Source organism: Candidatus Ichthyocystis sparus (assembly GCF_900078745.1).
Classification (GTDB): Bacteria; Pseudomonadota; Gammaproteobacteria; order Burkholderiales; family 2013Ark19i; genus Ichthyocystis; species Ichthyocystis sparus.
Genome location: NZ_FKII01000042.1, coordinates 1 through 57,671, shown reverse-complemented (window position 1 = coordinate 57,671; position 57,671 = coordinate 1). Strand labels below are relative to the sequence as shown.

Annotated in this window: 50 protein-coding genes (1 of these 50 running past the window's edge); 37 read left to right on the top strand and 13 right to left on the bottom strand. The window is 40.5% G+C overall.

Features of this window, described 5'->3' with window-relative positions:
• The 11 genes from A6733_RS00725 to A6733_RS00675 form a co-directional block, all read left to right on the top strand.
• Positions 1–35: the end of an ABC transporter ATP-binding protein gene (locus A6733_RS00725; RefSeq protein ID WP_092401295.1), read on the top strand. 775 nt of this gene lie to the left of the window's left edge; 35 of the gene's 810 nt are visible here — the last part of the coding sequence; the start codon falls outside the window, past its left edge; it ends in the stop codon at positions 33–35.
• Positions 32–808, top strand: coding sequence for an MlaE family lipid ABC transporter permease subunit (locus A6733_RS00720; protein WP_092401299.1), 777 nt, complete (start codon positions 32–34; stop codon positions 806–808). The genes A6733_RS00725 and A6733_RS00720 overlap by 4 nt, the downstream gene beginning before the upstream one ends.
• Positions 809–852: 44 nt before the next feature.
• Positions 853–1,311, top strand: coding sequence for an outer membrane lipid asymmetry maintenance protein MlaD (mlaD, locus tag A6733_RS00715; RefSeq protein ID WP_092401302.1), 459 nt, complete (start codon positions 853–855; stop codon positions 1,309–1,311).
• 39 nt (positions 1,312–1,350) lie between these two features.
• Positions 1,351–2,097, top strand: coding sequence for an MlaA family lipoprotein (locus tag A6733_RS00710; RefSeq protein WP_175330474.1), 747 nt, complete (start codon positions 1,351–1,353; stop codon positions 2,095–2,097).
• A gap of 29 nt (positions 2,098–2,126) precedes the next feature.
• Complete coding sequence (locus tag A6733_RS00705) at positions 2,127–3,122, top strand: Tgt2/MlaC family protein (RefSeq protein ID WP_092460239.1); 996 nt, start codon at positions 2,127–2,129, stop codon at positions 3,120–3,122.
• Complete coding sequence (locus A6733_RS00700; RefSeq protein WP_092401311.1) at positions 3,109–3,411, top strand: hypothetical protein; 303 nt, start codon at positions 3,109–3,111, stop codon at positions 3,409–3,411. Before A6733_RS00705 ends, A6733_RS00700 begins: the two co-directional genes overlap by 14 nt.
• A complete protein-coding gene (locus tag A6733_RS00695; protein WP_242641450.1) occupies positions 3,408–4,319 on the top strand; it encodes an ABC transporter ATP-binding protein in 912 nt (303 codons plus the stop codon). The genes A6733_RS00700 and A6733_RS00695 overlap by 4 nt, the downstream gene beginning before the upstream one ends.
• Positions 4,319–5,074, top strand: coding sequence for an ABC transporter permease (locus A6733_RS00690; RefSeq protein ID WP_175330473.1), 756 nt, complete (start codon positions 4,319–4,321; stop codon positions 5,072–5,074). Before A6733_RS00695 ends, A6733_RS00690 begins: the two co-directional genes overlap by 1 nt.
• Before the next feature lie 9 nt (positions 5,075–5,083).
• A complete protein-coding gene (locus A6733_RS00685) occupies positions 5,084–5,335 on the top strand; it encodes a BolA family protein (RefSeq protein WP_092401317.1) in 252 nt (83 codons plus the stop codon).
• Positions 5,332–6,606: a UDP-N-acetylglucosamine 1-carboxyvinyltransferase gene (murA, locus tag A6733_RS00680; protein ID WP_092401320.1), complete on the top strand. Its 1,275-nt coding sequence runs from the start codon at positions 5,332–5,334 to the stop codon at positions 6,604–6,606. The genes A6733_RS00685 and murA overlap by 4 nt, the downstream gene beginning before the upstream one ends.
• Before the next feature lie 280 nt (positions 6,607–6,886).
• Positions 6,887–8,863 carry a diguanylate cyclase domain-containing protein gene (locus A6733_RS00675; protein WP_175330472.1) on the top strand — a complete coding sequence of 659 codons (1,977 nt, stop codon included), beginning with the start codon at positions 6,887–6,889 and terminating at the stop codon, positions 8,861–8,863.
• 37 nt (positions 8,864–8,900) lie between these two features.
• Here the strand turns inward: A6733_RS00675 and tsaD are convergent, their stop codons facing one another.
• A complete protein-coding gene (tsaD, locus tag A6733_RS00670) occupies positions 8,901–9,959 on the bottom strand; it encodes a tRNA (adenosine(37)-N6)-threonylcarbamoyltransferase complex transferase subunit TsaD (protein ID WP_092401326.1) in 1,059 nt (352 codons plus the stop codon).
• A gap of 103 nt (positions 9,960–10,062) precedes the next feature.
• On the opposite strand from tsaD, the gene rpsU reads away from it, so the two are divergent.
• From rpsU to A6733_RS00625, 9 genes are all read left to right on the top strand, one after another.
• Positions 10,063–10,272 (top strand): 30S ribosomal protein S21, encoded by a 210-nt coding sequence (rpsU, locus tag A6733_RS00665; RefSeq protein ID WP_092401329.1) that lies wholly within the window; start codon positions 10,063–10,065, stop codon positions 10,270–10,272.
• A 36-nt stretch (positions 10,273–10,308) separates the two neighbouring features.
• A complete protein-coding gene (locus A6733_RS00660) occupies positions 10,309–10,785 on the top strand; it encodes a GatB/YqeY domain-containing protein (protein ID WP_092401332.1) in 477 nt (158 codons plus the stop codon).
• A complete protein-coding gene (gene dnaG, locus A6733_RS00655; protein WP_092401335.1) occupies positions 10,786–12,582 on the top strand; it encodes a DNA primase in 1,797 nt (598 codons plus the stop codon).
• Between the two features lie 113 nt (positions 12,583–12,695).
• On the top strand, positions 12,696–15,098 hold the full coding sequence (rpoD, locus tag A6733_RS00650) for an RNA polymerase sigma factor RpoD (protein ID WP_242641451.1): 2,403 nt from the start codon (positions 12,696–12,698) through the stop codon (positions 15,096–15,098).
• Positions 15,099–15,174: 76 nt separating this feature from the next.
• Positions 15,175–16,539: a UDP-N-acetylmuramate:L-alanyl-gamma-D-glutamyl-meso-diaminopimelate ligase gene (mpl, locus tag A6733_RS00645; RefSeq protein WP_092460236.1), complete on the top strand. Its 1,365-nt coding sequence runs from the start codon at positions 15,175–15,177 to the stop codon at positions 16,537–16,539.
• A gap of 97 nt (positions 16,540–16,636) precedes the next feature.
• On the top strand, positions 16,637–17,761 hold the full coding sequence (gene coxB / locus A6733_RS00640; RefSeq protein ID WP_175330471.1) for a cytochrome c oxidase subunit II: 1,125 nt from the start codon (positions 16,637–16,639) through the stop codon (positions 17,759–17,761).
• Positions 17,762–17,772: 11 nt separating this feature from the next.
• A complete protein-coding gene (ctaD, locus tag A6733_RS00635; protein ID WP_092401344.1) occupies positions 17,773–19,380 on the top strand; it encodes a cytochrome c oxidase subunit I in 1,608 nt (535 codons plus the stop codon).
• Positions 19,380–19,943 carry a cytochrome c oxidase assembly protein gene (locus A6733_RS00630; RefSeq protein ID WP_092401347.1) on the top strand — a complete coding sequence of 188 codons (564 nt, stop codon included), beginning with the start codon at positions 19,380–19,382 and terminating at the stop codon, positions 19,941–19,943. The genes ctaD and A6733_RS00630 overlap by 1 nt, the downstream gene beginning before the upstream one ends.
• Complete coding sequence (locus A6733_RS00625; RefSeq protein ID WP_092401350.1) at positions 19,943–20,824, top strand: cytochrome c oxidase subunit 3; 882 nt, start codon at positions 19,943–19,945, stop codon at positions 20,822–20,824. The genes A6733_RS00630 and A6733_RS00625 overlap by 1 nt, the downstream gene beginning before the upstream one ends.
• Positions 20,825–20,832: 8 nt before the next feature.
• Here A6733_RS00625 and A6733_RS00620 read toward each other — a convergent pair whose 3' ends face one another.
• Entirely contained in the window at positions 20,833–21,027 is a 195-nt protein-coding gene (locus A6733_RS00620; RefSeq protein ID WP_092401352.1) for a DUF2909 family protein, read from the bottom strand.
• 80 nt (positions 21,028–21,107) lie between these two features.
• Here A6733_RS00620 and A6733_RS00615 point away from each other — a divergent pair, with 80 nt between their 5' ends.
• From A6733_RS00615 to A6733_RS00595, 5 genes are read left to right on the top strand one after another with little or no spacing between them, the layout of a single operon-like run.
• Positions 21,108–21,869, top strand: coding sequence for an SURF1 family protein (locus tag A6733_RS00615; protein WP_092401355.1), 762 nt, complete (start codon positions 21,108–21,110; stop codon positions 21,867–21,869).
• 19 nt (positions 21,870–21,888) lie between these two features.
• Positions 21,889–22,359 (top strand): redox-active disulfide-containing membrane protein, encoded by a 471-nt coding sequence (locus tag A6733_RS00610; protein ID WP_141663291.1) that lies wholly within the window; start codon positions 21,889–21,891, stop codon positions 22,357–22,359.
• A gap of 13 nt (positions 22,360–22,372) precedes the next feature.
• Complete coding sequence (locus tag A6733_RS00605) at positions 22,373–23,362, top strand: COX15/CtaA family protein (protein WP_176695518.1); 990 nt, start codon at positions 22,373–22,375, stop codon at positions 23,360–23,362.
• Between the two features lie 4 nt (positions 23,363–23,366).
• The gene (gene cyoE, locus A6733_RS00600) at positions 23,367–24,287 is read left to right on the top strand and encodes a heme o synthase (protein WP_092401365.1); all 921 of its coding nucleotides are present in this window, start codon (positions 23,367–23,369) and stop codon (positions 24,285–24,287) included.
• Positions 24,288–24,295: 8 nt separating this feature from the next.
• Positions 24,296–24,988 carry an SCO family protein gene (locus A6733_RS00595; protein WP_092401368.1) on the top strand — a complete coding sequence of 231 codons (693 nt, stop codon included), beginning with the start codon at positions 24,296–24,298 and terminating at the stop codon, positions 24,986–24,988.
• Between the two features lie 14 nt (positions 24,989–25,002).
• Here A6733_RS00595 and rpoH read toward each other — a convergent pair whose 3' ends face one another.
• From rpoH to A6733_RS00575, 4 genes are all read right to left on the bottom strand, one after another.
• Positions 25,003–25,869 carry an RNA polymerase sigma factor RpoH gene (rpoH, locus tag A6733_RS00590; RefSeq protein WP_092401371.1) on the bottom strand — a complete coding sequence of 289 codons (867 nt, stop codon included), beginning with the start codon at positions 25,867–25,869 and terminating at the stop codon, positions 25,003–25,005.
• Between the two features lie 111 nt (positions 25,870–25,980).
• Positions 25,981–27,504, bottom strand: coding sequence for a ubiquinone biosynthesis regulatory protein kinase UbiB (gene ubiB, locus A6733_RS00585; RefSeq protein ID WP_242641581.1), 1,524 nt, complete (start codon positions 27,502–27,504; stop codon positions 25,981–25,983).
• Entirely contained in the window at positions 27,504–28,115 is a 612-nt protein-coding gene (locus A6733_RS00580) for an SCP2 sterol-binding domain-containing protein (RefSeq protein WP_092401378.1), read from the bottom strand. Before A6733_RS00580 ends, ubiB begins: the two co-directional genes overlap by 1 nt.
• A 3-nt stretch (positions 28,116–28,118) precedes the next feature.
• Entirely contained in the window at positions 28,119–28,844 is a 726-nt protein-coding gene (locus A6733_RS00575) for a class I SAM-dependent methyltransferase (protein WP_092460234.1), read from the bottom strand.
• 98 nt (positions 28,845–28,942) lie between these two features.
• On the opposite strand from A6733_RS00575, the gene A6733_RS00570 reads away from it, so the two are divergent.
• A complete protein-coding gene (locus A6733_RS00570; RefSeq protein ID WP_092414838.1) occupies positions 28,943–30,373 on the top strand; it encodes a sodium:solute symporter family transporter in 1,431 nt (476 codons plus the stop codon).
• Here A6733_RS00570 and A6733_RS00565 read toward each other — a convergent pair.
• On the bottom strand, positions 30,341–30,703 hold the full coding sequence (locus A6733_RS00565) for a gamma-butyrobetaine hydroxylase family protein (protein ID WP_092401387.1): 363 nt from the start codon (positions 30,701–30,703) through the stop codon (positions 30,341–30,343). The genes A6733_RS00570 and A6733_RS00565 overlap by 33 nt on opposite strands.
• Between A6733_RS00565 and A6733_RS00560 the strand changes: the two genes are divergently transcribed.
• On the top strand, positions 30,704–31,927 hold the full coding sequence (locus A6733_RS00560; protein WP_092401390.1) for a branched-chain amino acid ABC transporter substrate-binding protein: 1,224 nt from the start codon (positions 30,704–30,706) through the stop codon (positions 31,925–31,927).
• Between the two features lie 11 nt (positions 31,928–31,938).
• Here A6733_RS00560 and A6733_RS00555 read toward each other — a convergent pair whose 3' ends face one another.
• Entirely contained in the window at positions 31,939–33,324 is a 1,386-nt protein-coding gene (locus A6733_RS00555) for an FAD-binding oxidoreductase (protein WP_092401393.1), read from the bottom strand.
• A gap of 230 nt (positions 33,325–33,554) precedes the next feature.
• On the opposite strand from A6733_RS00555, the gene A6733_RS00550 reads away from it, so the two are divergent.
• The 5 genes from A6733_RS00550 (at position 33,555) to A6733_RS00530 (ending at position 42,183) form a co-directional block, all read left to right on the top strand.
• Entirely contained in the window at positions 33,555–36,383 is a 2,829-nt protein-coding gene (locus A6733_RS00550) for a ribonucleoside-diphosphate reductase subunit alpha (RefSeq protein WP_092401396.1), read from the top strand.
• A 19-nt stretch (positions 36,384–36,402) separates the two neighbouring features.
• Positions 36,403–37,461 (top strand): ribonucleotide-diphosphate reductase subunit beta, encoded by a 1,059-nt coding sequence (locus A6733_RS00545; RefSeq protein ID WP_092401399.1) that lies wholly within the window; start codon positions 36,403–36,405, stop codon positions 37,459–37,461.
• Between the two features lie 323 nt (positions 37,462–37,784).
• Complete coding sequence (locus A6733_RS00540) at positions 37,785–38,993, top strand: hypothetical protein (RefSeq protein ID WP_092411168.1); 1,209 nt, start codon at positions 37,785–37,787, stop codon at positions 38,991–38,993.
• 138 nt (positions 38,994–39,131) lie between these two features.
• A complete protein-coding gene (locus tag A6733_RS00535) occupies positions 39,132–40,592 on the top strand; it encodes an NAD-dependent succinate-semialdehyde dehydrogenase (RefSeq protein ID WP_092402733.1) in 1,461 nt (486 codons plus the stop codon).
• Between the two features lie 13 nt (positions 40,593–40,605).
• The gene (locus A6733_RS00530) at positions 40,606–42,183 is read left to right on the top strand and encodes an MFS transporter (protein WP_092487183.1); all 1,578 of its coding nucleotides are present in this window, start codon (positions 40,606–40,608) and stop codon (positions 42,181–42,183) included.
• Positions 42,184–42,214: 31 nt separating this feature from the next.
• Here A6733_RS00530 and uvrA read toward each other — a convergent pair whose 3' ends face one another.
• From uvrA to A6733_RS00515, 3 genes are read right to left on the bottom strand one after another with little or no spacing between them, the layout of a single operon-like run.
• Positions 42,215–44,989, bottom strand: a complete 2,775-nt coding sequence (gene uvrA, locus A6733_RS00525) for an excinuclease ABC subunit UvrA (protein WP_092402737.1) — start codon at positions 44,987–44,989, stop codon at positions 42,215–42,217.
• A gap of 10 nt (positions 44,990–44,999) precedes the next feature.
• A complete protein-coding gene (gene ssb, locus A6733_RS00520; RefSeq protein ID WP_092402739.1) occupies positions 45,000–45,443 on the bottom strand; it encodes a single-stranded DNA-binding protein in 444 nt (147 codons plus the stop codon).
• Between the two features lie 4 nt (positions 45,444–45,447).
• Entirely contained in the window at positions 45,448–46,641 is a 1,194-nt protein-coding gene (locus A6733_RS00515) for an MFS transporter (RefSeq protein ID WP_092402741.1), read from the bottom strand.
• 144 nt (positions 46,642–46,785) lie between these two features.
• Between A6733_RS00515 and A6733_RS00510 the strand changes: the two genes are divergently transcribed.
• Complete coding sequence (locus tag A6733_RS00510) at positions 46,786–47,637, top strand: CorC family transporter (protein WP_092402743.1); 852 nt, start codon at positions 46,786–46,788, stop codon at positions 47,635–47,637.
• The gene (gene lnt, locus A6733_RS00505) at positions 47,627–49,177 is read left to right on the top strand and encodes an apolipoprotein N-acyltransferase (protein WP_092402745.1); all 1,551 of its coding nucleotides are present in this window, start codon (positions 47,627–47,629) and stop codon (positions 49,175–49,177) included. Before A6733_RS00510 ends, lnt begins: the two co-directional genes overlap by 11 nt.
• Here lnt and A6733_RS00500 read toward each other — a convergent pair.
• Positions 49,147–49,572 carry a FliO/MopB family protein gene (locus A6733_RS00500; RefSeq protein ID WP_092402747.1) on the bottom strand — a complete coding sequence of 142 codons (426 nt, stop codon included), beginning with the start codon at positions 49,570–49,572 and terminating at the stop codon, positions 49,147–49,149. The two genes, lnt and A6733_RS00500, sit on opposite strands and share 31 nt — an antisense overlap.
• Before the next feature lie 168 nt (positions 49,573–49,740).
• Between A6733_RS00500 and pyrG the strand changes: the two genes are divergently transcribed.
• Together pyrG and eno are read left to right on the top strand one after the other, a co-directional pair.
• Positions 49,741–51,390 (top strand): CTP synthase, encoded by a 1,650-nt coding sequence (gene pyrG, locus A6733_RS00495; RefSeq protein ID WP_092411170.1) that lies wholly within the window; start codon positions 49,741–49,743, stop codon positions 51,388–51,390.
• Positions 51,371–52,666 carry a phosphopyruvate hydratase gene (gene eno / locus A6733_RS00490; protein ID WP_092403670.1) on the top strand — a complete coding sequence of 432 codons (1,296 nt, stop codon included), beginning with the start codon at positions 51,371–51,373 and terminating at the stop codon, positions 52,664–52,666. Before pyrG ends, eno begins: the two co-directional genes overlap by 20 nt.
• A gap of 1,858 nt (positions 52,667–54,524) precedes the next feature.
• On the opposite strand, the gene A6733_RS00485 is transcribed toward eno, so the two are convergent.
• Entirely contained in the window at positions 54,525–55,247 is a 723-nt protein-coding gene (locus A6733_RS00485; RefSeq protein WP_141663430.1) for a hypothetical protein, read from the bottom strand.
• Between the two features lie 2,321 nt (positions 55,248–57,568).
• Between A6733_RS00485 and A6733_RS09840 the strand changes: the two genes are divergently transcribed.
• Positions 57,569–57,671, top strand: a 103-nt coding sequence (locus A6733_RS09840; RefSeq protein WP_439328881.1) for a hypothetical protein, incomplete at its 3' end; no start/stop codon positions are given.

Below are 57,671 nucleotides of genomic sequence, written 5' to 3'. Positions count from 1 at the left end.
TGTCGTTGGCGGAGAACTTGAGGATTGTAGAATGATTTTATATTGGTCTCGTGCTGTCGGAAGGTTTGTAGGAAAGCCCGCTGTGTTGGGAAAGGGTCTTCGTTTTTTACTTACCATTATCGAACACTCTACTCTCTCTTATCCCGGTCGCTGGTTGAGACAAATACATTTTTGTGGTGTTTTGTCTTTGCCAATAATTTCGCTTTCTGCGTTTTTTGTTGGGATGGTATTGGCACTGCAGATGTATTACGCGCTTAGCCATTATGGTGCAGTTGAAAGTGTGGGTTACTTAGTGGCATTGTCCTTAGTTAGAGAGTTGGGTCCGGTTGTAACTGCGCTTTTGTATGCATCTCGTACAGGATCTGCTCTTGCTGCATCTATAAGCATGATGAGGTCTCGTGAGGAGCTCAAAGCACTTTCAGCTATTGGTATAAACATATGGGAAAAGATTTTCTTTATTAGGTTTATTGCATCTTTTTTGGTAGTTCCAGTACTGACTATTCTATTTTCCGTAATAGGTGTTTTAGGGTGCTATGTTGTTTCAGTGTCGTGGTTTAACATAGATCCTGGAGTTTTTTGGCTAAACATTACCAATTCTTTGTTATTTTTTAATGATATTGGTAATGGATTATTAAAAAGTGTTGTGTTTGGATTTGTAATCACTTGGATTTCTTTGTTTTTGGGTTACGTGTGTCCGCCTACTGTATCTGGTATGTCTAAAGCTACTACCCAGGCGGTTGTGTTGAGCTCTCTTTGTGTTTTTGTCTTAGACTTTGTTATGACTTCATTTATGTTTTCTGTTTTGTGAGAGAGGGCTATTTTACCGTTACAGTTCGGGGAGGGTGGTTTTACATGGAGTACCGTCGTTACGATTTGACCGTTGGTCTGTTTTTTTTATTGGCTTTGATAGGGCTTTTTTTCCTGGCGGCAATGGCTACGAGGGGAGTTTCTTTTTGGGAAAGAGAAAAATACTATGAGGTGACTGCCGTTTTCCAAAATGTGGGGCAATTAAGTATAGGATCTCCCGTAAAGAGTGGGGGGGTTTTGGTAGGGCGTGTTGTAGGCATAGGACTTGATCCCAAAACATACCAAGCCATTGTTCACATGCACATAATGGATATTTATAGATTTCCTATAGACTCAACTGCGCTGATTTTGACCACTGGTATCTTAGGGGCTCAATTTATCGGTATAGAGGCAGGGTTGGATACCAATACCCTTAAAAATGGTGACAGGGTTTTTCATACGCAATCAGCATGGATTTTGGAAAAGGTGCTATCACAGTTTCTTGTTAATCATTTGAATAAATAGATGCTATACGCCTACAGATGTTTATTATTTTGGTGCTTATTGTCCATTTTATGTGCTTATAAACCTGTACACGCAAGCGCCTTTTCAGTAAACCGTAAGGAAGGTGGTCCCGCCGTTGTTGTGCGTGGTCACGCATTGTATGATCCGTGGGAGACGTATAATGTGAATAATTATATCAAAAGTAGCAAGGCCAGTGCGGCTTTTATTAATCATGTGGCATTATTTTATTCTCAAAAATTACCTCCTCCAATACCGTTAATGGTGAATAATTTTTTTGAGAATATTAACGATGTTGGCACAGCAATTAATGAGCTTTTACAAGGAAAATTCAAAGCTTTCTTTTCTGATTTTGTACGCGTTACATTAAATACTGTATTCGGGGTTTTGGGTATGGGAAATGCAGCCGGAGTTTTGGGATGGTCTAAGAATTACCAAGATTTTGGCCTAACCCTTGCGCATTGGGGATTTCCCCCGGGGCCATATCTTTTTTTACCAATAATAGGTCCCGCAACAGTACGTTCTGGATTGGGAATATTGGTTGATAAAATTTGGGACCCAATTTCATACCTTCCTTGGCAAGTGGCGGTTTATGCTTTGAAGGGGGTCAACAATTTGTCCAATTTGTTGAGTGCAGGAGGCTCAGATTTATTTTCTACTGCAGATAAGTATGTTTTTGTGCGTTCTGTATATTGGCAACATACTGTATACCTTATTTACGCTGGTGACTATTCTGCTAATGCATTCTCACAGGAGGATTTAGATGAAATCATTAAAAATCCGTTGTAGTTTGTGACCAAAATAAGAAAGGGCATGTAATGTCATTAAAAGGATACCTTAGTTTGACTCCTTTAGCCGTGCTGTCGTTATTGTGGCTATCTGTTTGTTTGGCTGATAATCAAAAATTGAGCTTTTTCACTGTGTCTGCTAATAGCACATCTAGTACCACTGTTCCCCCTAGCAATGGCAAATCTGGTACTACCGTTCCCCCTAACAATGGCAAATCTGGTACTACCGTTCCCCCTAGCAATGGCAAATCTGGTACTACCGTTCCCCCTAACAATGGCAAATCTGGTACTACCGTTCCTCCCAACAATAGCAAATCTGGTACTACCGTTCCCCCCAGAAACGGCACATCTAGTGCCTTTGTGAAAGTTAATTCACCTGCACCTACCTCAAGAGCTAAGTCCAATAATTTGTTAGATAATAACTCTCCCATGTGGGATGGATTGATTGGGTGTAGAAAGGAGCATGAAGGGCATAATGCTAAAACGCCTGTATTGCTAATGGAGTGTATCTCTGATCGCTTTTTAGTATTGCTTGGGAAGACTAAGTCAAACGATAGCTTGAAGCGAGAACTGAACAGCCGTGGGTTGGAGGTAGCCGACAAGTACTTTGACTTCACACGTATGACAGCACTTGCATTTGGAAGAAATTGGATGAAGCTCAGCCTGGAGGAGAAGCGCCGTCTTGTACAAGAGTTTAGAACTGTATTATTTGATAACTATTCGGATGGATTATCAAGATTTTTAGGGTATAAATCATCGGTTGTAAGTTCAGATACTAGTGATATTCAGTCCATCGTACATACCATAGTAAGTGATGGCCACCCCGACCATGTAACAAAGGTTGACTACTACCTTCTACGTGTTAATGGAGATTGGATGATTTATGATGTCTCAGTTTCTGGTATTAGTCTGATTTCAAGTTATCGCCAACAGCTTGAAGCTACTTATGGAAGTGAAGGTATGGATGGTGTTTTTGAGTTTTTACGCCAAATCAACAAGGAGAATAAGGATAATGTGGTCTCTTAGGGATGATTATCTCTTTCTAGAAGGGCAGTGGACCATGCAGCTCGTTTCTCATGAACTGTCAGGTACAGTTGAGAAAATTTCTTCTTTGGATTTTTCCTGTGTTGACGGTAGTAATATTGTCATGTGGGATTCATCAATTTTGCTTTTATTGCTGGCCTGCCGTCGGTTTCGTCCTACTGTAACTTTTCGAGGATTTCCTGATAAAGTTCTTGCACTATCAGGTTTATATGGCGCGCGCGATATAATATTCGGTGTTGATGATTGCTTGTCTAGGGATATAGCACCATGACAGACAAATTTATGGTTGAAGTGTCCGGTTTGACTAAGTTTTATGGTTCTTTTCGTGCCTTGAATGATGTTACATTTTCTATACGTAAATCTGAGATTTTTGGATTGCTTGGCCCCAATGGTGCTGGAAAAACTACCCTAATAAGTATAATGGGCGGTTTGATTAAATCTTCCGCAGGAACAGTTAAAATTGGTGGCAAGTTGGTTTCAATTTCTTCTACTGAGACTCGTGCCCTTCTTGGTGTTGTGCCTCAAGAGTTGGTTTATGATCCTTTTTTAAAGGTTCGCGAAGTTTTAGAATTACAGAGCGGTTTATGTGGTATTAGGCCAGATGCCTATTGGATAGACGAGCTTTTACATGAACTCGGGCTTTATGAAAAAGAAAAACATATTATGGGACGCCTGTCTGGTGGTATGAAAAGACGTGTTATGGTTGCATTGGCCCTTGTTCATAGACCACCAGTCATTGTTTTGGATGAACCAACTGCTGGTGTTGATGTGGAACAAAGGTTATCTTTGTGGAGATTTATAAAACGTCTTAATGCTGATGGTCATACTATAGTTCTAACTACACATTATTTGGCTGAAGCAGAGCAATTATGCGACAGAATGTCATTTATGCGGGCTGGCTGCTTAATAAATGTTGGTTCATTTAGCGATTTGAATGAAGGGGAGAGAATGTCAGTATCGTTTTTTCTGCCCCAAGGTGTTTCATTGCCAGGGCAATGGCATCAGTTTCTAAGACAACATGAGGATGCCCAATATTCACTTATATTGGAAGAGTATAGCCAGCTTATTACACTGTTGTCTGAGTTGATTCCCTTGGGCCTATATCATCTACTTGTCCAGAGAACGAGTTTGGAGGATTTGTATGTGCGTCTAATGCGCGCCGCTAAGGAGGGATCGTAGTGATAAAGATACGTACCTTGTTTTACAAGGAATGTTTGCGTTTTTATCGAGTATTTGGACAGACTATATTTTCTCCCGCATTTGTTTCTGTCTTGTACCTTATCGTGTTTTCCAAGGCAGTTCCTTCTCGCTACTTTGATTGGTACGGGTGGGGATACATAGATTTTTTGGTTCCTGGCCTGATTATAATGACCATGCTGCAAGCAGCATTCATGAATTCATCTACCAGCATAACCTTAGCAAAGGTTACAGGTAATCTTCATTTCTTGCTTATGGCGCCCATTTGTCCGATGTCTTTTTACTGGGCATATGTTTTGGCAAGTGTTCTAAGGGCTTTCATAGTTGGTTTAGTGGTTTGGATAGTCTCTACTTTGTTTTGGAGTCACCCGATAAGAGAGCCACTGTATCTAATAGGTTTTTCTCTATTGGGAACGTTAATTTTGGGAGGATTAGGTCTCATTGCAGGGGTGTGGGGGAGAGATTTTGATCACCTTGCTTTTTTCAACAGCTGTATCGTTTTTCCACTAACTTTTCTATCAGCCGTGTTCTTCCCCTTTTCTAATGTTTCAGAAGTGTTTCAAAGGTTTCTGCTCGTTAATCCAGTTTTTTATATAGTAGAGGGTGTGAGGTTCGGCTTTTTAGGCAACTCTGATTGTAACCCTGGTTTGTCATTTTTTGTGCTGTTTGTTATTTTTATCTGTATATCCTTTATTAATTACTGTATTTTAGTCTCCGGATATCGTCTCAGAGAATAGATTTTTTGTATGACTCCGGATAATCTCCGTTCTTGTATTGTTCACATTTTGGATGATGATGGTGCCTTTGTAACTGTAGAGGGTGACGATGGGCGCCATTTTCACGCGGTGGTTGTTAGCCACCGTTTTGATGGTATGTCCCTTATTAATCGTCACCGCCTTATTATGAATTCCCTGAGTAAACAGATTTCATCTGATTTGATACATGCCCTTTCCTTAAGAACTTTTACTCATTCAGAGTGGGAGAAGAGGGGTAAATGAGTTGTTTTTGTATTAAGGGCAGAATAAGTGGCCTTAACGGAGAGATAGATATCTCCGGTGCCAAAAATGCTGTCCTTCCTATGTTAAGTGCCTGCCTACTTACTTCGTCGCCTGTGGTTTTTCACGGTGTGCCCCGATTGAAGGACGTCGAGACAATGATTGCTCTGCTGCGTTCTATAGGGGTCGATGTTCGTTGGCAATCTTTTTGCTCGCTTTATCTTTCAGCTAAGGAGTTGGATAGTTACATTATCCCACTAGCATTGGTTCGTGATATGCGTGCCTCTATACTGGTAGTCGGTCCTCTTTTGGCTAGGCTGGGCTGTGTTGAGTTTCTTGAACCTGGAGGATGTGCAATTGGCCGTAGGCCTATTGATCAGCACATAAAAGCATTATCAAAAATGGGTGTGATTTTTGAATGCAGGGATAACAATATACTAGGTTCATGTGTTGGCCTTGTCGGTACCAACATTTCATTTGACTGTGTAACTGTTACAGGTACAGAAAATCTTATAATGGCAGCGGTATTAGCAGATGGTGTAACCGTTTTGAATGGTGCTGCCTGCGAGCCAGAAATTGTTGATTTAGCGAATTGTTTGAATCAGATGGGGGCATGCATATATGGTGCTGGTACATCAACGATACGTATTGCTGGCGTAAAATCACTCTCTGGTGTGGAGTATAGTGTCATGCCAGATCGCATTGAGGCTGGCACCTACTTATGTGCTTGCGCTGCTACAGGCGGAGAGGTTACCTTAAGAAATATTAATCACAATCTGCTGCGATCGGTTATCGATGTCCTTAGGGCTACTGGTTGCTCTGTAAGAGAGTACGATAGTGACATTATTTCTATAAAATCTTCTTGTAAACTATCGGGAGTGGATATCGTCACTGCTCCCTATCCCGGGTTTCCCACTGATTTGCAAGCGCCATTTATGGTTGTTGACAGCGTTGCTTCAGGTTCTTCGCGGATAATTGAAAGAATTTTTGAAGGTCGTTTTGCACATGTTTGTGAGTTACAACGACTAGGTTGTAGAATTTCAGTCAATGGAGATACTGCATGTATAGAAGGTGGTTCTTTGCTGCGTGCCGGAGCAATTAATGCCACGGATCTTCGTGCTGCTGCCGCCCTTGTTATTGCTGCTTTGTGCTCGGAAGGAACTAGTGTAATCAGTAATGTCGACTTTATAGATCGAGGTTATGAAAGTATGCCCGAGAAGCTTTCCTTACTAGGTGCTTGCGTCGAGCGAATGGTTATGGAAGCATGCATCTGACCATCTCCTGATAGCTTTAGCTATTGTCTGTTTAGGTAGTTCGAGTCACTACTGCAATGCAGTGTCCATGCGGTTATTCTTGGCTCCATATTGGTTACGTTAATCTGCTAGCGTGTTACATCAGCATGGCAGCGCTCGTAGTTGTATGTCTATACTTTTCCATATCCAGGTAATGATGATAGATTTTCTCCACTATTAGGTTATGGTAGAAGGCTGGCCATGCTATCCCAGATGTATCATGTACTCCCTTGGTTACGCCATTTATTTTGTGCAAATGCCTATGTCATTTCCATCCAGCGATCCATATATTGATAAGATGATCCATTTGGATAGGTTGCTACATACTGCCAATCTTGTTGCTATGTCATGGCTTGTTTCATTGCCAGTAGTTATTGGCATGTCTATTCCAATTTTTGAAGTAAACGATAGGTATAAAGTAATTTTTTGGCTTGTTTTGGCTGTTTTATTTACTTTTGCCCGTGTCTTTATGGCAAGCTTACTTAAAAATTGTACGGTGGAAAATAATCTTGGTCGTTTCGAAGTTATACATGCCATTGTAGGAGCAATTAGTGCTTTAGCTATAAGCATAGGATTGGTCAACTTTTCTGTGATATTGCCTACAACTTGGCAAATGGGGTACACAGCTACCATTGCTGTTTTGGCAATGGGGACGGCCTTTACTCTTCTGTATACCTCTATTGGTTTTTTCTCATATGTTCTTAGCTTGATTTTGCCCATTGGCATCGCGCAAGTTTTTCATCCTGATGACGCAGTTAGAACATTAGGCGTTATGAGCATTATTATGGTCCCAGTTTTATCGATTTATTACTACAAGCAACATAAAGTTGTTATTGATGGACTACGTATGTTTTACGAGAACAAGGTCCTATTGGAACGTCAAAGGGCTATTTTTGACGCTGTTCCCAACGGCATTATAGTTTCTCGAGAAGGTGTAATTATCAATGCTAACGAGAGTGTTTCTCGTATGTTCGGATATAGTCTATCTAACTTAGTTGGAGAAAGTGTTTCTAAGCTATTTTTAGACATTTCTACCCTTAATCGCCTTTTTGATCCTAAAAATAGACCAGTGGTAGCAGATAATACCGAACAAGATCTTGCTGAATCTGAGGCTGTTCGCTCCGATGGAAGTAATTTTTGGGTAGGTGTTGCATGTAGACCTATAGAAGAGTATCGATTAAATGGAAAGGGAATTATTTGGTCGATATCCGATTTAACTGAAAGAAAAAAAACAGAAGAGAATCTTCACGGTCAGCGAGCTATGTACCATGGTTTGGCCGAAACTGCTAATGATTTGGTATTTTATCTAGATGATAATCTTCATTTTAAATACACCAATGCTCGTGGTTCTATGAGATTGTTGGGTCGTTCTCCTGAAGACTTAATTGATACCTATATCGGAGATATTATTGTTGATGAAACAGATACCCCTGATAAGAGAGTATTTAGCGATTTGTTCGATTTAGGAGCTACTTCCGAGAGAGAAGTGAATATACTCCATGCTGATGGCAGCGTGAAGCGCATTAAATTTAGTTTGACTGCTATGAGGTCTATGGGAGGATATTTGAGAGGTGTTGCTGGGATAGCAACCGATATTACACCTAAGAAGCAAGTAGAGGACCACATGCTTTATCTTGCCATGCATGATGAGCTAACAGGTCTTCCTAATAGACGCTTGTTTATCGATAGGTTGCAACAGGCCATTCGCCAGCTTGATAGGCAATCGTGCCAATTAGCCGTGATTATGCTTGACTTAGATCGCTTCAAGTTGGTAAACGATACTCTTGGCCACAGCGTTGGCGATCGAGTGTTGGAGATGACAGCGTATCGTCTTCGTTCATTGTTGCGCTCCTCTGATACAGTTGCTAGGTTGGGTGGGGATGAGTTTATAATTCTTTTGCCTAGTGTTTCTGAAATTGATAAAGTGCGTTGTGTGGCTGAAAAAATTGTTAACTCTATTGGTGAGCCACTTTTAATCGCTGGAAATCATGTTCAAATATACGCTAGCGTCGGTGTCAGCTTATGTCCTGACGATGGTGGCGATTCTAATACTTTGGTTGAGTTTGCTGATGAGGCCATGTACAAGTGCAAGCAGGCAGGGTGCAACTGTTATAAATTTTACTGTGAATTAGAAAATAACAGTCAATCTGGAAGTAAGGGCAATCTTTCCGATGCAGTGGAACCTAGCAAGAATGGTCATAAAGCAAGTAATAACAGTTTTGCGGAAGATTCTGTTTAAAAAAACCAATCATTTGGGTTTTTTGCGGATGCTGTCATTAATCATGATTGAGGTTGGTTAGTGGCCATCTCGGGAGAACTAACGGCTGTGGTGCGACAGAGCATTTATTAATTTTTCCGTCTACTAAATGTAGCGCTGCAGCGTGAGCGATCATGGATCCGTTATCTGTACAAAGGTGATTGTCTGGAAAGAAATCTTGCCACTTATTTTTTTCAGCAAGAAGCCTAGCCTTTTTCCGTATGTTGCTATTTGCACTTACTCCGCCAGTTATAACAAATTTGGTAAGACCCGTTTGTACACAAGATTTTCTAATTTTTTCCACTACGACTTCTGTGCACGCATCCTCAAATGATTTTGCAATGGAAATTTTTTGATCTTGGGTTAGAGGTTTTCCAATTTTTTTTATGCTATTTTTTACCGCAGTTTTGATTCCACTAAAGCTCATATCTAGGTCAGGACTGTGTAACATGGGTTTTGGTAAATAGGTAATTGGATGAACTTCAGGTGAAAATTCTTTTGCCATTTTTGATACAGCTGGGCCACCTGGATACCCCAATCCGAGCAATTTGGCAGTTTTATCAAAGGCTTCACCAATAGCATCATCTTTGGTTTCTCCAAGTAATTTATAATTTCCTAGACCTTCTACATGAAAAATTTGTGTATGACCTCCAGAAATTAACATGCCTACATAAGGAAATGAGAGGTCTGTAATCGACATCATTGGACTAAGGAGGTGGGCTTCTAAATGATTTATACCAAGCAAGGGTTTGTTGCTATGCCAGGCTAACCCTTGAGCAAAAGCAGCTCCCACCATAAGTGCTCCCGCTAATCCAGGTCCTCTGGTATATGCTATCAAAGATATATCGCCAAAGCAGATATTTGCATCACTTAGTACCTGCCCGAATAGAGGTGAAATTTTACTTGCGTGGTCACGGGAAGCAATTTCCGGGACTACTCCCCCATATGCTGCATGAACTTCAATTTGTGATGACAGCACTTCTGCTAATATCCCTTTTCGTGTATCGTATAGGGCCAGTCCTGTTTCGTCACATGAAGTTTCTATTCCAAGGACGATATGAGATTGATTTGAGTTCATGATTAGTCCATTTGTGTTGGTGGGTGTATTTCATTGCAATTGTTACGAGTAGCTCCCAATATATAGTAGGGTGGGGTGTTTTTTTTTTCTAGGGAAGGTTTTCATGCCAGGAGTACGTGTAAAGGAAAATGAGCCGTTTGAGGCTGCCGTTAGGCGGTTCAAAAGGGCAGTGGAGAAGGCTGGGGTTCTGACTGAGCTTAGGTCAAGGGAGTACTATGAGAAGCCTACTGCAGTCAGGAAAAGGCGTTTTGCAGCTGCCGTTAAGCGGCACTTTAAGCGTTTGCGTAGCCAAGCTTTGCCACCACCGCGATAAATTGGGGGCTTTGTACACACTGACTGGGGAGGGGATATGTCGCTAGAGATTTCTATCCAGGATGACATAAAGCAGGCCATGCGTAGCAGGGATGCTGCTACTTTGTCTGCGTTGCGTCTTTTGTGGGCCGCTATTAAGCAGAAGCACATAGACGATAGGGTGGATTTTAGTGATGATATGATTATCTCCGTCTTGGTTAGAGAGAAGAAGAAAAGGCAAGATTCTAGGGATTGTTATATCTTAGCTGGTCGCATCGAGCTTGCTGACAGGGAGCAGTTTGAGATGGATATTATATCCCGTTACTTGCCGGAGTCACTGTCAGAGTCAGAGTTGTACAAGATGGTTGAAGAGGCTTTTTCTGTGGTAGGCTGCTCCAAAATGAGCGACATTTCTGCAGTTATGTCGGAGTTGAAGCCCAAGCTTATCGGTAAGGCTGATCTCGGACAGGTGTCTCGTATCGTTAAAGATGCCTTGTCTAAGCGCCTTTCAGGTGGTAGCAAGGAAGGTTCTTGATTGATCAGCGAAGACTTTGTACGGGAGCTTTTGCATCGTCTCGATATAGTTTCTGTATTGCGTCCGTATCTTGATCTAAAGAAGGTTGGTGCTAATTACGTTGCTTGCTGTCCATTCCACTCTGAGAAGACTCCTTCTTTTACAGTGAGTCCGGCTAAGCAGTTTTATCATTGTTTTGGTTGTGGTGCCCATGGTACTGCAATTAGTTTTATGATGCGCCACAGCCGCCTGCCTTTTCCAGAAGCGGTGACCAAGTTGTCATCTATGGTGGGCTTGACAGTTCCAATTTCTGCAAGTCTGCAAAATGATAAAAATAAAGGACTTAGTGAATGGTTATCCAAGGCTGTGTCTTTTTATAGAGAGCAATTGCTGACTAATGACGCGGTGTTATCTTACCTAACCAATCGAGGTTTGCAATCTGAGGTTCTTGAGAGGTTTAACTTGGGGTTTGCCCCAAATTCATACCAGAATCTGCGGATTTTTTTTCGAAGCCAATATTCTCTTACTGCCCTTCAGGAAGTAGGACTAGTATCCAAAAGTTCTAAGGGAGGACTGTATGATCGATTTCGTAATCGCATCATGTTTCCCATAAGATCATTTAATGGTGATTTTATCGGCTTTGGTGGGCGCGTTCTGACAGAGGGTGTTCAACCTAAATATCTTAACTCTCCTGATACTACCTTGTTTAGGAAGGGACACGAATTGTATGGATTGTATGAAAATTCATCCTTTGTCAGGAAAGAAAGGTCGGTGATTGTTGTTGAGGGCTACATGGACCTGCTTTCACTAAATCAGCATGGCATTAACAACGTTGTTGCTAGTTTGGGAACTGCATGTACTTTATCTCAAACTAAACTGCTGTTTCGCTACGCGGATACTATTTATTACTGTTTCGATGGTGATGATGCAGGCAGAAAGGCGGCTATTCGTGTTGCAGAAAATACGCTATCAATTTTACCAGATGGCAAACAAGTATATTTTTTGTTGTTGCCAAAGGGGGAAGATCCCGATTCATATGTTGCAAGCCATGGCTCTAGGGGTTTTCAAGAGATTATTTTTAAGGCAAAGCCGCTGTCTTTATTTCTAATTGATGATTGGAGATTACGCTACAAAGTGGATACGGTAGAAGGACGTGCCTTGATGGTTCATGATCTACGTGCAATTTTATCAAAAATTAACGCTCCAATTTTTCGTGCGGCCTTGGTACATGAACTATCGTCTGTAGTAGACATTCCGGATACACATTTGTCTCAAATATTTTCAAATGCGGTTGTTGATGGGGGAAAGTATGTTAATAATTCCAAAGAGATGCAAGCCTCTGTACATAATAAGCCCCGTTTCTCTGGTCGTAGGACAGCAGATAAAGGTGATAGATATGTTCCCTCTTTAGCACAACGTGTGGCAAGATTGCTGTTGTCAAGGCCTGGTAATGTCTCTGATTTTCCAAGGGAATTATTGAATGTAGAGTCAGAAGAGTTTTATGCTCTTCGTGACCTAGTGTTAATACTGTCAGATTTACCAGCAAAGGAGTTCTCTATTGAAAATCTTAGCGATCGCCTTAAATACCATCCTAGGTCATCTTGGTTTTCTAGAGTTTTTTCATTGTCTAGTGCTGAACGCAGTGACGAGGAATGGGCCGTGGCTTTTAAGGAGTATTGCCTAGCTCTTAAGAGAAATTGTTTGGAAGAAAAGTATGATCATTTCTTGAAGTTGATGAGCAAAAGGTCACTAAATGAAGCTGAAAAAGAACAGTTTATTAGTACTATGACTCTATTGAAGGATATCAAGTGTCGGTGATTCTAGGTGAGATTTCAGTGTAATGTCTAGCAGCATTTTTTTCTTTTGTTGAGTATAATGGACCAGAGCGAAGTGTCTGTTTTCCTTTATCGTATCTGTACCTAGGTGGTCTTATGCCAAAATCTTTTTCAGGAAAAAATTCTGATGAACCGTTGTCCGGATTTAGCGATGATTCTTCTCTAACTCCTAAGGGTGATCGTTCATCATCAAGGTCCGCTATAGAGTCCAGTAAATCTACTGCTGCTAAAAGTGGCAAGAGTAAATCCAAAAAAGTCTCTAATGTAAAGTCTGTTAGTACACAATTACCAGATGATACGCAATTATCAGATGATATGGAATTATCTGATGACAAAGTGTCCGACGAGGTGGAGTGTTTAGTTGACGACAGTGATTTTGACGATAGTGTTGCTGGCCTGTCTGATATAGGTGATTCTTTCGAGAGTGATGACCCTAGTTTGTTAGTAGGTGATGATCTGTATCTTGGAGATGCTGTAGGTAAATTATCTGGTATTGGCGATCCTGATTCAGATTTCTTGTTGTCCTACACTGATACCGATGTTTCTTCAGTAGATGGCTATTCAGAAGCTGAGGCTTCGGATGTAGCCGGTAAAAAGTCCAGGAAGTTATTCAAGTCTGTGCGTGCTGGTGCTATGGAGATAGAGCGAGCTATGTCGCGCTCAGCAGGTGAAGATTTGGAGTTGAGTCGCTACCGGTTGAAACAGTTGATAGCTCTTGGTAAAGAGAGAGGTTTTTTAACGTATGCTGAAATAAACGATCATCTTCCTGATAGTTTGGTAGATGCAGAGCGGATAGAGTCAGTTATTACTACGTTCCATGATATGGGAATAGCGGTATATGACGAGGTGCCAGATGTAGAATCATTATTCATGACTTGTCCGTCTGTCGTGGAAGAAGAGGCTGAGGAGGTTGCTGAAGAAGCTCTTAAGTCTGTTGATGTGGAGTTTGGGCGTACTACTGATCCTGTTCGTATGTATATGCGTGAGATGGGGGCTGTAGAGCTTTTAACCCGTGAGGGTGAAATTGAAATTGCCAAGCGCATAGAGGATGGTCTTAGTGCCATGATTCAGGCTATTTCTGCGTGTCCTGCTACAATTGAGCAAGTTTTATCTGTCATAGACCGTGTTGCACTCGAAGAGGTACGTATAGATGAGATTGTGGATGGCTTAGTTGAGCTATCGGATGAATTTAGTGAGGTAGATTTATCTGAAGATGAAATGTTGATTTCTGCAGATTCTAGCGAATCCTCTGCTGGAGAGGATCTTGCTCAATCCCTGTTAGAAATGAAGACTAAGACTCTTGCTCGCTTTAAGGGAATGCGGGAGGATTTTGAGCGGTGGATTGATATATTAGTTAATGATAAGGACAGTTTGGTAGATCGTGGACATGCTCAACAAAAGATGGCCCAATACCTAAGTTCGGTGCGTTTCTCCGCAAAGTTTATTGAGCGGTTGTGTGATGGAGTTCGTTCTCTTGTGTCTGATATTCGCTCAGTTGAGCGACGCATGATGATGGTGTGTGTTGATCAGTGCGGCATGCCTAGACAACACTTTATTAGCTCTTTCCCTGACAATGAGGTCAATCTATCTTGGGTAGATAGGGAAGCTGCTAATCTAGATTACGGTCATATGATAGAGAAAAATAGGGCTGTTATTTTGGAACTCCAGAAGGGGTTGATAGCTTTAGAGAAGGAATCGCGTATTTCCATACAGGAACTTCGGGATATAAATAAACGCATGTCTATGGGTGAGGCTAAAGCAAGACGTGCAAAAAAAGAAATGACAGAGGCTAATTTGCGGTTGGTTATTTCTATTGCTAAGAAGTACACGAATAGAGGCCTACAGTTCCTGGACTTAATCCAGGAGGGCAATATAGGTTTGATGAAGGCAGTTGATAAGTTTGAGTATCGTAGAGGATACAAATTTTCTACGTATGCAACGTGGTGGATTCGCCAAGCTATTACGCGCTCCATTGCTGATCAAGCTAGGACTATCCGTATCCCGGTTCATATGATTGAAACTATTAATAAGTTAAATCGTATTGCACGTCAGATTTTGCAGGAAACAGGTCAAGAACCTGACGCTGCATTGTTGGCTGAACGTATGGAGATGTCTGAAGACAAGGTTCACAAGATACTTAAAATTTCCAAGGAACCAATTTCTCTAGAGACTCCTATAGGAGATGATGAAGATTCACACATTGGTGATTTTATTGAAGACTCCGTTGCTCAGGCTCCTTCTGATGCCGCTGCTTATGCTGGCTTAAGGGAGGTTACGGAGTTAATTTTGGGTACTCTTACCGAGAGAGAAGAAAAGGTTGTTCGCATGCGTTTTGGGATAGGAGTTACCACTGATCATACCTTGGAGGAAGTGGGCCGTCAGTTTGATGTAACGCGTGAGCGTATACGGCAGATTGAGGCGAAAGCACTCCGTAAGTTAAGACATCCTTCGCGCTCGGAAAGGCTGCGTTCTTTCCTTGACGGAAGTGAAAGTGGTTAATTATGTTCTTGACGGAAGCAATTAGTGCTTAGTTTTTGGGTTTAGGCTGTAATGTGGCGGCAGTAAGGGTGTTGGTGTGCATGTACATATTTTAGGCATTGCAGGTGTGCTGATGTCCGGTGTGGCACGCTTGGCGGTTCAATGTGGGCACACTGTTACTGGTTGTGATCGAAACTTTTTTCCTCCGGTAGTAGATATTCTTAATGAACTTGATGTTCCTTTGATTCATAACTTTGATGCTGATCAGCTAGACAGTGTTGGGGCTGATCTCTACATCGTAGGTAATGTTATGACTCGAGGGATGCCTATTGTTGAAGAAATTTTAAACAAAAAGCTACCGTATACTTCTGCCCCCAGATGGCTTAGTGATAACGTCCTGTCAGGACGTCATGTTATGGCTATTGCCGGTACCCACGGTAAGACAACTACCACTACCATGCTGACGTGGATTTTATCGGAAGCTGGTCTTAATCCAGGATTTTTAATCGGAGGTATTCCTAAAGGCATACCTCATTCTGCTGATCATGGTGACTCTCCCTTTTTTGTTGTAGAAGCCGATGAGTACGACACCTCTTTTTTTGATAAACGCTCTAAATTTATTCACTACCGCCCAGATATCTTGTTGATAAACAATTTGGAGTACGATCACACAGATATTTTTCGTGACCTTGCTGATATGATGCGGCAGTACCACTTTTTGATGCGTACGATTCCAAGTAATGGTGCAGTTATTTACCCTGCAACTTGTTCCAATATTACTGATCTCTTGAACATGGGGTGCTGGAGTGATAGGGTGTCTTTTTGTCGCAGCATTGAAAAAAGCTGCGACAATTATACTACCTGGTCTTGGGTCCGTGATGGTGATAGCTTGATTTTCAAATCTCCATCTGGTTGTGATAATTACCAAGTTTCTTCTATCGTTGGTGAATATAATTGTCACAATGCTATGGCTGCTTTTTTAATGTCGATACAGATAGGTGTTGATCCTGCTAAAGCTGCTAAAGCACTGTCCTCTTTTCCTGGTGTGAAGCGTCGATTAGAATACATAGCAGAGAAGGATGGGGTGAGGTTTTTTGATGATTTTGCACACCATCCTACGGCTATGAAGGCGTCCATTTTGGCTGCCAAGGAGTCGTGCGCTGGTCGTCTTTGGGTCGTTTTCGAGCCATCTTCTAACTCTTTTAGAAGGGGAGCGTGGTCTGATAGACTATTTGAAAGTGTTATGGATGCAGATTATGTTATCTGCTACACCAATGGCTTTTTATCGTGGGATGTTGGAAGTAGCTTGTCCGCATTAGGTAAAGATCGTTTTTCAGTGTTTGATAATATAGACTCTCTGTTGGACAATCTTCTATCCAAGTGTAGGCGCGGTGATGATATCATACTAATGAGTAATGGATTCTTTGCTGGACTACATCAAAAAATCAAAGATTGCTTGTAACATGTGCCATATTCGTACATCTTGTTGAGATGTTTTACAATGCTATTCGGTATCGTATAATGCTCCGATGAAGTACGATATCGCTGCAGGGGCTTGTATGCTTAATCGTTGGGCTCGCATTTTAGTGTGGTTTTTATTAGCCATTTTTGCCAAACCTGGTTTTTGTGCTTGGCATATGGACCTTCAGACTCCGGTCACTTCTATTTCTCATCAGCAGTATCATCTGCACGTTTTGTCGATGTTGATAATCTTAGTGATTTTCATAGTAGTTTTCGGGATGCTGTTTTGGGTTATTTTTGCTTATAGGCGTGGACGTGGGCATGAGCCGTCCCGTTTTAAGCACAGCTCTACATTAGAGTTTATATGGACTGTTATTCCATTTATGATAGTTGTTTATATAGCGTACGCCGCTACTAAGACAGTTATCGATATGCGAGACACCTCTAATCCAGATATAACGGTGAAGATTACTGGCTATCAGTGGCAGTGGGGATATGATTACATATCTGGACAAGGTGCTGGTATATCTTATATTTCTACTTTGTCTACACCTTATGATCAGGTTTTAAATAATGCTCCGCTTAACCCAAATTATCTTCTAGAAGTTAATCATCCGCTTGTTGTTCCCGTTCACAGGAAGATAAGAGTTCTAACTACGTCAGCTGATGTAGTACATGCTTGGTATGTTCCTGCTTTAGGTGTTAAACAGGATGCTATCCCAGGTCTTTTGCGTGACGCTTGGTTTGAAATTGATCAAGAAGGTGTATATAGGGGCGGGTGCGCTGTTTTGTGCGGTCGTAACCACGCTTTTATGCCTATAGTGGTTCAAGCAGTTGGCCAATCTGATTATGATTCTTGGGTAAAGAAAACTATGGAAGCAATGAATCCCAAGGAAGATCCAAATAAGAAGTATACAAAGGATGAGCTGATGGCTAAGGGTAAAGATATGTACCAAACTTGCGCAGCTTGTCATCACGAGGATGGCAAGGGCGTTGCTGGAGTCTTTCCTCCTCTAGATGGCAGCCCAATCGTATCTGGTCCAGTTTCTACTCATATTCATCGTGTTTTGTTTGGTGCTGGGGCTATGCCAGCCTTTGGCAGCATATTAACTGATTCTGAGATTGCGTCTGTGGTTACTTACGAGCGTAATTCCTGGGGTAATCACACAGGTGATTTAGTTCAGCCTTCAGATGTGCACGCTGTACGTTTGAAAGGTGCTTGATTGGAGGTTGTATGTCGTCTGTTGTTGTTTCATATACTGATAGTGCAGGTCATCATGCTCCTAAAGGGGGGATTTTTCGTTGGTTGACGACGACTAATCACAAAGATATTGGTCTCATGTACCTTATATTCGCCCTAATTATGTTCTTTGTTGGTGGTGCTTTTGTCATGTTAGTGCGCTATGAATTACTGAGCCCTGGCCTGCGCTTGCTTCGTCCAGATCTGTATAACCAATTGGTTACAATGCATGGTTTAGTGATGATTTTTGCTGCTGTCATGCCAGCTTTTACCGGCTTTGCAAACTTTAATTTGCCAATGATGCTGGGAGCATCTGATATGGCCTTTGCTAGATTAAATAACTGGTCTTTTTGGCTGTTAATACCTGCTGCTATATTGCTTGTCTTGTCATTTTTTGTACACGGCGGTGCTCCCGCTACAGGTTGGACTATGTATCCACCACTGTCTGTGCAAATGGGTCCAGGCATGGATATGGTTATCTTCGCTGTTCATATACTCGGCATATCATCCATTTTGGGGTCAATTAACATAATTGTTACTATTTTGAATATGCGCGCTCCCGGCATGTCTATGATGCAAATGCCTATGTTTGCTTGGACTATGCTGGTTACAGCATATCTTTTGGTTGCGGTTATTCCAGTTTTGGCGGGAGCCGTAACTATGCTGTTGTTTGATCGCCATTTTGGCACTTCTTTCTTCAATGCAGCAGGTGGTGGTGATCCAGTCTTATATCAGCATATCTTCTGGTTTTTTGGTCATCCAGAGGTATACATTATCGCTCTTCCAGCTTTTGGTATTGTTTCACAGATCATTCCAGCTTTTTCCAGAAAACCCCTGTTTGGATATAAGTCAATGGTAGTTGCCACTATGGCAATTGCCATTCAGTCTTTTTTAGTATGGGCACACCACATGTTTACTGTGGGTATGCCAGCTGCTGGGCAGTTGTTTTTTATGTATGCCACCATGATCATCGCCGTTCCTACAGGGGTAAAAGTTTTTAACTGGATTATGACTATGTGGGGTGGAAGTTTGACCTTTGAAGCGCCAATGTTGTTTGCTATAGGCTTTATCGGCTTGTTTGTTATAGGTGGTTTTTCTGGAATAGTGCTAGCTAATACCCCTGTGGATGTGCAAGTGCACAATACCTACTATGTCATTGCACATTTTCATTACGTTTTGGTCTCTGGGGCTTTGTTCGCCATATTTGGTGGTAGCTACTTTTGGTTTCCTAAGTGGTTTGGGCGTATGTACAACGAATTTTGGGCTAAAGTGCACTTCTGGTTGTCCGTGATTTCATTTAACGTGACTTTTTTCCCAATGCATTTCCTGGGGTTGGCAGGGATGCCGAGACATTACCCAGACTATAATCCCATGTTTACGGACTTTAATGTGGTATCGTCTGTGGGGTCGTTCTTTTTTGGTTTTGGCCAGATTATTTTTTTTATAAATATGGCATATTCTGCTAAATGTGGCCGTAAGTCTCCTGCTTGTCCCTGGGATGGTGCTAAAAGTTTGGAGTGGCTATTGTTGGATTGTCCGGCAGAATACCATTCTTTTATTGAACCACCCGCTATTCCTGAGGAGTATTACGAGGAATTTTAATGCCTGACTCTCACCAGGTTGGACGTCTTAGGAGGCGCAATCTTTTACTTCTCAGGCGTCTTTTGGTAGTTGTTGTTGCTATGTCAGGTTTTTCTTACGCTCTAGTTCCTATTTACCGTACCATTTGCCGTGTTGCCAGGTTAAATGACGTAGATAGGGCTGATGTTGTGCGAAATCTTGCTATCGATAAGAACCGCACTATTCGTATCGAATTTGACTCAAATACTAATAAGTTGCCGTGGAGATTTAGGCCCATGCAGCGCTACATATACGTTCACCCTGGGGAAATAAGAAATGTGTTTTATGAAATTGAGAATGTGACCGATCATGATGTTACAGGACAAGCTATACCTAGCTATGGACCTGACTATGCCCAAAGGTATTTTTTGAAGCTACAATGTTTTTGCTTTACCCAGCAAACATTGCATGGACACGAGAAACTAACGGTGCCTGTTGTTTTCGTTATTGACCCTAAGCTTCCCGAATCAGCTAAAGTCATTACTTTGTCTTACACTTTTTTTGGCGTTAGTGGTATCAAAAAGAACGAATTGAGGAGTATGTGATGTCGTCATCTGTGAAACCGTCCCAGCAGCCATATTATTACGTTCCTGATAAGTCTGTTAATACTATCTTGGGTACATTTGCCCTGTTGTTTATGGCACTCGGGGCCACTTTCTTGCTAAACAACATGCCATGGGGCTTGCCTTTTGCTTTAGTCGGATTATTTATGATAATCACAATGACGTGGTTGTGGTTTGCTGATGTGATAAGAGAGGGCTTGCAAGGACTTAATAGTTCCAGGGTTGCCGCTTCATTTCGTTGGGGTGTATGGTGGTTCATATTCTCGGAAGTTATGTTTTTTCTGGCGCTTTTCATGGCCCTTTTTTATGTGAGACTTGTAGGGCTAGGGGACTTAGGTACTGCAGAGGCAGAGGAGTACCTTTGGAAATGGTATGGAACTGAATTTACTTCTCATTGGCCATTGGTTGGGGCCACAAATTATATCCCTTCTTTTTCCCCAGTGTCAGCTTTTGGTATTCCTGCCATAAATACCGCCGTACTTTTGGCGTCTGGCGTTACCTTAACTTTGTCTCATAATGCTATATATGACGAAAATAGAAGGTTTGCACTTTTTTGGTTAGCCCTAACAATTATACTAGGCCTGGTGTTTGTTACCGCACAGGCAATTGAGTACTATCACGCCGTTGATCACTCCGGTCTTCTTCTGTCATCAGGGGTGTATGGCTCCCTGTTTTATTTTTTGACCGGCTTTCACGGGTTTCATGTTAGCATCGGCTGCATAATGCTGATAGTTGTTTGGTTCAGGATGATGAAGGGGCATCTGACAGTTAAGAATCACTTTTCTTTCGAGGCGATAGCTTGGTATTGGCACTTTGTAGATGTGGTATGGCTTATGCTTTTCGTGTCCGTATACTGGCTGTGACGTTACTGTTACTTTATACTCTCTCTGATTATGCCCATTTTATACATTACAATTAGTGCCGTAAAAAGGGAAATAGAGAGAATCATCCTTGTAGCTAGTATGTATATGAACTTCTTGGATTTTTCTCTCCTAAATAACTGGAATATTGCTGATCCAAGTGATCCTACAATGGATACCATTATGGCAATTATTATCAATCTCATGTTTGTTTCCCTATGATTATGCACAAATATTCTACACAAGTTCTGTTTTTTCAGCAATTTCAGTGAACTTTTGGGCGCTTATGTCTACTCAAAATAAGTCTTGGCGAGACTTTTTTTTTATTACTACGCTGATGGTGGTGGCAGTGTCACTGTTCGCTAGTGCTGCTATTTGGCAAAATTACAGATATCAGTACAAAAAAATGATCTTGCATAGGATTAGTAGTCACTACAAAACCCCAACGCTAACTTTGCCAAATTATAATAGCCTGTCTGCCAGAGATATGGAGTTTACTTCGGTAATGGTTAGTGGATATTACTTGCCTGAGAAGTGGTTTTTTGTAGACGATCCTTCTCTTGGAACACAACATGGATACACTTTTATGGTACCTTTCATTGTCAGCGGTACTGGTCATGCTATTCTAATAAATATGGGGTGGCTGCCTAAGGATGATGCATTTTCTAAGCCTACACAAAAATGCTTAGCCGCCATCTCTAACAAACTGCCCGCTAGTCACCGTGTCTATGGTGTAGCTCGCAAATTTCCTCCGAAACGATGGTTTTTTCGTACTAGTATCTCTCAGGGAGGAAGAGTAATATCTAGGTTAGATGACTCTTTTTTGTCAAAACACTTATCCAAATCTGTAGATGCATGGCATATTGTTACACCATCAACTCCTGATAACCACTGTCTTCGTGCAAATGATCAACGACTACAGGGTATATATCCTGAGAGACATTTGGGGTACGTTTATCAGTGGTTGACGTTTATGGCCTGCTCTTTGTTTTTTTATATCGTATATGCGTATAGATTTTTTATCTACATCCACAAAAGGTCCTCTTAAACAAAAGATCAAGATGCTTTTGTTGCTGCTATCTTTTTTTCCCGCTTTTTTGGTAGCAGTGTGGTCTTTTTACTCGCATACTACTAGTAATCTTTCTAATTACGGAAATTTACTGCATCCCCCATTACAGCAAATTAATTTTTCTAAGGACGGTTCTTGGCGCTTGTGTATGTTGGTCGATAAGAACTGCGATAGCTTGTGTAGCCATCAGCTGTTCCTGCTTCGTCAGATGCGCTTGGGCATGGGACAAAAGTCCCTAAATTTGGATAGAGTGGTTTTTTCTGTTAAGCCTATTGTGTGGCCACATGACAGTGATTTATACAAAGGTGTTCAAAATATTAACTTGAGGAGCTCTGAGTTCGATAACTTCCATGTATCCAGAGGAATATATCTTGTGGATCCATCCGGTTTCGTCGTAATGTCTTGGCCCTCGCATCCGGATCCTCGTCTTCTCATGGAAGATTTGGATAAAATAATGAAATTTTATTAATTTTGGAGCAAATGTGTTTTTGCTGTATAAGCGCCTTTTGTCGGCAATCATAGTGCTATCTGTAGCCGGAATTTTTTTGGGATCGTACGTTAGGCTGTCAAATGCAGGTTTGGGTTGCCCCGATTGGCCTGGTTGCTATGGACATTTTTGGGTTCCTAAAACAGTTAATGAAGTTCTAAGTGCTGAAAAAAGATATGGGACTGCGTTTTTTTATGGCTTGGCCTCAAGGGAAATGATCCATCGCTATGTTGTATCTTTGTTAGGTCTGTTAATTGTTACTATGTTTTTTCTGACTTTTTTCTACTCCTCCATAGATAAACGTTTGTCCAGAGAACGTTCCTGGGTAACTTGCTTACTATTGCTAGTTATTTCTCAGGGATTGTTTGGTATGTGGACAGTTACATTAAAGTTATGGCCAATCATAGTCACCACCCATCTTATGGGCGGAATACTTACTTTTTGTCTTGCCATATGGATGTTTTGTCGGGTCTCTAATATACACAAGGGATCGACTGTATCCTTACCCGTACGATTGCTTTCTATTACCGTACTATTAATGCTTGCCTTGCAGATACTCTTGGGTGGTTGGGTTAGTACAAACTATGCCGGGTTATCTTGTGAGAGTTTGCTTAGATGCAATGGTAAGCTGGTCCCAAATATGAATTTTGCCTTGGCTTTTTCTTTGGAACCATATCCCGCTCTTATGATAATTCCACCAGTAGCACAAGTGACAGTCTTGTGGTTACATCGTTTGTGGGCTATGTTCGTTACCGCAGGAGTACTGTTTTTGTCTGTTAAACTGTATATGAAAAGATATATTCTGGTTTCTGTTGCTATGACTATACTGGTTTTTTTGCAAATCATTTTTGGTATAAGTAACATAATTTTTCATTTACCTAAGTTTGTTGCCGTTTCCCATACGGTTTGTGCAGCAATGTTGTTGGCTTCATTGTTGATAGCCAATTATCTAATTTTTTACTCTAGCCGTGATGTGAGTAATTAACTTTATGGTATCTACCGAACTACCTGTGGGTGCTGGCGTTTGGACTAGGCTTACTTCATTTTGGAAATTGACGAAGCCAAACGTCTTATTTTTGATAGTGTTTTGCGCTGCCATAGGTATGTTTTTATCTATCCCAGCAGGTTCCTCAATACATTGGCTCAAGGTAGTAGAGGCAGTCTTGGGAATATGGCTGGTTGCCGCTGCAGCAGCAGTTATAAATTGCTTGGTTGAGTATAAGATTGATGCGCTTATGAAGCGTACTCGTAATAGACCACTACCTAAGTCTCTCTTGAATCCCATCGAAGCAATGGTATTCTCAATAATAGTTGGTCTATTGGGGGCGGCAGTTCTTCACTTTTTTGTGAACGATTTGACCCTCATCCTAACCTTATTAACATTCATAGGATACGCTTTTTTATACACCATAATTTTGAAGCCAATTACTCCGCAGAATATAGTTATAGGAGGAGCTTCAGGTTCCATGCCCCCCGTATTGGGTTGGGCCGCTATGTCCGGTAGTTTGACTGTTCATCCATGGATTCTATTCCTGATTATTTTTTTGTGGACACCGCCCCATTTCTGGTCATTATCTTTGTACCGTAGAGAAGAATATGCAACTGTAGGTTTTCCGATGCTGCCAGTTACTCACGGTGTAGAAGGAACACTAAGAAGCATAGTGCTTTACGTAGTTTTGTTAACGGCTGCTTCGTTTTTACCATGCTTAGTTGCCCTGTCAGGAGAGTTTTACTTCTTCGGTGCAGTTATCTTAGGCTCCTACTTTATAAAGATTACTTTATCTCTATGGAAGGACTATTCTGATCATAAGGCACGGTCAGTCTTTTTTTACTCTATCTTGTATCTATTTTTGCTTTTTTTATTTATGTTATTAGATCATTATTGGCTATTCTATTGGACTAGAATGTGAGAATTAATATGGGTAATCGGAAGATTATTTTATTTACTATTGTAATGCCGCTGTTACTGAGTGCTTGTTCTTTCGGCGGTGACAGAGATGTTCACGCTTCTAATGTGTCACGTAAAGCGGAATTTAATTCAGTTGATGTGACTGGGGCTAATTTTGCAAAAGAACTTTCTTTGCGCTCTGTGCGTACAGGAAATATGGTTCATTTATCCGATTATCTGGGAAAAGTTCTTATTGTATATTTTGGTTTTACCGGTTGTCAGTCAGAATGCCCAGTTGCTATGTCAGAGTGGAAGGCAGTGTTTCATGCCTTGGGTAAAGATTCATCTCAGTTGCAGCTTCTGTTTGTTACGGTAGACCCAGAGCGCGATAGCCCCAGTGTCTTGAAGAAATATATTACCTCCTTTGGAGAAAGTAATTTCGATGCTTTGTATGGCTCACTGCCAGAGATACACAAGGTCGCAAAGGAGTTTCATATTTATTTTGACAGTATGCCTATGAGGAAAAAAGAGCTAACTAATACTAATCACAGGATGATGAGCCACAACAACCACAATATGATGGTAATGCCGCGAACCATAGACCATACCGCAGTGAGCTACGTGTACGACAAAAAGCTCGGGCTCAGGTTGCTTGTAAAAAATGGACAAATAGCACCAGATAAAATCATAGGGGATATAAGAAAAATTTTGGCAGGACTCTAAAAAGTGCGAAGCGGCTACGCTGCGCTTTCCAGGTAGCTGCGCATTTTGCTTAACGATCTAGACTCGATTTGCCTGACCCTCTCAGCTGACAATCCAAGCTCATTGGCTATGGATTGCAAAGTGGCAGGCTTTCCTTCCTTAAGCCATCTGGCAGTAATTATGTATCTGGCTCTGTCATCATCCAAGCTACGCAAAGCCTCCTCTATCTTGGAGGTTCTGCCAACAACAGATCTAGATGACTCAAGACGCTCACAGGGTCCCTCACGCTCGTCCCTTATAACGTCAGCCCAACACACAGATTGTCCGCCACCATCATTGGATAACTCCTGGTCTAAGGATAGGTCCGGACAGCTCATGCGAGAATCAGCCTCGATTACCTCCGACTTTTTTACCCCCAAAACTCTAGCTATCTCCTCAGCTTCATCCTGGGTCACAGGAGACAAAGACTTCTTAAATTTTTTCAAGTTGAAAAAAAGCTTACGCTGAGCTTTAGTAGTAGCAACCTTAACCAAGCGCCAATTTTTTATCACATAGTTGTTGATAAAGGCTTTTATCCAGTAAGTGGCGAAGGTCACTAAGCGAACCCCTCTATCAGGATCAAATCGCTTAACAGCATGCATCAAACCGATCGAACCCTCCTGAATTAAATCAGCCTGAGGCAAGGAGTATCCAGAATACTCCTTAGATATGGACACAACAAGACGTAAATGAGAAAGTATCAATCTCTGCGCAGATTGCAAATCGTTGTTTAGACGGAGGCTGTATGCACACTCACGCTCTTCTTCCTCCGACAGCAGAGGGTAGTTCATAACCCTTTTTATGTATCCGCGTATATCGCTAGATATATATGTGGAATCTACAAGAGAAAGACCTAAGTCCATACTATACCCCCTACCTCGTCACGTACCGATACAATAACAATAATGACTCAAAGCAACCGAAGATTATATCATCTATATTGTTTACATACAGTGGTACTTTTTCCTACGTGTTTACCTTAGTATTAGGTACATAATTAGAATTATGTTAGCCGAAAGTGATAAATTTAAAACAATCATCGGCACTACTTTGGACCTAATTTTAACAGGAGACTGTTTTTCTGCATCCAATAATAAGTACCCATGCAGTAACCTGGGTAGCTGTGGTACGAGCTTAGCCCACTTTATTCCCTCTTTCCTTATATTTTTACACAAAGCCCTTAGCCCTACTTGCTCTGACATCCATTTTTCTAAGTACGGCTTTCCGGTCTTCCACAAGTCTAAATTAGGATCCAACTCTCGTCCTAATCCTTCTATATTAAATAATGTTTTTTGCAAAAGTAGAAGTTGCGGCTGAATTGTTACATTGAATTCCCTAGAAGTATGAAACAGTCGCGCTAAAAGTTTTCCAAACGAAATATCCTTAATCGGTCGATCAAATATCGGCTCACAAACAGTACGTATGGCTGTTTCAAAAAGATCTACCCGAGTATTCGGAGGAGCCCATCCAGCTTCTATGTGAGCCATCGCTACACGCTTGTAATCACGGTTCAAAAAAGCAATAAAATTCTCAGCTAAATAATTTTTGTCAATATCAGAAAGAGTGCCAACTATTCCAAAATCAACTGACGCATACTTTCCATCGTGGAGAACAAAAATATTTCCCGGATGCATATCAGCATGAAAAAAACCGTCCCGAAAAACCTGCGTGAAGAAAATTTCTACCCCCGTAATGGCTAGTTTTCTAATATCTATGCCCTGTTTTACTAAAGAAGTTTTGTTTCCTATTGGAATTCCATCTACCCAATCCATTACAATTATGGAAGACGTGCAATAAGACCAATATATTTTTGGCACAAACAATTTACGTGAGTTGTAAAACAAGCGGTGAAATTGTACTGCATTTGCAGCTTCATTCATTAGGTCCGTCTCATTGTTAATTGCTCTGGCAAACTCATCTACTAGTTCATGCATCCTCAGGCGCTTACTATCCTTGTAAAAAATATTAACAAGGGTCGCAAGAGAGCGTAATAACCTAATGTCGTTATCAACCCTTTTCCTTATCCCAGGACGAATAATTTTTACTGCGACCTCTGTGCCGTCCATAAGACTTGCTTTGTGCACTTGTGCAATGGAAGCACTTGCAACTGCAGTAAAAGAAAAATTGGAAAAAATGCTACCTACAGTTTCTTCAAATTCACATGCCAGTGTTTTTTTTACTTCTTCCTCTGAAAAGGGAGGCACCTTATCCTGAAGTAAAGATAATTCCCTAATGATTTCGTCATTGAGCATGTCCCTTCGTGTTGATATAAGCTGGCCAAACTTGATAAATATTGGTCCTAGAATGATTAGGGCCTTACGTAACCTTTCTCCATATGGCTCTGCATGAGATTTAGTATAAGAAAAGAAAGATAACCACCTTCTTTTAGATGCAGACTTGTACTGCATTGCTTTCTTGGACCGCGTTCCTGCAAGAATTTCAAAAACTCCAAATTTGTAAAATACCCAAATTACACGAACTATCCTGAATAGAGCCATCATGAGGATGACCGTCTTATTTTATCTAATAGCTTGTCTAGCCTGGCATCTATGTCATCTATCTTGTCTGATAACAGACGCGCCCTATCCAATGTTTCTTGCCAAACATTTTCTGGTACTCCATGACGTGTTCCATAGCCAACAATCGTATCAACAAGATTTCTGGCAAAATAAGAACCCTCATCAGCTATTACTGATATTACCTTCATCACGATACTCGATGCTGTCGGACCAATTTTGTCGTACAGTTGTTCCTCTAGCGGAATTGAGATGTTTTTTGCAACAAAGTGAATATCTTGAGCAAGGAATGTTTCTCCCTCAATAACAATTTTGCGACTAAAGTTTTCTGCATCTGTGGAAAGCTCAAAAAATATTTTATCCGGTATGATAATTTTTAGGTTGTATTTTTTTTCTTGAGGATAAGCAATTAACTGACCATGTACTATTTTGTACTGCCATGACTGTGCTTTCCATGATAATTTTATGATCTTGTTGTCGTGTCTATGCAGATAAGAGCGCAGAGCCTTGTCTTTACGAAGACTTGCATTAATTGTTTCTACAACCAGGCGCTCGACTATGGAAATAAGTATCATGGCTAATTTTAAAGACAATATCTATTTTATGCCTACATGTATTGCCACAATACCACCCATAAGGTTATGGTAGCAAACGTTACTGAATCCAGCGTTATGAATCATGTTCGTTAGCTCTTCTTGTGATGGATGCATACGTATGGATTCAACAAGATATTGATAGCTATGTCGATCGTGAGCTATTTTTTCCCCTAGAAAAGGAATGATTTTCCAGGAGTAAAAATCGTATATAGGCTTAATGAGAGACTTAGGTGTAGAAAATTCTAGAATAATAATTCTGCCGCCGCGTACTAGCACCCTACGAGATTCCCTGAAAAAAAGGTCCTTGTTCGACATATTTCTAACACCAAAGCCGCAACTTACTACGTCAAAATAACGATCTTTGAATGGCAACTGTTCTCCATCACACTGTACCAACGGTATAAGCTTACCATTGTCAGTAAGGCGAGCCTTCGCAGTATCCAACATACTTCTGTTTATGTCTGTAGCAATTACATTAGACGATCTCTGAGACCAGAGTAAAGCTAGGTCACCACTTCCTGATGCTACGTCAAGTATTTTTGCTTTTGGTGGATGGACGTTGCCCATACAAACTGCTATTCTTTTCCATAAGCGGTGTATGCCTAATGACATTACGTCGTTCATAAGGTCATACTTTGGCGAGACGCTTTGAAAAACTCTTCTTACCTCTTCTGTCTTTTCTTCTTTTGTAACTTCCCTGAAGCCGAAGTAGTGCTTCTCACCCATTTTACGTTGTATCCTAAGGTCTACCAATTGCCAAGGATAGCCACCACTGTGGGTTTTATCAAGTGGCGAAGTGAGCTTTATCAGTTGTGGAGGTTGCTGTGATTCTATTGTTGATTTTTGTATATATTTCCATAGTTATGTCCGTAAGTATTTGGGCTTCTAGACGCGTGAAAAATCTAGCTGATTACATGCATGCTAGCGGCAAGTACAATTTACCAACCGCAGTTGCTACAACTTTTGCTTCATGGTTTGGTGCCTCATCAATGCTAGCTGCCCCTGCGGTTTTTATTTCTACTGGCACATCGGGTGTTATCGCCGATCCATATGCATCTACAGCTTGTTGTGTTTTTTTAGCAATGAGTGTTGCACGGCTTATTTTTCGTTCCAAAGTATACACGATAGGGGATTTGTACCGTGAGAGGTACAATACCACCGTGGAAGCTATGAGTTCTTTTGTCATTGTCATATCTTACTTGGGTTGGATTGCAGGGGTAATAACATCTATGGGTTTAGTTTTAGATGTTTTGTCCGGTAGAAATATGGGGATTCCTTTAGCTAATACACTTTCTGCTGCCATGATTTGTCTTTATGCCATTCGTGGTGGTATGTGGTCGCTGGCACTGGCTGATTGTTTGCAATTTGTCGTTATAATCTCTGGGTTGTTGTTCTTGTTATTCAACTTTTCCCACCAGGTAGGAGGATTAGGCGTTCTTATTGGCCATGCCTTGGATCAGGGTAAATACGTTTTTTTCCCAGATCACTCACCGTCTAAATTGCTTCTTCAGTTGTCTGATTTTATAGGCCTTTTTATAGGACTCATTCCTCAGCAAGACCTGTTTCAACGTATCGCTGCATGTAGTAACGAAAAGATAGCCTCCAGATCTTTTGGGATTATGGGGATAATTTATGTGCTAATGTCTAATGTTCCCATGTTGATTGCTTTCTCAGCAACACTTTTGGCGCCCGGAATAATATCCCACTACATGAAACTTGATAGCCAATTGATATTGCCGGAATTTATATTGTCACAAACTTCTATAGTGTTCCAAGCAGCGTTTTTTGGAGCTTTGTTCGCCGGATTGTTAAGTGGAGGAGGTACCGCTCTTCTTGCTCCTGCTACTACTATCTCTAAAAATGTTTTTTGTAGGCTAAGGCCAGATCTTACTGATAGCCAAGTCCTGTTTATTTCTAGGTCCTGCATTTTTTTGTTAGCCACGCTTCAGCTCTTTGTTACTCTTATGGATAAAAAGTCAATCTACAGTATCATAGTTGATTCCTATAGTGTTACATCTGTTGCTGCAGCTGTACCACTGCTTGCTGCTTTCTTCTGGAAGAAAGCTAATAGCCAGGGCTCGTTTTTCTCTGTTGCTCTGGGATTATTATCCTGGATAATTGCGAAGTTCTTTTTTGCTGATTTGGAAATGCCCTCTACTCTTATAGGAGTATTAGTTGCTATACTGTCCATAGTTGTAGGGTCTAACTTACCACCACTTAAGTTATTGGGGGTTCTTGTTAGGGACGGAGCCTAATTTTTCTTGGTAATCCTTCCACAGATCGTCACGGTTTGTTATGAGCCACTGTATGTACTCCCAGGAAAATATGCCGTTATGGTATCCGTCACTAAATATTATCCGTATAGCATAATTTCCCACCAGCTCTACGCTGGTTACCTGAACGTTTTTTTTGTTAGGTATAAAGTTGAATTTGCCGGTTATTGGGTTTCTTATTTCCGCTGATGGGGCATGTGTACGCAGGAACTCAAATGACAAGTGATAGGTGTTATTAGTGTATGACAACTCTATTTCTTTTTTATTGGGGTCAATTGATATTTTTTCTGGTGGTTCCGTGTGGTGGGTCATATGATGGACTCCACTTTTGAATTAATGGTCATGTTATCAGGATTGTATTCCATGAAGCGACTTTTTGTACTAGTTTCATTGCTTAATTTGTCTTTACTTTTTTCCGGTTGTTTCTGGGATAAGGATAGTACTGAATCTCTCAAGAAACCAATTATTGTAAAAATTGGTCAAGTTTCCCCCCTTACTGGAGGTGTGGCTCACTTGGGTAAAGATTGTGAAGACGGAGTGGCCCTGGCTGTACATGAGTTGAATCAACAAAATAGAACTTTGAACGGGCGCAAGTTGAAGTTTGAGTTAGTATCACTAAATGATATGGATGATCCTCGCCAAGCAACCGAAGCTGCTCAGCGCATAGTGGATTCTGGTGCCGTTTCCATCATTGGACACCTAAACTCTGGCGCAACATTACCTGCTTCATCAATATATGCTCGCCACAATATTACTCAGATTACAGTGTCTTCCAATATTAGATACACTAGGCAGGGATTTAAGACGGCATTTCGTATTATGGCTGCTGATTACCAGCAGGGTAAGGCAGTGTCATCATTTGCAGTTAAGGATTTGCACCTTAAGCGCATAGTGGTAATTGATGATCAAACTGCCTACGGCCAGGGTTTAGCTGATGTTTTTGTAAAAATTGCTAAAGAAAGCTCACCTAAGGGTGCCGTACTGAGCAGGTACTATGTTGACTCTTACACCACTGATTTTGGAGCTTTGTTGGCTAAGATTAAGTTGCTTCATCCCGATGCTGTTTTTTTCGGTGGAACTAATGCACAAAGCACTCCGTTGTTGAGGCAAATGCGCCAGCTGGGACTATCAATTCCTTTTATTACTGGGGATATGTCTTGTATGGACTCTTTTATTGAGCAGGTAAAAAAAGTAGCAGCACCATTTTATTGCTCTACCAATGGCTATGACTTGTCAAAATTGCCTGGTGCCGCAGGCTTTATAAAACGTTTCAAGAGCTTTACCGGCCATGAACCATTTTTGTATTCCCCATATACTTATGATGCTACAATGTTAGTTGCCGACGCTATTAGGTCTTTGCAGACTCTTAATTCAGAAAAAATAGCAGCATACTTACATGATAAAAAAAGGAAACCGTATCACGGAGTGACTGGAGATATTTATTTTGACTCTGATGGTAATAGGGAAAACGTGGGAGTTTCCATTTACACTTTATGTGGTAGCAAAATATGTCTTCGCAGCACAGTTTTTTCTTAGGAGGTACTATATTATGGTACTACCTTTCCTGGATTTAGTATGTTTCGGGGATCGAATGCTTTTTTTATGAAACGCATCATCGAGTTGTGGGAGGTGCTACGTAGCTTTTCCACATCTGTGACTTTAGTTTGCCCTACCCCGTGTTCTGCCGCTATGCTTCCCTGATATTGTTGTACTATCCTATGCAGGCCTTCCTTTATTTTTTCTTCTTCTTGTACATAACCCACGTTTAGGTGTAGGCTACCGTCGCCTATGTGACCAAAAACAAAAAGAGACGCGTGTCTGTATTGCTCTACTAATTTTTGGACATCACCATAGAACTGTACCCACGACGATAATGGTAGCGATATGTCGTTTCTCATTATTTTATTTTGGTACTTTTTTTCTGCTAAGGGAATGCTATTACGTATTTTCCATGCTTGGCTGCGGCCCTCGCTGGTGAGGTTAATAGAGTAGGATTTTCCTACAAACCTATCTAGGGCGCTTTTTAGAATGTCGTGATATACAAATTTTTGAGAGTCATGGTGTATGCCGATGTCAACTATCATGTACCAGTTAGATGTAATTACGTCTAGTTTGTATTGTTCGTATATGTCATTAACTAATTCCCAGCATTTATGAGAAAATATCTCAGCAGCCTCAATGTTTCGTTCCAAATGTCTTCTAAGGTCGTGTATAAGTTTTATGGCAGAGCTTAGATCAGGCAATCCTATTACTGCGCTTATGTAATCAGATGGCATGTATCTTAGCTTCAATACCGCAGCTGTTATTATTCCTAAAGTACCTTCTGATCCTATGAAAATGTTTTTTATGTCATACCCATCATTATTTTTTCTAAGTTTTCTTAAATCTGAATACAGTTCACTGTTTCCCAGTACGACTTCTATACCCAGCACATTGTCCCTGGTCATGCCGTTTTGTATTACGCAACATCCCCCAGCATTAGTAGCTAGGTTGCCTCCTATAGTACATTGATCAGATGATGCGAGAGAAACTGGAAAGTAAAGCCGATCTTGCTTTACAAGGTTTTGAACCTTATCCAAAGTGCAGCCACTTTCAAGTGTTAATGTTTGTCCTACTGGGTCGTAGTCCAGGATTTTGTTGAGCTGACGAAGAGAAAGAACTATATTTAATCCTTTTGTGAAGTTTGGTATGCAGCCACCGCACCCACCAGTATTTCCTCCTTGCGGAGTAATAGCTATATTCTGTTCCAAGCATAGCTTTACCACACTCTGTATATCAGGTACCTTTTGCGGTTCCACTATTGCTAAAGTTTGCCCTGTTATTTGTCCCCTCCAGTCGGTCAGGTAATCTGAGGATTTATGCTTATCGGTAATTACTGTTCCCGTGCTTCCAAGTATTGATCTAAGTTTATTTATAATTTCATCCGGGTTCATTTTGATCGTTTTCAAGGATAATTAAAGTGAGCGAGGTAATCATACAGTAAGCAGTAGTTATTTTTATAGATACTATAATTTGTGGTATTATCTTGCTTCATACACTATATATTGTGTATATCATGTTAATTACATGTGGGTAAGTACTGTATTGACGTGCTTATTAGTTTATTTTCTTAAGAGTATTTGTTTTGTCTGGTTGTGTTTGAGCGTGGTGGGGAGACATTAGCATGCAAATTTTGGAAACAGGAGTGACTGGGTTGGTGCGAGATGGTGCGGTAAGTACCTGTAGAGATTTATATTCGGTTATCCGCAGGAATGGTTCTATCGTTCCATTTGATTCTCGCAAAATAGCTGCAGCCATGACAAAGGCTTTTGTTTCTGTTGAGGGTCCACAAAGCGCTACTTCAGAAAGGACTCGTGATCTTGTTAACCAAATGACAGATCAGGTTTTTTCAGTTGTTACATCTCGATTACCTGATGGGGGATCAATACATATAGAGTCGATTCAGGATCAAGTAGAGTTAGTGTTAATGCAAAATGGGCAATACGATGTTGTTCGCGCATACATATTGTATCGTGAAAAACACAAACAGGAACGTAGGCGAGGCACACAGAGTGATACAGACCCAGTAGAGAAAGTAGTTCACATGACCCTTAACGATGGTCGTCGTGTGCCTATAGACAGAAAAGAACTAGTACTCAAAGTAACTGCATCATGTAGCGGCTTGTCTTGTGTTGATCCTGAGAGGATAGTAGATGAGACCTATCGTAATTTCTATGAAGGTATTACCGAGGACGAAGTAGCAAAGTCCTTAATTTTAGCTGCTAGGGTTTTAATTGAGAAGGACCCAGATTACTCTTTTTTAGCTGCTAGACTTTTGCTTTCTTCAATTCGTAGGGAAGTGTTCGGGGAGGATGTTTCCCACGAAGACATGAGTCATAGATACGTAGAATATTTCCCTAAGTATATTAATGACGCATTTTCAATGGGGTTATTGGATCAGCGCATGGCTGACTTTGATCAATGTGAATTAGCTGGGGCCATAGATTTTAATCGTGATATGTTGTTTCAATACTTAGGATTGCAGATTTTATACGATCGCTATTTTTTGCATCGTTATAATAGTCGTATTGAATTACCTCAGATTTTCTTTATGCGTGTTGCTATGGGACTATCTTTGGCTGAAGACAAGACTGTAAGGACTAAGAAAGCCATAGAGTTTTACAATGTGCTTTCTACGTTCAGATTTATGAGCTCAACTCCAACTTTATTTAATTCAGGCACTCGTTGTCCTCAATTGTCTTCATGCTTTATATCCACGGTTCCTGATGATTTGGCTTCCATATACGAAGCTATTAAGGAAAACGCTCTGCTATCAAAATTTTCTGGTGGTCTGGGTAACGATTGGACTTCTGTTCGTGCATTGGGAAGTTACATTAGAGGCACGAATGGCCATTCTCAAGGTGTAGTGCCATTTCTTAAGGTTGCTAATGATACCGCTGTTGCTGTTAATCAGGGCGGTAAGCGTAAGGGTGCACTGTGTTCATATTTGGAGCTATGGCACCTTGATATAGAGGAATTTTTAGAATTAAGGAAAAATACTGGTGATGAACGCAGACGTACTCATGATATGAATACTGCTGCGTGGATTCCAGATCTATTTATGAATCGTGTCTTGTTGGACCAGAATTGGACGTTATTTTCTCCATCAGATGTACCGGATCTCCATGAATTATTTGGACCGGAATTTGAAAAGGCCTATTTGGCCTATGAGGAGATGTTTAACGATGGACGAATTAAACTGGGACGAGTAGTTTCTGCATCTCAACTGTGGCGCAAGATGCTTACTATGCTGTTTGAAACAGGGCATCCCTGGATTACCTTCAAGGATCCATGCAATATTAGGTCCCCTCAGCAACATGTTGGGGTTGTAAGATCATCTAATTTGTGTACAGAGATTACTCTTAATACTTCCGAAAATGAAATTGCTGTTTGTAATTTAGGATCAGTTAATCTTGTTGCACATATGGTTAATGATCAGATTACCGGCAAGTATGTTCTTGATTTACCCTCTTTGCAGAAGACCGTAAGAACAGCTATACGAATGCTTGATAATGTTCTTGACATAAATTATTACTCAGTTTCAAAAGCAGCGGAATCAAATCGTCGTCATAGGCCCATAGGAGTTGGGTTGATGGGATTTCAAGATGTTTTGTATATGATGAGAATCCCGTATTCTTCGAATGAGGCCGTTGCCTTTTCAGACTATGCTCAGGAACTCATTTCTTATTATGCTATCTCAGGATCAGTGGAGCTTGCAAAAGAGAGGGGAGCCTACCAGACATTTAATGGTTCTTTGTGGGATAAGGGTATACTACCTATAGATTCTCTAAAGTTACTACAGAAGATTCGTGGACCAGAGTACTTTGAATGTGATACCAGCCAGACATTGGATTGGGATTACCTGCGTCAGGAGATAAAGAAGTATGGTATGAGAAATTCTAATTGCATGGCTATTGCTCCTACAGCTACCATTTCTAGCATTGTAGGAGTTTCTGCTTCAATAGAACCGACATACCAGAATTTGTTTGTTAAATCTAATCTTTCTGGCGAGTTTACTGTTATTAACTCCTACCTTGTTAACGATTTGAAGGATCTTGGACTATGGGATGAATCCATGGTTTCTGATCTGAAGTACTTTGATGGATCTATAGCGAGAATTGAGAGGATTCCTGTGGAGTTGAGGGATCTTTATGCTACAGCCTTTGAAATTGATCCTGAATGGCTTGTTGAGTGTGGTGCTCGTCGTATGAAATGGATTGATCAGTCACAGTCTTTGAATATTTATGTTGCTTATGCGTCAGGAAAGAAATTAGATCAGATATATAAGTTAATTTGGAAGCGAGGTATGAAAACCTCTTACTACCTGAGAACTTTGGGAGCTACTCATGCTGAGAAGTCCACTACTGATATTGGTCAGTTGAATGCGGTTCCCGTGGTATCAGCAGTTAGAGCTTGTTTTTTAGATGACCCGACATGTGAGGCATGTCAGTAGTAATTAAAAGGGATGAGATATGTCAACTCTGACTAAAGATGAAGTGGATCCAGCTCTAGGACGGCGTGTGCGGGCTGCTGATAAAAGGATTATTAATGGCGAAACTGATGTTAACCAGTTAGTTCCCTTGAAGTATAAGTGGGCATGGGACAAGTATCAGTCTGCGTGTGCTAACCATTGGATGCCCAATGAAATAGGTATGTCTCGTGATATTGAGCTTTGGAAGAACCCTAAAGGACTTACTGACGATGAGCGTCTTATTGTAGAGCGTAATCTTGGATTTTTTGTCACAGCTGATTCATTGGCTGCGAACAATATAGTTTTGGGTACATATCGCCATATTACCGCTCCTGAATGCAGGCAATTTCTGTTAAGGCAAGCTTTTGAGGAGGCTATTCATACCCATGCTTATCAGTATATTGTGGAATCATTAGGCTTGGATGAAGGTCAAACTTTTAATGCCTATCATGAGATACCATCTATTCGTGACAAGGACGAGTTTTTAATCCCGTTTATTGACGTGCTGACGGACCCAAATTTTAAAACGGGTACATTTACTAATGATCAAGCCTTGCTAAGGTCCATCGTAGTATTTGCGTGTATTATGGAGGGATTGTTCTTTTACGTTGGTTTTGTCCAGATATTGGCTCTTGGGCGTCAAAATAAAATGACTGGTGCTGCTGAGCAATACCAATACATTATGCGAGACGAGTCCATGCATTGCAATTTTGGTATTGATTTAATTAATCAAATAAAAATAGAAAATCCGGAACTTTGGACTGCAGCCTTCAAAAAAGAACTAGTCGGATTAATGACTAAAGCAGTGGAATTAGAGTATCGATATGCTGTTGATACTATGCCAAGAGGCGTTTTGGGTTTGAATGCTGACATGTTCAGTGCGTATCTGCGATTTATTGCCAACCGTCGTATGGTTCAGATAGGCCTAGAACCCTTGTTTGCTGGTCAAGAAAATCCATTCCCATGGATGAGTGAGATGATGGATTTGAAGAAGGAGAAGAATTTTTTTGAGACCCGTGTAACTGAGTATCAGTCTGGTGGTACTCTCAGTTGGGATTAGAATTTCAAATTTGTTTTGCATAAGTGTCTCACTAACGATACGTTTATGGCATATTGACGTTTAAAAAATTGACAAGAACAAGTTTTTCTAGTTAATTACACTTTTGTTGTTGAACGTTGCAACTATAAAGCATGCTTTTTTTATAAGAATCTGTTCATTTTGCGTTTTGGTAATGAATTTATTGCTTACTTTTTGTAATGGAATTTTTTCTTTCCTTTAAGAAACAATAAATGTTTGGTGGTATGAGCTTTTTCTAGTCGTTGGGGATTTTGGGTACCCCTCCTTGCCTTCTGATTTTTATGATGCAACTGTGGAGGTAGTTTATGGTGGGTTTGAGTAGGTCTTCCTCTAAGTCCAAGGCATTTTTGGGGGTAAGTGGGAAGTCCACCGCTAAAAAAGAGGCTAAAAAAATGAAATCTAAAGTCGTTAAGAAGGTTGTTGATAGTGCTAAGTCGGCTTCTTCTGCAGATAAAAAAACTTCTGCCAGAAAGGTCGTTTCTAGGAGGTCTACCGTTAAGAAGTCGGCAGACCATAAGGCAGTTGTTAAGAAATTAACAGCTTCTGCAGGTAAGCGGTTGGCTTCTGTTGCTAAGAGGTCTGCTAAAGGTACGACTGCTAAGAAGCCTGCTTCTTCTAGGAAGTCTGCTGTCAAGAAGGTAACTGCGGTTAAGAGGTCTGTTGCTGCTAGGGGTTCTACTGCAGCTAAGAAGTCCACTGCAGCTAAGAAATCTACTGCAGCCAAGAAGTCTACTGCAGCTAAGAGATCTACTGCAGCTAAGAAGTCTACTGCAGCTAAGAGATCTACTGTAGCCAAGAAATCTACTGCAGCTAAGAAGTCTACTGCTGCTAAGAGATCTACTGCAGCTAAAAGATCTTCTACAGCTAAGAGGTCTACTGCTGCTAAGAGGTCTACTGCTGCTAAAAGGTCTGTTGCTGGTAAGACTGCATCTTCTGTAGCTAAAGCTAAGCGTGTAGTTAAGAAGTCTTCTGCTCGTAAGACTTCTGCTAAGTCTGCATCTGGCGTTTCGTCTGCATCTTCTCGCAAGGTGGGTGGAGCTGGTAAGTCTGCTGCTAGCAAGAGAAGAACGACCTCTAAGTCTTCCTCTCTTTCCTCGGTAGCTGCTAAGCGCAAGGTTAAGTCTAGGTCTTCTGCTGCTAAGAAGTCTGCTGTTGGTGCTAGAAAGACAACAGCTAAAGCAGCTGTTAAGAAAACCTATGCCAGGAAGGCTGCTGGTAAGAAAGCTACAGTTAAGAGAACTGCTTCTAGTAAAACCTCTGCTGGTAGAAAGTCCACGACCAAGTCGAGTACTAGGTCTGCTGGATCTGCTTCTAAGACGTCTGCTTCTAGAGGGTCGTCTGCGAAGTCATCAGTGAAGGGTGGTGCTAAGGGTTCTCGTAAGGTTGCTAAGAGTGAACACAAGGAAGCTTCTGCTTTAAATAGCAAGGCTTCTAATAGCAAGACTTCTGACTATTCTGCTTTGTCTCCTCAAAGTTCTTGGCCATTTCCTACATCTGATCGTCCTGCTAGTTGATGATGGCCTAGAATTGTCTTTAAAGTTAGGGGGGCTTTTTGCTCCCCTTGCTTTTATTCCAATTGCGATATTTTCCTTGCTCTGATTTTTAAATAGTCATAACCTTTTCCAATATTTTCTTTTGAGAACGATGAATTTATGTATTCCATATCTAACTTATCTGATTTTTCACTCCTGAGGTCTTCCCTATTTATAGGGGGTAATTGGGTTGATACTAATGAACAGTTAACTGTAGAGGACCCATCTACAGGTAAAGTTGTAGGCCGTGTTTCCTGTGCTACAGACCACCAAATATCAATGGCTATCCAATCTGCTTGCGATGCTTTTGAATTATGGAGTAGAGAGACCGCTGTTGTTCGCTCACAAATCATGATGGACTGGGCACGGCTTATTCTTGAAAATGCAGATGATCTGGTACGTATAGTTATTGCAGAGACAGGTAAAACTGTAAATGATGCAGTTGGTGAAATAAAATATGCCGCTTCCTTTGTGCAATGGTTTGCAGAAGAGGCCAAGCGAGTATATGGAGACTGGATACCATCTCCACAAAAGGATCGACGCTATCTGGTTATAAAGCAGCCAATAGGAGTTTGCGCAGCTGTTACACCGTTTAATTTGCCTTCCGCAATGGTTACAAGGAAGCTAGCACCAGCCTTGTGTGTTGGATGCACTGTTGTACTTAAACCAGCTGAAAAAACACCACTTTCAGCACTGGCATTGGCACATTTGGCAGATAAGGCGGGTTTTCCTGCTGGGTCTATAAATATTCTTACTGGGGACCCTGTTGCTATTACTGATGTGTTATGTAATGACCACAGAGTAGTTCATTTAAGCTTTACCGGTTCAACTGCTGTAGGCAAGATGTTAGCCGAGAAAAGCTCTCAAACCCTTAAGAAGCTTTCCATGGAATTGGGAGGAAATGCATCCTTCATAGTTTTATCTGATGCTATTCTTGAAAAATCAGTTGAACATCTTATAGAGGCAAAGCTGCGTTTTGCAGGGCAAATTTGTATTGCACCAAATCGCGTTTACTTGCAGGATCTGGTATACGAGTCTTTCGTGAACATATTAATGGTTCATCTTGATAGAAAACGCATATCCCCTGGGTTAGATCCATCTTCCGGGATTTGTTCCATGATTGATGAGAAAGCTGTGAGTAAGGTTGAGGGAATTTTGGAGGATGCTGTTTCAAAGGGTGCACGTATTTTGCGTGGAGGTAGAAGACTAAAGGATGTGGGTCCATATTTTTTTGAACCCACAGTTTTGGAAAATGTTGATTTGTCTATGCGTATTGCACATGAGGAGATTTTTGGTCCAGTTATAGTCTTGTACCGCTTCAAGGAAGATGATGAAGTTGTTAAGGAAGCTAATAATACCCACTATGGTTTAGTCAACTACGTTTGTACTGAAAACATTAGGCGATTTATGCATTTTGCCGAGAGATTAGAGTCTGGCATGGTAGTTTTTAACTGTGGTATATACTCGAATCCCTACGCTCCATTTGGGGGTATTAAGTCGTCGGGATTTGGTAGAGAGGGGTCTAAATACGGGACTGATAGTTATCTAAATGTTAAGTTAGTGTGCCTGGGCGGTGTGTAATTCAGGAAAAGATATGACCAGTAATATGAAGAGGGTTGTTTTTGCTTCAGCCATGGGCTCTGTTTTTGAGTGCTATGATTTCTGGGTGTACGTTATGATGTTACCCATCCTAGGTCCACTTTTTTTCCCAGGTGGGGATTCGGTTGTACAAACAGTTCTTTCCCTTTCTGCTATGGCAACTACGGCTATTTCTCGTCCAATAGGTGGTTTGATCTTTGGCTATATTGGAGATTTTTGGGGGCGTAAGACATGTTTTTTGCTTACCCTTATGTTGATGGGAATCTCTGCGTTTGGCATGGGGCTTTTGCCTACGTACTCTACGGTAGGTGTAAATGCTCCCATTATGCTAGTGATGCTGCGTGTAATTCAGGGTATTGCTCTAGGAGGGGAGTTTTCCGGTGCCTCAATTTATGTTGCTGAGCATGTGCGCTTCGAGCGGCGTGGATTTTTTTCAGCTATGGTCATGTTGCCCTACGGAGTTGGTGTAGCTTTTACTGCGCTAGTTATATTTTCCCTACGTGTGTTTATTGGTGAAGAAGATTTTTTGTCATGGGGGTGGAGAGTACCATTCTTGCTATCGCTTTTTGTATTCTTGATTTCCTTATCTGTACGTTTAAGTATTAGTGAGTCACCTGTTTTTGAAGATATGGTTCGTAGCCGTAGCCTATCTTCATCTCCCATCAGAGACAGTTTTTTGGATAAGGATAATTTAAGAGTTATTTTCTTCGCATTTATATGCATTATGTTAGGAGAAAGCGGTATCAATCAGATTGATTACGTAATGTTTCTATTTTTGGTAAACGTGCTTAAAGTTGATATGTCAGTTGTCAATCAGATTCTTATGTGCGTATATCTATTACATATTCCAGTTTTGATATGCGTTGGCTATTTGTCAGATAAATTTGGTCGAAAGACCATTTTACTTGTTGCCTTTTTCCTGGCTACAGCTTTGTATATCCCTGGTTTCGATTATCTTGTTAAGGTTAGTTACCCCGTATATGCCAACGCTATCGTTGAAAATCCAATTGTTATTCACTACAGACCCACTACTAATTGCGAATTTGGTGTGTGGGAGCACTTTTTGTTATCTACCAACGAAGCTTCTCTATCTTTGACAAGTTGTCAAGAGACTGTACGGTGGTTGGGGGATAGTGTTATCAATTTTTCCCGTGATGGGTTGGCTGACAGAGAGTATATTTCTGTTGGTAAACAGTTAATAGGGTTAGGTAATAGAACTGCACTAATTAATGCCCTAACTAGAGCTGGGTATATGCAAAGAGGAAGTAGTGCTGGCATGAGTCTTTGGAAGATGGTTTTGTGTGCGTTTCTAATAATGATTCCAGTTTCTATGGTATTTGGTACCTGTGGTGCGGCCTTGATAGATCTATTTCCTCCTAGGATAAGACATACCTCTATGTCATTTGTGTATAACATGGGGCATGGATTGTTGGGAGGGCTGGTACCTGTAATTATTATGTACAGTGTTTTTTACTTTGGTTCCATCTACTCTATAATGTATTACACAACCTTAGTAGCATTTTTGAGCTTGATGTTCGGCCTGTTCTTTTACCCCAAGCGCTGCTATCGCTAAGCTAATTTCACAAGCATTTATATCACTATCCTTACTTTATGTATTTCCCAGTGATGCTGTTTTCTGTTTTTGCTATTTGCTCCGGTGTTCCGGATGCTATTATTTCTCCGCCCTCATTTCCGCCGCCAGGACCTAGGTCTACTACCCAGTCGGAGGCTTTTATTACGTCTATATTGTGCTCAATTACCACCACCGTATTGTCTTTGTCCCTAAGATGAAGAAGTATGTCAATTAGCTTATGTGTGTCGCAAAAGTGTAACCCTGTAGTTGGCTCGTCTAATATGTATATGGTTTTACCTGTTTGTACACGCGACATTTCTTGCGCAAGTTTAAGTTTTTGTGCCTCACCTCCCGATAGAGTTCGTGCTGATTGGCCAAGGGTCATGTATCCAAGTCCTACTTCCTGTATTGTTGATATTTTTTTCTGTAATGTAGGATAGGATTCCAGGAATATAGCTGCTTCATCAACGGTCATGTTTAAAATATCAGTGATATTTTTGCCCTTGTAGTATATTTCTAATGTTTCTCGGCTAAACCTTTTGCCTTTACATACGTCACATGTTACGTACATATTGGGTAAGAACAGCATTTCAACTTTTATTTGTCCATCTCCGGCACAGTGCTCACAACGTCCACCCTTATTGTTAAATGAAAACCTACTGGAAGTGTATGCTCTCTGACGAGCTAGTGGAGTAGCAGCTAGCAACTCGCGTATAATTGGTAATATTCCGATGTAAGAGGCTAAGTTTGATCTGGGAGAACGCCCGATCGGAGATTGATCTATATTAATTATTTTGTCTATAAAGGATGCACCAATGATAGCATTGTACGCCATTGGCTCAGGAGATTTTACTTTAATCTCGCGCGCTAGGGCAGGGTAGAGAGTATCATTTACAAGTGTAGACTTTCCAGAACCAGAAAGGCCAGTGATACAAACGAATAGTCCCAAAGGAATATGCAGATCCACATTTTTGAGATTGTTACCCGATGCTCCCTGCAAAATTATCTTTCTCTTTGGTCGAGGCCTCTTCCGTATGCTGGGACAAGGTATTTTGATAGTTCGATTTAAGTACTGACCCGTAATTGATGAAGAGGATAAAATATCCTTCAGCGATCCCTCAGCTACAATCCTTCCACCGTTAATTCCAGCAAGTGGGCCAACGTCAATGATATGATCAGCGGAGCGGATAGTATCCTCATCATGTTCGATTACAACTACGGAGTTTCCCATGTCCCTGAGTCTAAATAGAGTTTTGAGAAGACGTTCATTGTCTTTTTGATGCAGCCCTATAGATGGCTCATCTAACACATACAAAACTCCAGTTAAGCCAGAACCAATTTGTGATGCTAGACGTATTCTTTGAGCTTCTCCCCCAGATAGAGAATCTGTTGACCTTTCTAAGGTTAAGTATCCAAGACCAACATCTAGCAAAAATATAATACGCTCTTGTATTTCGTATATTATTTTTTGTGCAACTTCCTTTCTATACCCAGGTATAGATAACCCTGAAAACCACTTATAGTTATCATATATGGACATCTTCATGACTTCGTGTATTGAAAGTTGGTTTATTTTTACTGTTTTTGCATGGTTGTTTATTCTGTCACCGTTACAATATGAACAAGCACATGTGACACGATATTTTTGCAACTCCTCTTTCTCACGAGGGAATGGTTTTTGTTGATAGCGTTGCGTTAGGAATTGTAAAAGACCATCGTATGGTATTTTTGTATCTTCTTTATCTATATTGCCATGTAGCAGAATGTTGCGCACATCTTGCGATATATTTTGAAAGCTGTGTTCGCGCGGAAATCCACATTGTTCCGCAATCCTAATCATTTTTTCCATCTGCTCAGGGTAAGACTTAGAAATGAGTGGAATGGCACCGCTGCTAATTGACAGCTGAGGATGAGCAACTATCTTATCTACGGACCAGTCACTTTGCTTTCCCAGACCTCGGCATTTTGGGCACGCACCATGGGGGCTATTAAATGAGAATAGCGATGGGTCCGGTGAAGGTAAGGTATATTCACATAAAGGGCAACGATACTTAGTAGAGTAATTTAGGTATAAGTCTTCATCAGGATAAAAGCAGCAAACTTTTTCTGATACAACTTTAAGAGCTGTTTCTATAGAGTCAGTTAATCTTTCTCTAGAATCACTGCTAACTACAATACGATCGATAACTACGGAAGGGGAAGACTTACACTCCTTTAATGAGTTTATGTCCTCTTCGTTATATAAAATTCCATCGATAATAAATCGAATAAAACCCTTTTGGATGAGTTTTTTCAGGGTTTCATGCAAAGATAACCCTGGAAATACTACATTTGGGGCTAGGATAAACAGTTTTTTGCCAACATGATCTTGCAGAATAATGTCAACAATTTGTGTCAGAGAATGCGAATTCAAATCTAACTTATGTACTGGACACTGGGCAGTTCCTACACGTGCATAAAGTAATCGTAAATAGTCGCATATTTCAGTTGCAGTTCCAACCGTAGATCTAGGATTGCTATTGGATGTTCGCTGTTCAATTGCAATTGCCGGGACCAAACCTGATATACTTTTTACATCAGGTTTGTCCATTACTCCCAGAAAATACCTAGCATAAGCAGAAAGTGACTCTACATACCTACGTTGACCCTCCGCAAATAGAGTGTCAAAGGCTAAGGAAGACTTTCCAGAACCAGAAGGTCCTGTTATGACAACAAGCTTGTTTTTGGGGACAACGACATCAATGTTTTTAAGATTATGTGTTCGTGCTCCCTGTATGAATATTTCATCATGGATAGAATGTGCCATTGAAGTTTAGTTAGAACGGAATATCGTCATCAAGACCAGCAAATTGTGCTACATCACTAGTATTGCTACTAGATGTGCTTACATCATTTACGGAGGTATTGTTACTACCGCTGTCCTGCGATTTGCTGCTCAGCATATTCATTTCTGATGCTATGATTTCAGTAGTGTATCGATCTTGACCACTTTGATCTTGCCATTTACGCGTTTGCAGCCTGCCCTCAACGTAAATCATTTTGCCCTTTTTTAAGTATTCCCCAGCAATTTCAGCAAGACGACCAAAAAATATTATCCTGTGCCATTCTGTTTGTTCCTTTTTCTCGCCAGTATTTTTATCCTTCCACGATGAGCTAGTAGCCAGGCGAACGTTCGCAACTGGATCCCCACTGTTCGTAAATCTCACCTCCGGTTCTGCTGCCAGATGACCTATTAACATAACTTTGTTCATTGATGCCATAACATTACCCTCTATGATTTTGTTTATTACATGTAGGCAATTTTAACCAAACTGCCCAGAAGAATACGAGGGACAGAATGGCATTTACTATGAATATTGCTCCTTTGTTATTAACGTAATGGAGCATTATCCCAGATAGCAAACTTCCCATGAAAATCCCCACGAACTGTGCCGTACTGCTAATTCCCATACTAGTACCCCTAATCTCCTTAGGAGCTATGCGAGCCACCGTAGCTGGTATAGAAGCCTCAAGCAAATTGAATCCAGAGAAGAAAATAGCCATGCTTGCCATAAACAGTAGCTTACTGTGAACAGTAAAAAATAGACACCCTTGCCCTATGCTCATCAAAATAAATCCGATAATTAATGCCAAATTGTTATGCTTTTTCTCTGAGAGTGCCACAATAATAGACATTATAACAAACGATATAATCATAACCGATCCATATACACTACCTTGTCTAGGAAGATCATATCCCAAATTAGCAAGTACAGAGGGGAATACCAACCAGCATGCTGATAAAACAGCATTGGTTGCTAAGTTTGCAGTAGCAATTAACCAGGTACCCTTTATAGATCCAAACTTTACAATGGAAGCTCTAAAATTAACCTGGGTAGCTAATTTATCTCGTGGCGGCTCAGATGGAAGGAACATAGTCGTTACCAACATCGATATTAGAGCAAGTGCCATTATTAGCAAAAATATGTTCCTTGTGCCAGCATAGTGAGCTATTACAGGAGAAATAGAAAGACACAAAACAAGGGTTATACCTATAAGCACGCCCAGAATGGCTGAGGCTTTGGTGAGGTTTTCAGGGCGCGTGTAGTCAGCCATAAGGGCTGTTAGCACAGAAGAGTAAGCGCAAAGGCCCTGAAAGAACCTAGCCACGGTAAGTTGAGTGATTGAATGTGCCTCAAAACAGCCGTAAGTAGCTACTGTAAAAACAGATAGGCATCCAATTATCACATTTTTGCGTCCTACCCTATCTGAGAGCCACCCCAGTGGCAATTGCATTACAGATTGGCCAAATCCAAATATTCCAAGTGCTAACCCTATCCATATAACATTGTCGGACGCAAGGAGTGATCTTGAGTATGGCTCAAATAAAGGGAGAATTAGGAAATTTCCGGACAATCGCAGTACGTATAACAACGATAGGAAGAGTAAAGATCTTTTCTCGGAATTTGAGAATCCCATTTGTGACGCCTCTAAATTAAAATTGGGTGTAAATATTGGTACATAAGCAAAGCAATTCTTACGTATGTAGGTACATACTGGTCTTTTCTGGATACTAAAAATTTTGTGCTATGATTACCTTTCGACTATATACATTAGGAAGATATGACTGAAGGCGGCGATTTACCCCCACATCATGGTCTTCTCCGCGGGTTGCTGTGGTTTTTGGTATCTCGGGTGGCCAATTCCTTTAATACTCAAGATGCACGTTGCTTCATTGTACGGTTGGTTCGTTTTTTCTCTGATCGTAACACTATTGGTCTAGACGATGCTCTATTTGTTGAAAGGGCGTTACATGTTTCAGACATGACCGTCAGCGACATAGTAGTTCCACGGGCTCAGATGCAGTTCATAGACATATCATGGACCAACGAGCAGATTTTGTCAGTTATTTTGGATACTGGACATTCTCGTTTTCCTGTTTTCGATGGTAAAAAGGATACAATTTTTGGTATCTTTTTGGCCAAGGACTTTATTCGTAGCCTGTCAGATGAGGATTTTAAGCTACACAACCATGTGCGTCCCGTAGTTTTTGTTCCAGAATCTAAACCCCTCAACATGCTGTTGCGCGATTTTAGGTCCAAGCGTTATCACATGGCTATAGTCGTGGACGAGTATGGAAGTGTGAGTGGTTTGGTGACAATCGAGGATGTGCTTGAAATGATTGTTGGCGATATAGAGGATGAGTTTGATTCCTATGAGCCCGGAGATGAGGTAGTTAGTGATGATGATGGTAGTTGGCGCGTTAAAGCCTCAGTTGAGATTTCCGTACTAAATGAGGCTCTAGGTTCAGATTTTCCCGACGATTGTTTCGACACAGTTGGGGGGTTGATCTTACATCACGCAGGTAGGGTTTTGCAGAGAGGTGAGTCTGTGTGTGTGAACAACTGGATGTTCTCTGTGATTCAGTCAGATGCTAGAAAGATTTATTCTATAAGGGTTGAGCGTGTTCCCTAAAAGGGTAACTAATATTAGCCAATCCATGACCTTTAATTGCACTCTTTCATGCATTGCTGGTTGTGTGTATGTTGCTAGTTTTTACCCTAAATTTTGTTTTTGGTGGCTTACTCCCATATGCATTTTTGTACTGTACTTCTCCCTCGTTCGTTCTTCTTCCATCAAATCATCTCTAGTAATATTTTTTGTTTTCTGTGCGCTAGTTATGTTATCTGCCTCCTTCTGGATAGCATCAGCCATACATAATTTTACCGGTGCTTCTTATTGGCCGTTACTTGTTTTAGTATGGATTTTTTTCAGTTTTGTATTGGCTTTGTTCTTACCTGGAATTGCGGTAAGCCATATTTTAGATCATACACCGCTAGCTTTTGCTGCGACTTTTTCTATCAGTGAGTACCTTCGCTCTCGCTATGCTGTTGGTGGTACTTGGTTTTCTTTTGGATACTCGCAGACCTACCCTAGCCCTCTGGGCATGTGGGCACCCGTTGTAGGTATGAATGGCATAAATTTTATTGTTATCTTCTTCTCTGCTACTTTGTACCATGTCATCTTTAACACGGAAGGTCGTATAAAACGAGTTATTATTTTTTTAGTGTTTGCAGGGCTATCTTATTACATAAAAAATATCAACTGGACACACCCCATATCAGGTCTATCTCATAATGTTATATTGGTTCAGCCCAATTTTCCTGTACTTTCAGCAGGTAAGTATTCACTCTCCTTAGATAAAGTAATACATAGATATAAATTGCTTATGGATAATTACACTTCAGCAGATTGGGTGGTTTTTCCAGAAGCAGGCATACCAGTTACATTGATAGGGAAGGGGGACACATTTTGGCCTCGTTTTATGAAGGAAGTTTTTCATAAATTCAAGCACAAGCCATATTTGATTTCAGGGTTGCATAGGTTGGATGATAAAGGAAATTTATATAACTCTATGGTTTTGGTTAACCCAGAGGGAGTTGTTGAAGGAGTTTATGACAAGGTTTTCTTACTTCCGCTGGGAGAATATCAGTGGCCATGGGTACGCTTTTTTTTGCGATTACATACGGGCAGTGGCATAAGTAACTATTCTGAGGGCTATGCTGATCAGCCTACATTAAATTTAGGGCATGAGAGCATTGCTGGTAATATTTGCTATGAGAATGCATTTTCTGAATATGTTCGTAATAGAGGAGAGCTAGCTACTATACTATTGTCCATAAGCAATGATGCTTGGTTCGGACGTTCTGTTGCACCTCATGTGCATTTTCAAGTAGGTCAAATGAGATCGATGGAAAATGGGAGGCCTACCTTGTCTGTTAGCAATTCTGGTCCAACCGGATACATAGGTGCAAATGGTGATGCAGAACTTTTGCCTATGTTTCAATCCGAGGTCCTTAAACTTAAAGTTGTTGGATACAAGGGACAGACACCATTCCAGAAATTTCATGGAGACTTGGGAGTATTGGTAGGATCTATCTTAAGTCTGTTGATATTATTGCTGCAAAAAATCCACATTAAGTATCAAATTTTTTCCTTCTTCACTAGACGTTGAAACTTTTCTGATAGGGCCAGTGCTTTTTCTTTAGAGCTGTCGCTATCTGGACAGGGGGAGTGATATATAATCCGCACACTTCCCTGAGAAACAGCCAAGTAGAATCTTTCGTTTTCTATGTCAACAGCCACAACCCTTTCTCTTGGCCCCACAGAAACGCCGCCAATTACGCGTACTGGTAGTTTAGGATTAGCTCGCATAGGTTGCCACCGTAAAAGAAAAAGCCGTAGCATCATTATTATTGCTATTACAACAACAAATGAAAATGCAAAGTGACCTAGCATTGACCAGTCTTGATTAGTAGTATCAAATGTTTGCTCTGTACTCCAGGCTGGTATTGATACAAACGTAAAACCTATAACGGGGTACGTGCGTCCTAAAATATAACTAATCATGGTTCCTGCTCCCTCATCTGACGTTATAATACTAAGTGATTATGTAGTTTTGTGGCAATTGAAGGTACCGATGCTTGTGTGGGTATTAATGTTTTGTGGGGAGGCGTCGGGTGATACTAATCGGTTCTGTTGGCCACAACCATCTAGACCATATTTTTTTAAGTTTTCATGGCTAAGTATATTTTTGTTACTGGAGGGGTTGTATCTTCGTTGGGTAAAGGAATTACGGCAGCCTCATTAGGATCTCTACTGCGGTTACGTGGCTTGTCAGTTGCCAACATGAAGATGGATCCGTACATCAATGTTGATCCTGGGACAATGGATCCCTTCCAACATGGGGAAGTTTTTGTTACTGCGGATGGCGCAGAAACCGATCTAGATTTGGGACATTATGAACGTTTTACCGGCGTAAAAATGAGCCGAAGTAATAATTTTACTACCGGCTGTATTTACGAATCTGTCATACGTAAAGAGCGGGCAGGGCAGTATTTGGGGCAAACTGTCCAAGTAATCCCACATATTACTGATGAAATAAAAGCCTTCATCAAGGTTGTTGCTAAAGGCTGCGATATTATTGTTGTAGAAGTTGGTGGAACGGTTGGAGATATAGAATCCCTTCCATTCCTAGAAGCAATACGTCAAATGAGCTTGGAGGGTAGGGCTCATGATTTTTTCTTTGTGCATCTAACTTTGGTTCCTATGTTGTCTATTGGTGAGATGAAGACAAAGCCAACACAACATTCTGTGCGTCAACTGAGGGAAATAGGTATACAGCTCCATGCGCTAGTTACCCGTTCTGCTAAACCAGTTCCGGAAGATCAGCGTAAAAAAATGGCCTTGTTTTGTAATTTGCCGCAAGATTCTGTTATTTCTGCTTACGACGTAGATTCTATTTACCATGTTCCTTTAGTATTACATGATCAGGGACTAGATGATTTAATTTGTAGGCACATGCAACTTTCAATGAACCCTCCGGATTTATCTTCATGGAATAATATTTTGCAACGAATGAGTAACAATTCTCGACAAGTAGTAAGTTTAGTCCTTGTGGGTAAATACGTAGACTGCCACGAATCATATACTTCTTTGCGTGAAGCTTTGGTGCATGCTGGCTTACACACTGGATGTCACGTGGCTATTTCGTATGCTGATTCTGAGGATTTAGAGAGTGGGTCGGGTGATGATTTGGCGTTAGCGGATGCTATCCTAGTTCCTGGTGGTTTTGGTTCCAGAGGAATAGAAGGGAAGATTTTAGCCATCAAATATGCAAGGGAACGCAAGATTCCATTTCTTGGAATTTGTTTAGGGATGCAATTAACATTAGTTGAGTATGCCCGCAATGTCTGTAATCTAAAAGGGGCCCATAGTGTAGAATTTTCTTCCTCTACTCCTTACCCCATAACCAGAATATTAAATAATGAGGATGTTATAGGGGAAGAGCCCAAAATTGGTGGAACCATGCGACTAGGGGAACAAATAATTATTTTGCGCCAAAATTCCATGATCGCGCGTGCTTATGGATCCAGAGAGATTTTGGAGAGACATAGGCACCGCTACGTAGTAGAAGAGACTAGTCTAGCTGTTTTAGAAAAAGCTGGTATGCTGGTAAGTGGACATTCCCCAGAAGGTATATGCGAAGTAGTTGAGTTAACTACTCATCCCTGGTTTGTGGCATGTCAGTTTCATCCGGAATTTACTTCCTCACCGTTCTCAGGCCACCCTGTATTTATGAATTTTATTAGGGCGGCGCAAGAGTTTTCAAGTTTTAAGCAAGGAAAGCTAAATAGAGAGGAATGTTATGTCCCACAAGATTGCTGATGTAAGGGCTCGTCAGATACTAGACTCTCGTGGGAATCCTACAGTTGAAGCTGATGTGGTATTGAGTTCTGGAATTGAAGGTCGTGCGAGTGTTCCTTCTGGTGCTTCAACTGGTGTTTTTGAAGTTCATGAGTGGCGTGACAATGATGTGGACTACTATAGGGGAAAGAGTGTTGAAGGAGCTGTTGATCATATCAAAGGTGAGATTCGTAACGTATTGTTAGGTGTGGATTCGATTAATCAAGTTCATATTGATAACTTGCTGATAGATCTTGATAGCTCTGAGGGAAAGTCTAGGCTTGGAGCTAATTCCTTGTTAGCTGTGTCTCTAGCTGTGTCTCGAGCTGCTGCGAAGGCTAGTAATTTATCTTTAGTTAGGTACATAGGTGGTTGTGGTTTGATGAGATTGCCAGTACCGTTGATGAATATAATAAATGGAGGTGTTCACGCTGATAATGGGTTGCCTTTTCAGGAGATGATGATTGTTCCGATATGTGGTCAGAGTTTTAGTGAGGCTTTGCATTGTGGAGTTTTAGTTTTTCATTCGCTAAGGGAAAAGTTACATGAGATTGGACTTTCTTGCACAGTTGGTGATGAAGGTGGTTTTGCTCCGCACCTAAGTGGTATTGAGCAGGGCTTAGAGTTACTGGTAGATGCCATTTATTTGGCTGGTTTTGATCCTGGCGAGGATGTATGTATTGCTTTAGATTGTGCTAGTAGTCAGTTTTATTCAGATGGGTACTACAAGATTTTTAACGAATTTATGAATTCGGATGATTTTTCGTCCTATTTGGATAATTTATGCAGTTGTTTTCCGATAGTGTCTATAGAAGATGGCATGGCAGAAGATGATTGGAGTGGTTGGCAATTATTGACCAAGCGTTTGGGAGATAGGGTGCAGTTGGTAGGAGATGATCTTTTTGTGACTCAGTCTTCATTTTTACGTAAGGGAGTTGAGACTAAGTCTGCTAATGCTATTTTAATTAAGCCTAACCAGGTTGGGACATTAACAGAGACGTTTGAGACATTTTTTCTGGCAAGTAGGTCTGGTTACGGTACAGTAATCTCGCATCGTTCTGGAGAAACCAGTGACAGCTTCATTGCTGACTTGTCAGTTGCTTGGAGTGCCGGTCAAATCAAGACCGGAGCTCCGTGTCGTTCCGACCGCACTTCCAAATACAACCAACTCATTCGTATAGAAGAGGAACTAGGTAGGGGTTGCTACTTTTCTGGTAAGGACATGTTTAAAGATCTGGACGTGAGCGAGGGTGATTGATAAATACGCGGCATTATGCAAAAAACATTACATATATCCCTTTAGCGGTACCCAAACGCTACGCTGGTTAGCAAGAATACATCTGCAGGCCACCCACGGCGCGTGCACTTGGTTTTTTTAGACTCGGCCACTTCTCCTTTATATCCTTATTTTTTCGTTTCTTACTCTTGTCTTGACATTTGGCTTCATTTTAGATGTAAAGTATCCTTGAAATACTCCTTAGCATGAGGAGTAAATACACAAGCGATTCCCAAAAAACCTAATCTTTTCATAAATGTTCTGATCTGTTTTTTTATTTTCACACCAATGATGATTGACAAGGAAGCAAACACCGATCGGGGGGGGGGCATCGTACCTAGCTGTACTAAAGATGAAAAATATCATTTATATGAATTCTCTACTTTTATAGCACTAGATAAGTAGTATACTAGGATATCAATAATACAGTGATGAAGGTACTAATTAAACACCTTAATAGAGTCATATTGCTTTAAATTTGCGGATTATTTTGTTATACCGTTGCTACACGTATGATAGGCTCTTTCTACTTATAGATAACAAAAAATGTGTTGATTCTTAGAGCTAATAAAATCCATTCAAAATGTTATTTATTTTCTTGGGTACTGTGTATGAGATCAAGGGCTAGAGTAAGTCCCGTTTGCATTACCCCGCTTTGTTAGTGTAAATGGTATGCTCGATTATACAATTTGCTGAAGTGTAGTTATTCATGGGCAATTTATATCCGTGCGTAACTTTGTCTAAGGTAAAAGCCACATGAAATTTGGACTACTTTTTGTACAGTTAGATATGATTTGCTATTTTTTTTATTTTAACCATCCAATTAGAAGCACGACGTATTATTATGCAATAAACTTTAGTGGTCCATATTTATTATTTTTATGACGACATTTCTCCGTCTGTATCAGGATGATAGATGGTGTCTTATGGTCTCTGAAAATGAAAGATATTTTATTCAGTAACTTAATAAATTGATATTATACATTGTGTAGTAAGAGCTTTAGTGATTTTTTGCATTTTTTTGTTGCCTGAAATAGAAAAGCAAGTGAAATTTATTTTTAGTGTATGGTTGGCAAGTTAAAGTGTTTTTTCTTAATTGAAGTATTTTAGTGACAACTAATCTTTAGTTCTATAAAACATTTTAACCATTTCGGGGGAGGGGGCGATATTTGGCCGTGGTGCGGAGGTAGTATCTCTGACTCTAGAGATATTGGTGTAGTGACGTATTCATTAGCTATCTATTAGTTGCTGCATTATCTATGGTAGAACCAATACCGTAAGTTTGTATGTACGTCATGTCTTTTCAGAAAATAACAGGCCAATCTGTATAGAATAGCAATTGGATTGAAGATCCGCATTATGTAAAACTAACGCATTCATAAGAAAGGGGGGGCGTAAATCTGTATGGATGGCTTTTTACCAAAACTAAATATACAAATAATCAATCTTAGAATTGAATTGCTACGTACGCTAAAATATTGATCTCGTATATGATAAAAAAGCCAATACCAATAGACAGATGTTTGGTGGATAGGACATGCATTGTTGAACCATGTAAACCGCATCTTGTTGAACACCATTTATCAACTAAATACATGAAAATCATCAATGACCTACCTCTCAAACATCAAACACTGGAAACAGTTCCTCCCTGTCTGGTCACTCAGACTAACAGAAATACCTACACCACCGAGTTACAAACGGGCTTACTAGCTCCAGGTGAACACTAAGAGGGCTAGCAAAGTAATGTTCCGGAATAAATTACTCACGGGTATTAAGACACGCGCGAATAATCGCAAGTTGTTTCTTAAAGTCAGACATTTCATTTCTTCTATCTCTTTTATTTTTTATCTTTTTTCATAGACGATCTGGCAGCTTGTAGAAGAAGAGCAGAGAATATTACTGCGGAGAGCACAAACACAGCCGACGTAACTGTATCAATCCAACTTATTTTACCTGCGGATGCATTTTCTTGTCCGGTGATTGCTGATTTCGCAGCATCACTAAGTGAAAACAGCAATAACACGACAGGTGTTCCTGCCACAATAGCAAATGAGAGAAATGTACACAATAATTCTGCGCAAGTATATCTACGCAATTCAGCGCGCAAACTAAGTTTGACCTCTCTTCTTCCACCGCGACCATAGCGAGAACCCCGTGGTCCAGTACATTCCACTGCTCTTAAACCCGATGATGATCTCCCTCCTTCTTTTTTACCGCCATCCTTTCCCTCATTAGCAGCGAGCAATTGTCCTTTACCTCTCAAAGATTTTGCCGATCTCCGGCGTTCGTTATGCCACACATCAGTTCTTTTCCCCCGACTTTTCCCCCCGTGTCCCACCTTTGGTCTTGCACCCAATGCACCAGATGATCCAGAGCCACTAGGACCTGTTAATGGTGCACCTGACCCACAGCCACCGGCTCTACTACTCTCTGATCTTTCGCTTTTTTCAGTATCTTGACCGATCGCTCCAAGTGGAGGTCCACTTTCACCGGCATCAGATTCGTCAGTTTCTGAACTACCATCACTGCCTGAAGCACCGTATATTCTTTTATCAGACATAGCACCACTCCCACCCATTTATTGTTTTATTGTTAATGTGACACCTCCACATCCCCCATTAAGGGTCAAAGCATCAAAAGACAGGTGCAGCTCCTGTTTCTCCAAACCTATCTGAGTTACTCCACAAAGGGGAGGCGACACCCACCACCACTGTTACTACTCCCACTGATCTTTGAGTTGTAAACACTGAAGTACCTTGAGTTTTTTTATGAGATACACAACCACCCCTTGCCTATCATCTTTAGCGTTATTTTCCACTTAAATGCACATATTATAGCGAGGATTAGTATCTATCCTTGCCGCAAGACGCCACCATACTTGAGCCAAGAGTATGTGGTAAAAGGTATGGTTTCTATTAACTTTTTAACTTTAAGGTTAAACTATATCTATAGTTAGTGAAACATATATTATATTTATTAATGAATGCTGCCATGCAAGTACTAACAGTTACAGAATGTGTGTGTTCCTGTTTGACTTGATAGAAGAATAAGCAGATGTTTGTCCACTATAGATATGATTTGTTTTGTACCGTCATAAAAATTTTTAAATGCACCCGAAGAATTGTGATAGATGTGAATGTGATAATATTATGAAAATATCATCTAAAAATAGTTAGGCATTTGAATTTGATTTGATTATATGACTCAGGGCTAGGTATTATAATTTTGTGATACATCACAATTAAATCAGGTTGCGTAGAGATACTAGAGTTAAGAGTATATCTGGCTTTAAGAGTGAGAATGGTTGATTTTGTTACGCGAACTTTATTTTTTGCTAGATAGGATTGTCCTTTGGATAGTAAATACATCTAGAAGTACTAATTCTTAGTTCTTATGTATTCGTTATATTACTAATAGTAACTATAGCCAACTATACTTGCCGATTTATCATTGTGCTCGGAGGCGGGTTTTTGTCTGTCTTGTTTAGAGATTCTGCTGGCCTTAGATTAGGGTTTTAACCTGCTCTATACCACCTTTTTTCTTATATTTTGTGTTCTGTTGCGCTTGCTCCTAGTTTATTACAATCTTATGTGATTTGCTAAAGGATAAATAACGAACCAGGCTCTTCATCACGCTTACTCTGAATATTATTATAATGGCATAAGTATTCTTATCCTTCATAATATATGATTTACTGATTTTTTTAATCATCCCATCAAAAGAAAAACATATTATTCCGCAATGAATTTTAGTAACCCATGTTTATTCTTTTTATGATGATATACTTCCATTATCTTTTTGCAGGATGATAGACAATATCTCACTATTTCTAAAATTAGAAAATTATTTTTGACAACTTGGTTATTTATACATTGATTAATAAGTAACAAACACAGGTTTTTTATGTGATTACACACATAATGTTAAAAGCAATAGTATGACATAATGAAACTACCTATTTTTTCGGTGTTGCATAGATCTATTATGGGCGAATTGTATTGAGATTTATATTTTTTACTATTAACAGTTACTTAATGAAAGAGTATTAATTTATTATAGAGACAGGATATATAAAATTTTACTTTATCTTGTTGTTGTAATAGGATTTACAGCATTAATAGAGACCCTAAGAGTCATGTATAAAGGTATTTTGAGATATTGCTTCAGTACGTAGTAAGAATTTTAGTTATTTATTTATATGAAGTAAAAAGCTTGAAATTATTTTAGTACGAAGTTGATAGTGAAAATGAAGGTTTTTTTGCTCCGTTAGAGCATGACCCACTGATTTGGGTTGCGCTAAGATTTTATGAACCAGAGATGTAATTCTACTGAATATTTCTAGGGTGAGTGTTTTTAGTCATAGGACGGTGATTTATTCTAATTCTGGAAGTTCAAGTGACGGTTTTATTGCTGATTTTACAGTTCTTAGGATTTTAGTCATGTGCTTGTCAAACTAATACGGAATAATATGTTGTGATGGTACTTCAAAAACGCGGTCATCCAATTCGTATTAAGGGGGAGGGCACAGTGTTGTAGTTTGCCACCACCTTGCGCCTGTACACAGATTACATTCATACACAGCAAACAAAATTACTACACCAACAGTGCTTTTTTAGCAATTAATGAACGCACGCACTCTACAGTAGAGTGTCATCTTATTTTTTAGATCTCTTGTTCTTACTTGATAATCACCTTCTTTGTGATACAGCAGATTCACTTACTTTGTCATTTTTCCTATGAGGGGCTTTAGTGGTTAATGAACCATTATACTTTCCTCTTTAGGTGTGGAAGATGGGGAAGTCAATGCCCCCCACTATGAATTTATGAAGATTGGAGTGTTTGGCAATTATTGACCAAGCGTTTGGGAGATAGGGTACATTGGTGGGATATGATCTTTTTGTGACTCAGTCTTTGTTTTTACGTAAGGGAGTTGGGATTAAGTATGCTAATGCTATTTTAATTAAGCCTAACCAAGTTGGGACAT

Bases quoted from the DNA above. Each gene is read 5' to 3' on its own strand.
- A6733_RS00535 (WP_092402733.1), top strand. From the start codon at position 39,132: ATGTATTCCATATCTAACTTATCTGATTTTTCACTCCTGAGGTCTTCC.
- A6733_RS00615 (WP_092401355.1), top strand. From the start codon at position 21,108: ATGTCTACTCAAAATAAGTCTTGGCGAGACTTTTTTTTTATTACTACG.
- A6733_RS00560 (WP_092401390.1), top strand. From the start codon at position 30,704: ATGATGGACTCCACTTTTGAATTAATGGTCATGTTATCAGGATTGTAT.
- A6733_RS00630 (WP_092401347.1), top strand. From the start codon at position 19,380: ATGCCTGACTCTCACCAGGTTGGACGTCTTAGGAGGCGCAATCTTTTA.
- A6733_RS00565 (WP_092401387.1), bottom strand. From the start codon at position 30,703: ATGACCCACCACACGGAACCACCAGAAAAAATATCAATTGACCCCAAT.
- rpsU (WP_092401329.1), top strand. From the start codon at position 10,063: ATGCCAGGAGTACGTGTAAAGGAAAATGAGCCGTTTGAGGCTGCCGTT.
- A6733_RS00575 (WP_092460234.1), bottom strand. From the start codon at position 28,844: ATGGGTGAGAAGCACTACTTCGGCTTCAGGGAAGTTACAAAAGAAGAA.
- A6733_RS00540 (WP_092411168.1), top strand. From the start codon at position 37,785: ATGGTGGGTTTGAGTAGGTCTTCCTCTAAGTCCAAGGCATTTTTGGGG.
- A6733_RS00705 (WP_092460239.1), top strand. From the start codon at position 2,127: ATGTCATTAAAAGGATACCTTAGTTTGACTCCTTTAGCCGTGCTGTCG.
- A6733_RS00530 (WP_092487183.1), top strand. From the start codon at position 40,606: ATGACCAGTAATATGAAGAGGGTTGTTTTTGCTTCAGCCATGGGCTCT.
- A6733_RS00675 (WP_175330472.1), top strand. From the start codon at position 6,887: ATGTCATTTCCATCCAGCGATCCATATATTGATAAGATGATCCATTTG.
- murA (WP_092401320.1), top strand. From the start codon at position 5,332: ATGAGTTGTTTTTGTATTAAGGGCAGAATAAGTGGCCTTAACGGAGAG.
- tsaD (WP_092401326.1), bottom strand. From the start codon at position 9,959: ATGAACTCAAATCAATCTCATATCGTCCTTGGAATAGAAACTTCATGT.
- coxB (WP_175330471.1), top strand. From the start codon at position 16,637: ATGCTTAATCGTTGGGCTCGCATTTTAGTGTGGTTTTTATTAGCCATT.
- A6733_RS00625 (WP_092401350.1), top strand. From the start codon at position 19,943: ATGTCGTCATCTGTGAAACCGTCCCAGCAGCCATATTATTACGTTCCT.
- uvrA (WP_092402737.1), bottom strand. From the start codon at position 44,989: ATGGCACATTCTATCCATGATGAAATATTCATACAGGGAGCACGAACA.
- cyoE (WP_092401365.1), top strand. From the start codon at position 23,367: ATGGTATCTACCGAACTACCTGTGGGTGCTGGCGTTTGGACTAGGCTT.
- A6733_RS00550 (WP_092401396.1), top strand. From the start codon at position 33,555: ATGCAAATTTTGGAAACAGGAGTGACTGGGTTGGTGCGAGATGGTGCG.
- A6733_RS00660 (WP_092401332.1), top strand. From the start codon at position 10,309: ATGTCGCTAGAGATTTCTATCCAGGATGACATAAAGCAGGCCATGCGT.
- A6733_RS00720 (WP_092401299.1), top strand. From the start codon at position 32: ATGATTTTATATTGGTCTCGTGCTGTCGGAAGGTTTGTAGGAAAGCCC.
- A6733_RS00620 (WP_092401352.1), bottom strand. From the start codon at position 21,027: ATGAGATTGATAATAATTGCCATAATGGTATCCATTGTAGGATCACTT.
- mlaD (WP_092401302.1), top strand. From the start codon at position 853: ATGGAGTACCGTCGTTACGATTTGACCGTTGGTCTGTTTTTTTTATTG.
- A6733_RS00515 (WP_092402741.1), bottom strand. From the start codon at position 46,641: ATGGGATTCTCAAATTCCGAGAAAAGATCTTTACTCTTCCTATCGTTG.
- A6733_RS00485 (WP_141663430.1), bottom strand. From the start codon at position 55,247: ATGTCTGATAAAAGAATATACGGTGCTTCAGGCAGTGATGGTAGTTCA.
- ubiB (WP_242641581.1), bottom strand. From the start codon at position 27,504: ATGGCTCTATTCAGGATAGTTCGTGTAATTTGGGTATTTTACAAATTT.
- A6733_RS00695 (WP_242641450.1), top strand. From the start codon at position 3,408: ATGACAGACAAATTTATGGTTGAAGTGTCCGGTTTGACTAAGTTTTAT.
- A6733_RS00595 (WP_092401368.1), top strand. From the start codon at position 24,296: ATGGGTAATCGGAAGATTATTTTATTTACTATTGTAATGCCGCTGTTA.
- ctaD (WP_092401344.1), top strand. From the start codon at position 17,773: ATGTCGTCTGTTGTTGTTTCATATACTGATAGTGCAGGTCATCATGCT.
- A6733_RS00700 (WP_092401311.1), top strand. From the start codon at position 3,109: ATGTGGTCTCTTAGGGATGATTATCTCTTTCTAGAAGGGCAGTGGACC.
- A6733_RS00555 (WP_092401393.1), bottom strand. From the start codon at position 33,324: ATGAACCCGGATGAAATTATAAATAAACTTAGATCAATACTTGGAAGC.
- rpoD (WP_242641451.1), top strand. From the start codon at position 12,696: ATGCCAAAATCTTTTTCAGGAAAAAATTCTGATGAACCGTTGTCCGGA.
- rpoH (WP_092401371.1), bottom strand. From the start codon at position 25,869: ATGGACTTAGGTCTTTCTCTTGTAGATTCCACATATATATCTAGCGAT.
- ssb (WP_092402739.1), bottom strand. From the start codon at position 45,443: ATGGCATCAATGAACAAAGTTATGTTAATAGGTCATCTGGCAGCAGAA.
- A6733_RS00545 (WP_092401399.1), top strand. From the start codon at position 36,403: ATGTCAACTCTGACTAAAGATGAAGTGGATCCAGCTCTAGGACGGCGT.
- A6733_RS00685 (WP_092401317.1), top strand. From the start codon at position 5,084: ATGACTCCGGATAATCTCCGTTCTTGTATTGTTCACATTTTGGATGAT.
- pyrG (WP_092411170.1), top strand. From the start codon at position 49,741: ATGGCTAAGTATATTTTTGTTACTGGAGGGGTTGTATCTTCGTTGGGT.
- A6733_RS00500 (WP_092402747.1), bottom strand. From the start codon at position 49,572: ATGATTAGTTATATTTTAGGACGCACGTACCCCGTTATAGGTTTTACG.
- A6733_RS00510 (WP_092402743.1), top strand. From the start codon at position 46,786: ATGACTGAAGGCGGCGATTTACCCCCACATCATGGTCTTCTCCGCGGG.
- eno (WP_092403670.1), top strand. From the start codon at position 51,371: ATGTCCCACAAGATTGCTGATGTAAGGGCTCGTCAGATACTAGACTCT.